The sequence below is a fragment of the Shinella granuli genome, from assembly GCF_004341885.1.
GTDB classification, from domain to species: Bacteria; Pseudomonadota; Alphaproteobacteria; order Rhizobiales; family Rhizobiaceae; genus Shinella; species Shinella granuli.
Genome location: NZ_SLVX01000024.1, coordinates 1 through 56543 on the forward strand (window position 1 = coordinate 1; position 56543 = coordinate 56543).

Annotated in this window: 54 protein-coding genes and 1 pseudogene (1 of these 55 running past the window's edge); 16 read left to right on the forward strand and 39 right to left on the reverse strand. The window is 65.5% G+C overall.

Annotated features, from left to right (window positions below):
• The 7 genes and pseudogenes from EV665_RS26010 to EV665_RS26040 form a co-directional block, all read right to left on the reverse strand.
• Positions 1–212 (reverse strand): annotated as a pseudogene (locus tag EV665_RS26010) (Re/Si-specific NAD(P)(+) transhydrogenase subunit alpha); the annotation flags it as partial.
• 299 nt (positions 213–511) lie between these two features.
• Entirely contained in the window at positions 512–1312 is an 801-nt protein-coding gene (locus EV665_RS26015) for an ABC transporter ATP-binding protein (protein ID WP_064333974.1), read from the reverse strand.
• A gap of 45 nt (positions 1313–1357) precedes the next feature.
• Positions 1358–2128: an ABC transporter permease gene (locus EV665_RS26020; protein WP_064333973.1), complete on the reverse strand. Its 771-nt coding sequence runs from the start codon at positions 2126–2128 to the stop codon at positions 1358–1360.
• A gap of 64 nt (positions 2129–2192) precedes the next feature.
• Positions 2193–3188 carry an ABC transporter substrate-binding protein gene (locus tag EV665_RS26025; protein WP_133036301.1) on the reverse strand — a complete coding sequence of 332 codons (996 nt, stop codon included), beginning with the start codon at positions 3186–3188 and terminating at the stop codon, positions 2193–2195.
• A gap of 333 nt (positions 3189–3521) precedes the next feature.
• Positions 3522–4520 (reverse strand): CobW family GTP-binding protein, encoded by a 999-nt coding sequence (locus EV665_RS26030; RefSeq protein ID WP_133036302.1) that lies wholly within the window; start codon positions 4518–4520, stop codon positions 3522–3524.
• 2 nt (positions 4521–4522) lie between these two features.
• Positions 4523–4990 (reverse strand): RidA family protein, encoded by a 468-nt coding sequence (locus tag EV665_RS26035; protein ID WP_133036303.1) that lies wholly within the window; start codon positions 4988–4990, stop codon positions 4523–4525.
• 23 nt (positions 4991–5013) lie between these two features.
• On the reverse strand, positions 5014–5775 hold the full coding sequence (locus EV665_RS26040; protein WP_245507834.1) for a GntR family transcriptional regulator: 762 nt from the start codon (positions 5773–5775) through the stop codon (positions 5014–5016).
• Between the two features lie 206 nt (positions 5776–5981).
• Here EV665_RS26040 and EV665_RS26045 point away from each other — a divergent pair, with 206 nt between their 5' ends.
• A complete protein-coding gene (locus EV665_RS26045; RefSeq protein WP_133036304.1) occupies positions 5982–7355 on the forward strand; it encodes a cytosine deaminase in 1374 nt (457 codons plus the stop codon).
• A 141-nt stretch (positions 7356–7496) separates the two neighbouring features.
• On the opposite strand, the gene EV665_RS26050 is transcribed toward EV665_RS26045, so the two are convergent.
• The 9 genes from EV665_RS26050 to EV665_RS26090 all read right to left on the reverse strand — a co-directional run bounded on the left by EV665_RS26050 (position 7497) and on the right by EV665_RS26090 (position 16919).
• Positions 7497–8486, reverse strand: coding sequence for an isochorismatase family protein (locus tag EV665_RS26050; RefSeq protein ID WP_133036305.1), 990 nt, complete (start codon positions 8484–8486; stop codon positions 7497–7499).
• Entirely contained in the window at positions 8486–8683 is a 198-nt protein-coding gene (locus EV665_RS26055) for a 2-hydroxymuconate tautomerase (protein ID WP_018431063.1), read from the reverse strand. The genes EV665_RS26050 and EV665_RS26055 overlap by 1 nt, the downstream gene beginning before the upstream one ends.
• Position 8684: 1 nt before the next feature.
• A complete protein-coding gene (locus EV665_RS26060) occupies positions 8685–9368 on the reverse strand; it encodes a resolvase (RefSeq protein WP_133036306.1) in 684 nt (227 codons plus the stop codon).
• The gene (locus EV665_RS26065) at positions 9365–10711 is read right to left on the reverse strand and encodes a dihydroorotase (protein WP_133036307.1); all 1347 of its coding nucleotides are present in this window, start codon (positions 10709–10711) and stop codon (positions 9365–9367) included. The genes EV665_RS26060 and EV665_RS26065 overlap by 4 nt, the downstream gene beginning before the upstream one ends.
• Positions 10708–11598 (reverse strand): dipicolinate synthase subunit DpsA, encoded by an 891-nt coding sequence (locus tag EV665_RS26070; RefSeq protein WP_064333965.1) that lies wholly within the window; start codon positions 11596–11598, stop codon positions 10708–10710. Before EV665_RS26070 ends, EV665_RS26065 begins: the two co-directional genes overlap by 4 nt.
• On the reverse strand, positions 11595–12683 hold the full coding sequence (locus tag EV665_RS26075; protein ID WP_064333964.1) for an NAD/NADP octopine/nopaline dehydrogenase family protein: 1089 nt from the start codon (positions 12681–12683) through the stop codon (positions 11595–11597). Before EV665_RS26075 ends, EV665_RS26070 begins: the two co-directional genes overlap by 4 nt.
• Positions 12684–12997: 314 nt before the next feature.
• A complete protein-coding gene (locus EV665_RS26080; RefSeq protein ID WP_133036308.1) occupies positions 12998–14437 on the reverse strand; it encodes an amidohydrolase family protein in 1440 nt (479 codons plus the stop codon).
• A 112-nt stretch (positions 14438–14549) separates the two neighbouring features.
• Positions 14550–15722 (reverse strand): M24 family metallopeptidase, encoded by a 1173-nt coding sequence (locus EV665_RS26085; protein ID WP_133036309.1) that lies wholly within the window; start codon positions 15720–15722, stop codon positions 14550–14552.
• 36 nt (positions 15723–15758) lie between these two features.
• Positions 15759–16919: a mandelate racemase/muconate lactonizing enzyme family protein gene (locus EV665_RS26090; protein WP_064333961.1), complete on the reverse strand. Its 1161-nt coding sequence runs from the start codon at positions 16917–16919 to the stop codon at positions 15759–15761.
• A 138-nt stretch (positions 16920–17057) separates the two neighbouring features.
• On the opposite strand from EV665_RS26090, the gene EV665_RS26095 reads away from it, so the two are divergent.
• A complete protein-coding gene (locus EV665_RS26095; RefSeq protein WP_133036310.1) occupies positions 17058–17381 on the forward strand; it encodes a hypothetical protein in 324 nt (107 codons plus the stop codon).
• 56 nt (positions 17382–17437) lie between these two features.
• Here EV665_RS26095 and EV665_RS26100 read toward each other — a convergent pair whose 3' ends face one another.
• From EV665_RS26100 to EV665_RS26150, 11 genes are all read right to left on the reverse strand, one after another.
• On the reverse strand, positions 17438–18211 hold the full coding sequence (locus EV665_RS26100) for a TSUP family transporter (protein WP_133036311.1): 774 nt from the start codon (positions 18209–18211) through the stop codon (positions 17438–17440).
• Positions 18208–19377 carry a mandelate racemase/muconate lactonizing enzyme family protein gene (locus EV665_RS26105; RefSeq protein WP_133036312.1) on the reverse strand — a complete coding sequence of 390 codons (1170 nt, stop codon included), beginning with the start codon at positions 19375–19377 and terminating at the stop codon, positions 18208–18210. The genes EV665_RS26100 and EV665_RS26105 overlap by 4 nt, the downstream gene beginning before the upstream one ends.
• Positions 19378–19384: 7 nt before the next feature.
• Positions 19385–20119, reverse strand: coding sequence for an SDR family NAD(P)-dependent oxidoreductase (locus EV665_RS26110; protein ID WP_133036368.1), 735 nt, complete (start codon positions 20117–20119; stop codon positions 19385–19387).
• Between the two features lie 8 nt (positions 20120–20127).
• Complete coding sequence (locus tag EV665_RS26115; protein WP_133036313.1) at positions 20128–21606, reverse strand: NAD-dependent succinate-semialdehyde dehydrogenase; 1479 nt, start codon at positions 21604–21606, stop codon at positions 20128–20130.
• A 27-nt stretch (positions 21607–21633) separates the two neighbouring features.
• Entirely contained in the window at positions 21634–22680 is a 1047-nt protein-coding gene (locus tag EV665_RS26120) for a tagatose 1,6-diphosphate aldolase (protein ID WP_133036314.1), read from the reverse strand.
• Between the two features lie 11 nt (positions 22681–22691).
• A complete protein-coding gene (locus EV665_RS26125) occupies positions 22692–23603 on the reverse strand; it encodes a sugar kinase (protein WP_133036315.1) in 912 nt (303 codons plus the stop codon).
• Entirely contained in the window at positions 23600–24676 is a 1077-nt protein-coding gene (locus tag EV665_RS26130; protein ID WP_133036316.1) for an ABC transporter ATP-binding protein, read from the reverse strand. Before EV665_RS26130 ends, EV665_RS26125 begins: the two co-directional genes overlap by 4 nt.
• 4 nt (positions 24677–24680) lie before the next feature.
• Complete coding sequence (locus tag EV665_RS26135) at positions 24681–25679, reverse strand: alcohol dehydrogenase catalytic domain-containing protein (RefSeq protein ID WP_245507835.1); 999 nt, start codon at positions 25677–25679, stop codon at positions 24681–24683.
• A 5-nt stretch (positions 25680–25684) separates the two neighbouring features.
• Positions 25685–26509: a carbohydrate ABC transporter permease gene (locus EV665_RS26140; RefSeq protein WP_064333952.1), complete on the reverse strand. Its 825-nt coding sequence runs from the start codon at positions 26507–26509 to the stop codon at positions 25685–25687.
• 10 nt (positions 26510–26519) lie between these two features.
• Complete coding sequence (locus EV665_RS26145; protein ID WP_064333951.1) at positions 26520–27395, reverse strand: carbohydrate ABC transporter permease; 876 nt, start codon at positions 27393–27395, stop codon at positions 26520–26522.
• Between the two features lie 69 nt (positions 27396–27464).
• Positions 27465–28757 (reverse strand): ABC transporter substrate-binding protein, encoded by a 1293-nt coding sequence (locus tag EV665_RS26150; protein WP_064333950.1) that lies wholly within the window; start codon positions 28755–28757, stop codon positions 27465–27467.
• 209 nt (positions 28758–28966) lie between these two features.
• Between EV665_RS26150 and EV665_RS26155 the strand changes: the two genes are divergently transcribed.
• Positions 28967–29995, forward strand: a complete 1029-nt coding sequence (locus tag EV665_RS26155) for a LacI family DNA-binding transcriptional regulator (protein ID WP_064333949.1) — start codon at positions 28967–28969, stop codon at positions 29993–29995.
• A 40-nt stretch (positions 29996–30035) separates the two neighbouring features.
• Here the strand turns inward: EV665_RS26155 and EV665_RS33130 are convergent, their stop codons facing one another.
• From EV665_RS33130 to EV665_RS26175, 5 genes are all read right to left on the reverse strand, one after another.
• Positions 30036–30167, reverse strand: a complete 132-nt coding sequence (locus EV665_RS33130; RefSeq protein ID WP_281048282.1) for a hypothetical protein — start codon at positions 30165–30167, stop codon at positions 30036–30038.
• 18 nt (positions 30168–30185) lie between these two features.
• Positions 30186–30602 (reverse strand): organic hydroperoxide resistance protein, encoded by a 417-nt coding sequence (locus EV665_RS26160; protein WP_133036317.1) that lies wholly within the window; start codon positions 30600–30602, stop codon positions 30186–30188.
• 132 nt (positions 30603–30734) lie between these two features.
• Complete coding sequence (locus tag EV665_RS26165) at positions 30735–32048, reverse strand: ATP-binding protein (RefSeq protein WP_133036318.1); 1314 nt, start codon at positions 32046–32048, stop codon at positions 30735–30737.
• Entirely contained in the window at positions 32045–32785 is a 741-nt protein-coding gene (locus EV665_RS26170; protein ID WP_064333947.1) for a response regulator, read from the reverse strand. Before EV665_RS26170 ends, EV665_RS26165 begins: the two co-directional genes overlap by 4 nt.
• A gap of 83 nt (positions 32786–32868) precedes the next feature.
• Positions 32869–33912, reverse strand: a complete 1044-nt coding sequence (locus tag EV665_RS26175) for an alpha/beta fold hydrolase (protein ID WP_133036319.1) — start codon at positions 33910–33912, stop codon at positions 32869–32871.
• Between the two features lie 406 nt (positions 33913–34318).
• On the opposite strand from EV665_RS26175, the gene EV665_RS26180 reads away from it, so the two are divergent.
• The 4 genes from EV665_RS26180 to EV665_RS26195 all read left to right on the forward strand — a co-directional run bounded on the left by EV665_RS26180 (position 34319) and on the right by EV665_RS26195 (position 40719).
• Positions 34319–36070 carry a cytochrome c biogenesis protein DipZ gene (locus tag EV665_RS26180; protein ID WP_133036320.1) on the forward strand — a complete coding sequence of 584 codons (1752 nt, stop codon included), beginning with the start codon at positions 34319–34321 and terminating at the stop codon, positions 36068–36070.
• A gap of 36 nt (positions 36071–36106) precedes the next feature.
• Positions 36107–36862: an alpha/beta hydrolase gene (locus tag EV665_RS26185; RefSeq protein WP_133036321.1), complete on the forward strand. Its 756-nt coding sequence runs from the start codon at positions 36107–36109 to the stop codon at positions 36860–36862.
• A 269-nt stretch (positions 36863–37131) separates the two neighbouring features.
• Positions 37132–39102, forward strand: a complete 1971-nt coding sequence (locus EV665_RS26190; RefSeq protein ID WP_133036322.1) for a hybrid sensor histidine kinase/response regulator — start codon at positions 37132–37134, stop codon at positions 39100–39102.
• Positions 39103–39231: 129 nt separating this feature from the next.
• Complete coding sequence (locus EV665_RS26195; RefSeq protein WP_133036323.1) at positions 39232–40719, forward strand: sensor histidine kinase; 1488 nt, start codon at positions 39232–39234, stop codon at positions 40717–40719.
• Between the two features lie 160 nt (positions 40720–40879).
• On the opposite strand, the gene EV665_RS26200 is transcribed toward EV665_RS26195, so the two are convergent.
• Genes EV665_RS26200 through EV665_RS26230 form a run of 7 tightly spaced genes read right to left on the reverse strand, consistent with a single transcriptional unit; the run spans position 40880 to position 48201 of the window.
• Complete coding sequence (locus tag EV665_RS26200; RefSeq protein ID WP_133036324.1) at positions 40880–42247, reverse strand: LLM class flavin-dependent oxidoreductase; 1368 nt, start codon at positions 42245–42247, stop codon at positions 40880–40882.
• A 9-nt stretch (positions 42248–42256) separates the two neighbouring features.
• Positions 42257–43477 carry an SfnB family sulfur acquisition oxidoreductase gene (locus tag EV665_RS26205; RefSeq protein ID WP_133036325.1) on the reverse strand — a complete coding sequence of 407 codons (1221 nt, stop codon included), beginning with the start codon at positions 43475–43477 and terminating at the stop codon, positions 42257–42259.
• Between the two features lie 12 nt (positions 43478–43489).
• Complete coding sequence (locus EV665_RS26210) at positions 43490–44737, reverse strand: SfnB family sulfur acquisition oxidoreductase (protein ID WP_133036326.1); 1248 nt, start codon at positions 44735–44737, stop codon at positions 43490–43492.
• Between the two features lie 20 nt (positions 44738–44757).
• Positions 44758–45411 (reverse strand): methionine ABC transporter permease, encoded by a 654-nt coding sequence (locus tag EV665_RS26215; protein WP_064333939.1) that lies wholly within the window; start codon positions 45409–45411, stop codon positions 44758–44760.
• Positions 45392–46525, reverse strand: a complete 1134-nt coding sequence (locus EV665_RS26220) for a methionine ABC transporter ATP-binding protein (protein WP_133036327.1) — start codon at positions 46523–46525, stop codon at positions 45392–45394. Before EV665_RS26220 ends, EV665_RS26215 begins: the two co-directional genes overlap by 20 nt.
• Positions 46513–47316, reverse strand: a complete 804-nt coding sequence (locus tag EV665_RS26225) for a MetQ/NlpA family ABC transporter substrate-binding protein (protein WP_133036328.1) — start codon at positions 47314–47316, stop codon at positions 46513–46515. Before EV665_RS26225 ends, EV665_RS26220 begins: the two co-directional genes overlap by 13 nt.
• 45 nt (positions 47317–47361) lie before the next feature.
• Complete coding sequence (locus EV665_RS26230) at positions 47362–48201, reverse strand: MetQ/NlpA family ABC transporter substrate-binding protein (protein WP_133036329.1); 840 nt, start codon at positions 48199–48201, stop codon at positions 47362–47364.
• A gap of 408 nt (positions 48202–48609) precedes the next feature.
• On the opposite strand from EV665_RS26230, the gene EV665_RS26235 reads away from it, so the two are divergent.
• The 9 genes from EV665_RS26235 to EV665_RS26275 all read left to right on the forward strand — a co-directional run.
• The gene (locus tag EV665_RS26235) at positions 48610–49086 is read left to right on the forward strand and encodes an Hsp20 family protein (protein ID WP_064333935.1); all 477 of its coding nucleotides are present in this window, start codon (positions 48610–48612) and stop codon (positions 49084–49086) included.
• A 72-nt stretch (positions 49087–49158) separates the two neighbouring features.
• Positions 49159–49458, forward strand: a complete 300-nt coding sequence (locus tag EV665_RS26240) for a DUF982 domain-containing protein (RefSeq protein ID WP_133036370.1) — start codon at positions 49159–49161, stop codon at positions 49456–49458.
• Between the two features lie 9 nt (positions 49459–49467).
• Complete coding sequence (locus EV665_RS26245; RefSeq protein ID WP_064333934.1) at positions 49468–49749, forward strand: hypothetical protein; 282 nt, start codon at positions 49468–49470, stop codon at positions 49747–49749.
• Between the two features lie 156 nt (positions 49750–49905).
• Positions 49906–51096 (forward strand): MHYT domain-containing protein, encoded by a 1191-nt coding sequence (locus tag EV665_RS26250; protein WP_133036330.1) that lies wholly within the window; start codon positions 49906–49908, stop codon positions 51094–51096.
• Positions 51097–51224: 128 nt separating this feature from the next.
• Positions 51225–52088, forward strand: a complete 864-nt coding sequence (locus EV665_RS26255) for an FAD binding domain-containing protein (RefSeq protein ID WP_133036331.1) — start codon at positions 51225–51227, stop codon at positions 52086–52088.
• Between the two features lie 9 nt (positions 52089–52097).
• Positions 52098–52598: a (2Fe-2S)-binding protein gene (locus tag EV665_RS26260; protein ID WP_133036332.1), complete on the forward strand. Its 501-nt coding sequence runs from the start codon at positions 52098–52100 to the stop codon at positions 52596–52598.
• A complete protein-coding gene (locus EV665_RS26265) occupies positions 52595–55012 on the forward strand; it encodes an aerobic carbon-monoxide dehydrogenase large subunit (protein ID WP_133036333.1) in 2418 nt (805 codons plus the stop codon). Before EV665_RS26260 ends, EV665_RS26265 begins: the two co-directional genes overlap by 4 nt.
• Positions 55013–55219: 207 nt before the next feature.
• Entirely contained in the window at positions 55220–56098 is an 879-nt protein-coding gene (locus EV665_RS26270) for an AAA family ATPase (protein ID WP_133036334.1), read from the forward strand.
• Positions 56095–56543 carry the 5' portion of a vWA domain-containing protein gene (locus tag EV665_RS26275; RefSeq protein ID WP_133036335.1) on the forward strand. The gene runs 736 nt beyond the window's last position, so 449 of the gene's 1185 nt are visible here — the first part of the coding sequence; it begins with the start codon at positions 56095–56097; its stop codon lies beyond the right edge, outside the window. Before EV665_RS26270 ends, EV665_RS26275 begins: the two co-directional genes overlap by 4 nt.

The following is a 56543-nucleotide window of genomic DNA, read 5'->3' on the forward strand; positions in this document are numbered from 1 at the left end:
TCCGACGCCGCCACCAGCGCAGCCGCATCCTCCACCACCGTCACCCCGGCCGTACGGTAGGCATCGTCCGATATGCCCGAACCCTCCCCGGCGCCTGCCTCAACAAGGCATGCGTAACCGAGTTTCTGGAGTTGTGCCGCACTCTCAGGCGTCAGCGCAACGCGCAACTCTCCAATGGCCAGCTCCTTGAGAGCCCCAACCTTCTGTCCCATTTCCTTCCCGGCAAAGCCGGCCCTCTTATGTGGCATATGTTGCGAAAACCGCCGAGAGGTGAGCGGCGCAGCTGGGATGGACCCCGAAATGCGGCGCTCGGACCGGCGAATTCAATCCAGATGTTCAGCGGCCGCGCGTGCTGGACCCTTCCGGTGGAACGGTGGTCGCCCGCATTGCTTCGGCCCTGTGTTCTCCGACAAGTCCGGACGCAAGGTCACGCAAGCTGCTCTTGCGTCCGAAATTGCGTTAAAACAAAGAGTTAGAGTGTTTTCGCGCTTCGAAGAAAGGCGGAAATGCTCTAGTGCGCGACCAGAATGCCCTTGGCCTCAAAGATGTCGCGAATCTTGCGGACATAGCCGTGATAATCCTTGTTCTCATGTATCCTGCTCCACTGGCGGGGGCGGGGCATGTCGATATTGAGGTCGAGGTCGACGCGGCCCGGACGGGGCGACATCACCAGCACGCGGTCCGCGAGAAACACCGCCTCGTCAATGCCGTGGGTGATGAACAGCACGGTGTTGCCAAGCCGCATCCACATGGACTGGAGATCCATGATCATCTGTTCGCGCGTCAGCGCATCGAGCGCGCCGAACGGCTCGTCCATCAGCAGGAGGCCGGGCTCCTGGATCAGCGCACGGCAGATCGCCACGCGCTGGCGCATGCCGCCGGAAAGCTCGGAGGGATATTTGTTGCCGAACCCTTCGAGCCCGACCTGGGCCAGCAGTTCCTCCGCACGGCCCCGGTATCTGGCAACATCCAGCCTTTTGATCTCGATGGGCAGCAGGATGTTTTCGAGCACGGTGCGCCAGTAAAGCAGGAGATCGGACTGGAAGACGACGCCGATCTTGGGATGCGGCTTGCTGATGGCCTCCCCATCGATGGCGATCGTGCCGGTCGAGGCTCCGATCAGGCCGGCAAGCAGCGACAGAAGCGTGCTCTTGCCGCAACCGCTCGGCCCGACCACGGCGACAAATGTGCCGGGCTCGAACTTGAGGTCGATCTTGTCGAGCGCCACGACATCTTCGTCTTCGCGCGTCTTGTAGATCTTCGAGAGCCGGGAGATGTCGACCGCCGCACCCGTCTGGACAATGGCATTCATGGAATTACCTCACCTGAATCTTTCGATGTTTGAGCGGCCGCCGGCCTATTTGGTGTCGCGCTTGTAGGTGACGCGGCTCTCGACGAAGTCGATGACGAAATAGAGCATGACACCAAGCCCGGAGATGGCGACGACGGTCGCGAAATTCAGCGTGGTGTCGAACAGGGAGTTGGCCTGGAGCTGCAGGTAGCCAAGCCCGCGTTCGGCAGCGACGTATTCGCCGATGACCGCACCGATGACGGCGAGCGACACCGCCACTTTGAACCCCCCGAATATGTTGGGAAGCGCCGCCGGCAGGCGCACCTTGAAGAAGGTCTGCCATTCGCTGGCCCCCATGGAGCGAACGAGGTTGACGAGGTTCTTGTCCAGCGCCTGGAGACCGACGACGGTCGAGATGACGATGGGAAAGAACGAAATCAAAAAGGCGAGCGTGATCTTCGGCGCCCAGCCATAGCCCAGATAGAGCACCAGCAGCGGCGCCAGCGCCACCTTCGGCACGGTCTGCAGCGCGACGAGGATCGGATAGATGGCACGCTCGAACGCACGCGAGTAGAATATCGCGAGCGCCAGGGGTATGCCGACCAGCACGCCCATCGCAAATCCGGAAACGACCTCGAACAGGGTGACGTAGGCATGGGTGGCGAGCAGGGGAAGCTCGTTGACGATCCGCGTGGCGATCGCCACCGGTGTCGGCAGGACGAATTCCGAAAGCCCGGAAAGCGGAACCAGGACCTGCCAGGCCGCAAGCAACACGGTCGCGAGAATGACCGCCGAATAGCGTTCGAGCCATGGTCCTCGCGATTTCTTCCTGCGCATGGCCTTGTCCTGCTTTGACTGCGCGCGATCGGCGCCTAATACATTCGTGCTCGCCACCGTAACCTCACTGAGTCAGAAAGTCGTTCGTATAGAAGGTCGAAGCCGGCTTGGGATCGCCGATGTCCTCGGCGCTGCCGACCAGTTTGAGCGCATCGACGATCGCCTTCTCCTCGATCCAGCCGAGGGGCTTGCCGTCAGCGGGCGCGTGGAGCGATGCCGACGTCGCCTCGATCTGCTGCTGGACGACCTTGTCCGAGGGACCGGCCTGCCAGACCGCCTTGAGCGCTGCGGTCGCGGCCGCCGGATCGGACCGCGTCATCTCGATCGCCTTGGCATTGGCGGCAAGGAAGCTCTTCAGCGCCGCCCCCCTCTTGGCAATGCCATCGTCGCTCGCCACCACCGCCATGCCGGGAATGGCGAGGCCATATTCGGTCATGTCGAGCGTCGGGAACGTCTGGCCGGTCCTGTCTTCGAGAACGGGCAGGTCATTGGTCCTGTAGACGCTGACCACGTCGACCTGGCCCTGCAGGAACTGCGGAACCCGCGACTGGGAGTCCATCTGGATCTTCGAGACCTTGCTGCAATCCACCTGGTTGATTTCGCAGAAGGCATCGAGATAGGACGTGCCGGTCTCGCCGACCGCATGGGCAATGGTCTTGCCTTCCAGGTCCTTCGGCGTCGTCACCGCCTTGTCGGCATGCGAGATCAGGGCAATCGGCGTTTCCGGCTGGTAGAGCGCTATGATCTTGACCGGCATTCCCTTCTGAATGGCGGAAATGGCGAAGATCCCGGGCAGGATGACGGCGTCTTCCTGGCCCTGGATGAGCGAGCCGAGCGCCGCCTGCGAGCCGGCGCCCTCGCCGAGCTTGAGGGCGACGCCGGCATCCTTGTAGACGCCCTTCTGTTCACCGAGATAAAAGAAACCGTATTCGCCCTTCAACTTCCAGCTGAAACGGACCTTGACCTCCTCGGCCATGGCGCCCTGGCTCGCCACAAGCGTGGCGACGGCGGTTGTCGCGACGAGTGCGGCACCGCGAATGACACGTGTAATGTGCAACATTTCACTCCTCCCTAGCGGACGCCCGCTGGCGTCCAATTGGCTTCATGCCTCATGTCTTCCCCAAGGATCGAACCGGGGCCTCCTACCCCATCAGCTCAATTCTTGATCTCATAGTGTGATCACATTTAAGGATTGTCAAGGGGAGAATCTGCGAGAAATTGCGCGGCATTCCTGCCGATCGACATGCCCGGGCCGGTGGCCCCGTGCATCATCCAATGTTCGGGAATCTCTTGTAAATTTCACGCGCGCCACGCCGCACAATCGCCCGTTGCCGGGCAGGATTGCGCGGGTGTCGGCCCTTTCCGGCAGGGCACGATGAGGCCACTTATCGCCTCACCTTGTCGAGGCAAAAATACTCGGCAACGCGTTTTCAATGGCCGCGCGGCTCAGGTCCCTGGCGATGAACACCAGCCAGCCGCCCGAGGTGCCTTCCGGCCAGCGCGGCAGGTATTCCGGCGGGTAGACGACATGCTGGACCCCGTGGATGACGACGGGGCGGGGATCACCCGCCACGGACAGCAGACCCTTGACCCGCAGGATGGACTGGCCCCGGCTGGCGAGCAGCAATTCCAGCCAGTCGACGAAGGCCGGCCAGTCCACGGGGTCGTCGATATCGACGACGAAGGTCTCGACGCCGGCGCTGTGCCGGCCGCGGAGCGGGACATCGGAAATGTCGAGATGGCGCGGCCGCCGATCTCCGGCCTTTTCGAAGATCTCGCCGGCGCCCGGCATCTCCGCCTTGCTGGAGACGAGCTGGCCGACCGTCGGATTGATCGTGGCGATGTCGTTGCGAAGCGCGTCCAGCCGCCAGGGCTCGGCAAGATCGGACTTGGTCACGACCACGCAGTCGGCCAGCGCCACCTGCTGGACGGCTTCGGCGAACCGGGCGAGCGTTCCCGCGCCCCCTATGCCATCGACCGTGGAGACGATCGTGCCGGCGCGATAGCCGCGTCTCAGCCGCAGGTCGCTCATCACCGCCTGCATGATCGGGGCAGGGTCGGCAAGCCCCGTCGTCTCGACGACAACGCGGCGAAACGGCGCCACCGCCCCGCGCCGCACCATTTCCAGCATATCCGCAAGCGTCGAAACCAGATCGTCCCGCACCGCGCAGCACAAACAGCCCGAGGACAGCAGCACGGCGTCTTCGGACACTTCGCGGACCAGCAGATGGTCGAGGCCGACCTCGCCGAACTCGTTGATGACGACAGCGGTGTCGGCGAAGTCCGGTTCGCCGAGCAGGTGGCGCAGGAAGGTTGTCTTGCCGCTGCCGAGAAAGCCGGTCAGGACATGGACGGGAATGCGATCATCCGAAACGGAAGCGCCGGGCTGCACGGTCAGCGGACCTCGAAGATCGCGTCGATCTCGACCGGCACGTTTCGTGGCAGCGAATAGCAGCCGACAGCCGCACGGGCATGGCGCCCCGCTTCGCCGAAAATCTCGACCATCAGATCGGACGCGCCATTGATGACCTTCGGGTGGTCCTTGAAATCCGGCTCGGCATTGACGAAACCGCCCAGCCGGATCACGCCGACGACGCGGTCGAGATCACCGTCCAGCGCCTCCTTGAGCTGGGCGAGGATGTTGACGGCGCACAGGCGCGCCGCCGCCTGCCCCTCCTCGACCGAGAAGTCGGAGCCGAGCTTGCCGGTGAACTTGTCCTTGCCGCCCTCGGCGGGCACCTGGCCGGAAACATAGACCTGGCTGCCATGGCGGCGCGCCGGCACATAATTGGCCAGTGGAGCCGTCGTCGTCGGCAGCACGATGCCCAGGCTCGCCAGTTTGTCGTCGATATTCCCCGCCACGATGGTTCCTCCCCTGGGAAATGTCAGTAGTCGAATTGCAGTTCCGGCCCGTGGGCGAAAGGCAGTTCCAGCCCCTGCGGGCCGGCCACGCTGAGCAGAGCCTTGCAGGTGGTGCGGATGTCGTGGACGATGCCCTTCTTGGCCGCCGAGGCGTTCTTCTCCTTGAGAGCCGCAAGGATATCCTTGTGGTCCGAAGCGTTCCACGGCATCGAGGGTATCAAAAGCGACATGTACATGGTCGGGCCGAACTGCAGCCATAGCGATTCGATCAGCGGCATCAGCACTTCGCTGTCCGCCGCATCGTACAGCGTGAAATGGAACTTCTGGTTGGACGACAGGCAGTTCAGGATGTCGCGCTTTTCGATGGCGGTCAGAAGCTGCTTGTTTATCGCCGCCAGTTCCTCCACCAATTCGGGACCTGCCTTCTTGACGGCAAGTTCGGTCGCCATGCCTTCCAGCATCTCGCGAATCGTGAACAGCTCGCTCAATTTATCCGGCCGCAGCCTCGGCACGCGGACCGAGCCGCCCTTGGTTTCCTCCAGCGCGTTGGCGGCGACGAGGCGGCTGAGCACCTCGCGCACCGGCATCGGGCTGGTGCCGAGCCCGACGGCCAGCTTGCGCAGGCTCATCACCTGCCCCGGCAGAAAGGCGCCGACCATAAGCCCGCGCCGCATGTAGCGAAGGACATGTTCATGGACATGGCCGCGCGCCGGCTTTTCCGCAGCGCCGCCGTTGACCTCGTTTTCCGGCTTCTTGATCGGCATCCTGTCTTCAGACTCCGTCATCTTGTCTCAAATCCGCGATCCGCCAAAAGGCCTATCCCACCATGCCCCGCCCGTCGGCCTCAGGGGTTGACAGGTCGGGATTTGTGATCTCACATTGTGATCAATAAACGACTTTTCACAAAACGGCAACCTTTAACTGTGCTGCCGGTCCGCGCCCGAGATCCGAAAGGGAAAGTCGTCCCGCGATCCCCTGGGGAGAATGAGATATGGCTGCAATCGTTTCCGACCAGTCTGCCCTGCGTGCGCAACTCGACAGCGCCGCCCGTCTCGGCCGATACGTGCTGCGGAATGTGCGCCTCTGCGCGGCGACCACGAGAACGGACGCCGCAAACGCCGCAGGCACCGAGTTCTTCCTGGCGGATGCAAGTGTAGAGAAGGGCAGAATATTGGCAATAACGCCTGCCTCTCCTTGCCACGCCGCGGCAAGCGACCCGGACCTGCCTGCCATCGATGCCGGCGGCCGCGTCGTGATCCCGTCCTTCGTCGACTGCCACACGCATCTCGACAAGGGCCACATCCTGCCGCGCACACCCGCGGCGGACGGCACGTTCGACGGGGCGTTGGCAGCAACGCGGTGCGACCGCACGGCCAGGTGGTCCGCCGGCGACCTCGGCAGACGCATCGATTTCGCCCTTCGCTCGGCCTTTCACTACGGCACATCCGCCATCCGCACGCATCTCGATTCGCAGCCGCCGCAGGACGGGATCTCCTGGCCCCTGTTCCTCGAACTCCGGCAGCATTGGCGCGGGCGGATCGCCCTGCAGGCCTCGTGCCTGTTTCCCATCGACATGGCGCGGGACGACGCATTCCTGCGCGCCATTGCAAGGCGGGTCGCCGATGCCGGAGGCGTGCTCGGCGCGGTCGCCTATCCGCTGCCCGATATCGACCACCTGCTCGACAGGATGTTCCGGGCAGCCGCTGATCACGGGCTGGATCTCGACTTCCATGCCGACGAGAGCGCCGACCCGGCCGCCGATGTGCTGCGCCGCATCGCCGACACGGCATTGCGCGTGTCTTTCGCAGGCAAGATACTGGTCGGGCACTGCTGCTCCCTGGCGATGCAGGCACCCCCGGTTGTCGACGCGACGCTCGACAAGGTCGCGGCGGCCGGCATCACCGTCGTCTCCTTGCCGGCCTGCAATCTCTACCTGCAGGATCGCAGCAGGCAGGGCATGACGCCGCGCTGGCGTGGCGTCACCCTGCTGCACGAAATGAAGCGGCGCGGGATACCCGTCGCGCTCGCCTCGGACAACACACGCGACCCGTTCAATTCCTACGGGGACCTCGACATGCTCGACACGTTCCGCCTCGGCACGCGCGCCCTTCATCTCGACCATCCCCACGGCGACTGGATCAAGGCGGTTTCCACGACACCGGCGCAGATCATGCGCCTGGACGGCCATGGCGTCATCGCAACGGGGCAACCGGCCGACCTGATCATTTTCGAGGGGCGTTCCTGGTCGGAGATCCTCTCGCGGGCGGAGAGCGACCGCATCGTCATGCGAATGGGTTCGCCGATTTCCGCCCCCCTGCCCGTTTACGCGGAACTCGATGCGCTGGAAGGGCTGGCGCCGGCGTGACGGCATCAGGCGCGGCGATGGACCGTCCGTCCGTCGCCGTCATGCAAGTCGCCGCACCAACAGAAAACCCCGCCCTTGTCGGGCGGAGTTCTTTGGCGGTCCCGGCGCCGGGCGCTGCCCGGTCCGGCTGTCTCGGCACGATCAGGCCGTTGCGCCGACCTGATAGAGCTCCACCTTCGTGCCGTCGGGATCGGCGATGTAGATCGTCAGACCATAGGGACCGTCGTGAAGGTCGGTATAGTAGCGGACGCCGGCTTTCTTCAGCTTCGCATCCATGGCGCGCACATCGTTGACCTCGAAGGCGATATGGTCGAGCTGGCGGTGCCCGCTCGCCTTGCCGTGGATGAGGGCGATCCCCTGATGGAAGGCGGTGAACGGCCGGCCGTCGGCGAGCGGCTTGGCCGGACGGATCGTGAAACCCAGCAGGTTGGCGTAGAAATCGACCGAGGTGTCGATATCGTCGACCATGATCAACTGGTGGCCGTAGTTCGTCACGCGCGGCTCGACCTGCTCGCCGATCCAGTCGAGCACTTCGGAAGAAGGAGCGATCTCGCAGAAATACTGCTTCCACACCTGCTTGGCCGTCGCCTCCCAGTCGGCATTCACCCCCGAGATGCAGTCATCGACGGCGATGACGTCGAGGTCGCGCAGATAGGCTTCGCGGATGGAGGTTTCGACGCAGGCATTGGTGGTCGCTCCCGTGACGAAGAGATGCTGCGTGCCCAGCATCTTCAGCATCATCTCGAGGCGCGTCTCGTAGAACGCGCCGAAGCGATGCTTGCGGATGACGAAGGCCGGATCGAAATCCGCAAGGTCCTTCAACTCGTCGATGATCTGCTCGTCCCAGCTTCCGGCGAGCGCGGAAACCTGCTTGCGGCGCGCGGTATGGCCGAGCAGTTTCTTCCTGGCGCGGTTGTGGTCGACCGCGAAATGCTCCTGCATCGTCCAGATCACCGGAATGCCCGTGTCCTGGCAGCGCTTGATGAGCTTGGCCAGCGGCGGCACGATGGATGACAGCCGCCTGGTGTCGACGCCCGAAATGCCGAGCGTTCCCTTCTCGTGGATGAAGGCGTTCTGCAGGTCGATGACCAGAAGCGCCGACTTGCGATAGTCGAGAGTTTCAAGACCCATCACTTGTGCTCCACCATGTCGATGCCGAGCACGCCGCCGCGGCCCCAGCTGTCCTTGGGGGTCTCGTGGATCACCACGTGCAGGTGATCGGGCTTGCAGGCGGCCTCCTCGACCATGGCCTTGGTTATGGCCTTCACGAGGTTGCGCTTCTGCTCGACGGTGCGCCCCTCCCACATTTCGACGACGACGAATGGCATTCTATGTCTCCTCTCCTTCAGCAGGCGTTGCGCCAGAGGCCCAGACGGGCACGGCGGACGCAAAGCCCGAAACCAGATCGTTGTTTGCCCGGTCGGCGCCGGAGAGCAGCCATAGCGGGCGGTTCGAATAGTTCACCAGGACCTGCTCTTCCATGCAGGCCCGGTTGGCCGGATGCGCGGGATCGCGCACGAAGCGGCTCGTCGCCGGCATCAGCCGGATCACGTAAAGCGGTTCGGCGTCTTCAAGGCCGCAAAGCATCTCGGGCCCCATCGCCTCCAGCGGGACGGCCCGGGGCACCGGATCGTCGCCGGCGACGGGCACGAGCACCACGGCGCCGGCAAGCGGCGCGACCGGCCAGTACCGGCCTTCCCGGCGCGCATCCAGAAACGCACGGTATAGACCGGCCTCGGCGAACAGCTCGCTGTCCCAGAGGATGATGTCGGTCCCGAGGACGCGCCGCGCCGCATCGAGGACAGGGGCGCTTTCGCACAGTTCGAGGAATGCCCACGGATCGGTCAAGGCGATGCCGTGGCCCCAAGGGTTGTGGATCCCCGACAGCCTCTCCTGGCGGATCGACGCCTTGCGGCCGACGATCCGGGCGACGGCCTCGCGCACCGACAGTCGCGCCGGTGTCAACGGGATCCGGCCGGCCAGGTCGAGGTGATCGGGGATCGCCATGGTCATGCCGGCACGGTCACGCAACGGCCGCGGCCGTAGTGCCGCGCGTCGACGGCGCCGTTCTCATAGACGACCTCCCCGCGCGCGACCGTCATCACCGGCCAGCCCTTCAGTGTCCAGCCCTCGTAGATGCAGGTGCCCTTGCCCGTGTGCTCGACCGTGCGCTCCTCATCAAGGTCGACCAGAACGAGGTCCGCGTCGAAGCCGACGTCGATATGGCCCTTGCGCGGCCAGAGACCGAAGCGGCGCGCCGGATTGAACGAATTGAGCTCGACCAGACGGCTGAGCGGCAGCCCGCGCTGGTGCACGCCGAAGTGCAGCATCAGCGACAGCTCCCAGGGGAAGCTGACGACGCCGGGGAACTCCGTCCAGAGGTCCTCGAGCTTCTTGGGCAGGAACGGCACGTGATCGGTGCCCAGGCCGTAGACCGAGCCGTTGAGCATACCGGCCCACAGGCCTTCCAGCTCGTTGCGGTCGCGCAGCGGCGGCGAGATCTTGGCGCGCATGTCGAGATCGTCGTCATAGCAGGTGCGCGTCAGGTAGTGCGGGCAGGTTTCCACCGTGACATGAATGCCGCGGGCCTGCGCCTCGGCGGCGAGGACCGGCCCCATGCCGACCGATGTGTGCACGAGATGCAGCGAACAACCGGTCTTCTCGGCCAGGAAGATCATGCGCCGGATCGTTTCGACCTCGCAGAAGGCCGGGCGCGATTCCGTATAGGCACCGAGGTCCTGGCGCCCGGTCGCGGCGATCTCCTTCTTGATCCACGAGGCGATCTGGGTGTTCTCGCAATGGACGTTGATCACCGCGCCGGGGATCTTCGACAGGATGCGCATGGCGGCGTAGACCCAGCCGTCGGTCGCCGGAACGATGCCGATCGGGTTGTCGGGCTCGTAGCCGAAATAGCACTTGAAGGACTTCACGCCGGTCTTGGCGACGATTTCGGGGATTTCGGCGATATGCTCCTCGCGCTGGATGCCGAAGTGGAAACCGAAATCGATGACCGCATTCTCCTCCCCGAGCGCCTTGCGCTCCTCGTAGAACGGCAGGTAGGATTCCTTCAGATTGCGGATATAGAGCAGTGCCGTGGTCACGCCTCCGGACGCGGCGGCGGCCGTCTCGGTCCGCATGTCCTCCGGGAACGGAAACTTCACGCCGAGATGGCAATGCGGATCGATCAGGCCCGGCATCAGGACGCGGCCCTCGGCGTCGATGATGCGGGTGGCGTCCGGCAGGACCTCGTCCGCGCCGGTCAGCACGATCTTGCCGTCCTTGACGGCGACCCCGCCGAAATACTCGCCGTCGTGGCGAACCACGCGCGCGTTCTTGATGACCAGATCCACCTTCATTGCCCTTGCTCCAATATGCCTTCAATACGCCTGCTGATGCCGGTCCACTGGCTGCGTCCCACGGTGATCGGCGCCCGCGCGCCCATGCCCCGGGCCCAGACCGCCTTCAGCCCGAGTTCACCGGCCGCTTCGCGGTCGATCGTGCCCGGCGGGGCCGCCACATCCACCAGAAGCGCATGCTTGGGCAGCATTTCGAGCTGCTCGCGCTCCATCAGGCGCTTCGGCACGCTTCCGATCACGATGTCCATCCTGGGCAGGAATTCGGGCAACTCCTCCAATGTCAGCGACTGCGCGCCGGCCGCATAGGCAGCGGCACGCTGCACCGGGTTTCGCGCCGCGACATGGACATGGGCGCCGAGCGCCACCAGCGTGCTGGTCAGCAACGAGCCGATGGTGCCCTGTCCCACGAGCATGACGTTCGACTTGTGGATCGTGATCTGCGTGTTCTCGATGATCACCTTCAGCACGCCCTCGACAATTGCCGGGCCGCGCAGCAGCATCAGATCGACGTCCCACTCATATTCATGCAGCGTGATGCCGAGCGCCTCGCAATGCCCTTTCAGATTGGCGTCGGCCCAGCCGAGGATGATGTGGCCCGGCGTGTTCATGCCCGCGAGCATGTCGCGTGTCGGAATGATCTTCTCGGGGCACTTCGGCGCAAACAGCGCGCCCTCCGCCGTGATGCCGGGGATCGGGAAGAGGGCGATATCCGCCCCCTTGAGCGCATCGGCCGCATCCCTGGCATGGTAGACGCCTTCGATGCCCTCGTCCGGCCAGGGGAAACCATAGGCGCGCACGGTCGCGCCGGCGCGCAGGGCGCAGCGGGCGATTTCCTGCTCGCGGGCATCCCCCGCAACGACCGCGATCACTGTGTTCTTCCAGCTCATTTCGCCCTCACCTTCTCGATCACCTGATCCTTGCTCATCCCCGCAATGCCCATCGCCTCGGCGGTGCGGCCGCCCTCGCGATAATTGGCGCCGACCGCGATCTGCGCCAGGCTGTAGAGGGAATGGGCCACCGGCGTCTCGACGCCGGCGATCCGCGCGAATTCGAGGAACGGCAGGAGGCCGTGGCCGAAATCCTCCTTGTAATAGCGGTATTCCAGGGAATCGGGGCCCTTGATGCGCTTGTTGGCTTCGCCCCCGGCGATCGCCGCCCGGTAGTCGCTGGTGTCGACCACATCGGCCTCGACCGTGCCGAGAAGCTTCATCTCCTCGATCAGGTTCGGCAGGTCGTGCCCGAAGGCCTTGGCGACCGCCAGCCGTTCTTCGTCGAGCTGCTTCATGACGCGGGCGACGCCGGGCGTCATCGCATCGACATAGAAGGTGAAGTTGCCGCCCGTCGCCTCGACCCATGCGGCCGCCAGCACCGCGCCCGGCGGATGCAGGACCATGTTGACGTTGGAAAGATCCGAAGCGATGACATCGGCGACGGGATCGAGGCCCGGGAAGAGCTTTCCGGCGATCTCCAGAACCTCCGCCCCGCCCTTCAGGGCCGCCGCCTTGAGCCGCTTGGCACGGCCGGAAACGGTCACGCCGTCCGGCCGATACTTGCGCGCCACATAGGTCAGCGTCGAGAACTCGACCACGGCCGGCGCCGGACGCCCGCTGCGCGAGAAGGTTTGCGCAAACTCCAAAGCGCCGCCGGTATGGCCCGGATTGAGGACGACGGGGCTGGACGAAGGCCAGCCTGCGGCGGCGAGCGCGGCGGCGATCGGCGAATGCGAGAAGGTCGGCAGGGCCACCACCGCGACATCGACGCCCGCGATTGCCGCCTTGAGGTCGGTGGTGATCAGCGCCGGCCTGGCAATGCCCTCGCCGAGCTTGCCTTCATGGGCGACGCCGCCTAGTTTGATATGCGGCTCGAGCGTTTCCGCCGATCTCGCCCAGAAATGCACGTCGTGCCCGGCCTGGACCAACTCCGCGACCGAGGCTGCCCCGCCCGCACCCGCGCCTAGTACTGCTACTTTCATTGTCTCCTCCGGGGGACGGTGCGGCTGGAAGACCGCCCGACCCTATTGCTGAAACAGGTCTCATGTTCCGGTTCCAGCGGGTTGCTCCTCAACAACTTTGATCACACTTTATGATCACAAATAGAATTGTCAAGCGGGAGAACCGCCGCAGCAAGGCCGACGCGGCTTTCCCCTTCGGCCGGCGCTCGCCGTGCCTTTCTCCAGATCGTCCGACTGCCCGGGAAGGGCTGCTCCGCCGGCACCGGCCGGTCTCTCAAGCAGCCCTTCGAACGCAGTTCGTCCGACCGTCGAACGCCGGTCAGGGATGACCCGCCTCAGTTTCCTTCGTCGTACAGCGTCGTGGTCGTCTCGACATTCCCTTGGTGAAGCCCGGCCCGCACCACAGCGGCGGCCGCAAGTTCCCGGGCCTTGCTGCGGATCGCCGCCTCGTCGACGCCCTGCACCTTGCCATCGGCATAGAGTGCCTTGCCGTCCACCCAGGTCTGCGCGATCGATGCGGTCGATGCGGAGAAGACCAGCGCCTGCAGCGGATCGTAGAACGGCGTCCACTCGATATGGTCGAGGTCGAAGAGAATGAAATCCGCCTTCTTGCCCACTTCGAGCGAGCCGATTTCGTCATCCCACATCAGCGCGCGCGCGCCCTCGATGGTGGCGGCGCGCAGCGCTTCGCGCGCGGTAAAGACATCGGGTTTCAACCGCGCATCCTTGAACATGCCCGCCACGACCAGCATCTGCCGCATGAGGTTCATGTTGCCCGCCGCCGACACGCCATCGGTTCCGAGCCCGACCTTGACGCCGGCCTTGACCATTTCGGGATACTTGCCGATGGACGTCGCGCCCTTGCCGAGCTTGAAGGACGAGCACGGGCAGAAGGCGACGCTCGCACCCCGCTCCGCCAGCAGCCTGACCTCGTCGTCCGAAACCGCCGCGCCATGGGCGATGACGAGATTCTTGCGGATGCCGCCGGCCTGGTCGACCCGGGTGATCGGCCAGCAGCCATACTTGCTCTCGCAGACCTTGGCCTCCTCGATCGAGGTCGCCAGATGGTAGGTCGTGCCGACGCCCAGCTTCTCGGCCAGCGCGACGGCGCCGACATGCAGTTCGAGGCTGCAAGGCTCCTTGCCCTCGATGTTCACCCAGCAGCGGGCGCGGCCGTCGAGCGTGTTGTTGTAGCGCGTGACGCACTCCTCCAGCACCTTCAGCGCCGTCTGCGCGTCCGGGAAGAAATGATGCTCGGCCATTTCCTCGGTCCAGCCGCGCGGCAACTCGGCCGGCCGGTTGTCGGCGGCGTGGCGGCCGGTGATGCCGCGGATGCCGGTCTTTTCCATCGCCCGGATGACGATGCCGGGATCGTATTGCGAGCCCATGTCGAGGAAGCAGGTCGTGCCGCACCGGAGCATCTCGGTGATGCCGAGCAGCGCGCCCCAATATTCGTCCTCCTCCGTGATGAAGGCGTAGAAGGGTTTGGCCCAGTGGAAGACCCAGGCGCGCGTGTTGAGGTTGTCGGGGAAGACCGCACGCGACAGGGTTTCCGACAGATGGACGTGGCTGTCGACGAAGCCCGGGCACATGCCCAGCATCCTGCCATCGATCACCTTGTCGAAAGCCCTGCCCTGGTGGCGCGCCTTCACCTCGTCCGCCGCGCCGATGTCTGCGATGCGGTCGTTCTCGATCACCACGCTGGCGTTGCGCAGCACCGTGTCGTTCTTGTCGACCGTGAAAGCGAAGTTCAGATTTTCAATCAGCGTGCGCATGCGGCTCCACCCAATGCTCTACCAAGATTCCGTCCCGATCGCCCGCCGTGCGAGACGGCGGGCGGAATGCGCGGCTGCCAGACAGGAGACCGGCCAGCCGCCGTTCGTGCCTTCAGGCGACCGCCTGCGCCTTCATGCCCCGTTTGGCCGTGCCGCAGACGATGAGCTTGTCGGTGTCGGTGTAATCGGACAGGAGTTCCGATCCGTTCGACGTCACGAGCAACATGTCCTTGTTCTGCATGCCAAAGCCGTAGCCGGTGTTGTAGCAGAGCGGCTCGAAGCCGAGGACCATGTTTTCCTCCAGCGGCGCATCGCTGCCCGGCTTGCCGAGCACCGGCGTGAGGCCGAGATAGGGATCCTCATGGAGATGAAGGCCGATGCCGTGGCCGACGAAGGAGATCGGCGGCAGGTCGAGCTTGGCGAGCTTGGCGATGAACGCGTCGTAGATCGCGCGGCAGCTCGCGCCCGGCTTCACCTTCTCCATGATCTCGTACTTGCACTCAACCAGATGGGCCCAGATCTTGTCGGCCATGGGCGGCGCCTCACCGACGATGGCCGTCCGGCACACGCCGGCCTGGTAGCCGTCGATGACGGAGAAGATCTCGACGCGGCAGACATCCCCGCGCTTGAGGATCCGGTCGGACGGGCCGACATTCGGCAGCACGCTGCGCTCGCCGGTGGCGACGATGAGGAGCTTGAAATGCTCCGCGCCAAGCGAATAGACGTTGCGGGTCAGGTGGCCGGCAATGTCCATTTCGCTGTCGCCCGCATCCACTTCCGCCAGCGCATCGGCAATGGCCTGGTCGGCGATGCGCGAGAGCCTGCTTAGCAGCGCGATCTCCTCGACCGTCTTGATCTGGCGCAGCCGCGCGAGGATCGGTTCGGCGTGCTCGAACCGGGCGCCGGGCATCGCTGCGATCAGCCGGGCGAAATCGCCCGCGGGCAGATAGTCCATCTCGATGCCGATGCGCGCCTTCGCAAGGCCGAGACCGGAGAGCTGGTCCGCCAGGACCAGCATCGGATCGTCGGAAAACTCCGCCCAGATGCGCGACGGCACGTCGGGCAGGCGCCGCTTGATCGTCGACGCTTCCATGTCGACGCCGAAGATGGCGCTGCGTCCATCCGCCGTGACGATCGTCATCGCGTGGCGATGGCGGATCAGCGGCTGCGACGGTACCACGAAGCCCGTCGTATAGGCGAAGTTCTCAGGCGACGAGCAAATGATGGCATCGAGCCCATGCTCCGCCATGGCCCTGACCTGTTTTGCAACGATTTCTGCCCGCATGTTCTTTCCTCTCTCCATGAATTTCCTGGCGGACGCTCAGTCGCGAACGCGGTATTTTTCCACCTTGGCAAGGTCGACATCGATGCCCATGCCAGGCCCCGCCGGCACGACGATCGCGCCGTCGACGAACTGCATCGGCTCGACCAGGAGGTCGTCCTTGTAATAGATGCCGCCGACCTGGCCGTGCTGCGCTTCGGCCGGAGTCGATACGGGAATGACACAGGACAGGGTCACCGCCGGCGACGCCGCGGCGAGCTGGACATTGGCGAGGTTGCCGATGCCGGTCTCGATCGATCCGTTGACGTTGCAGATGATGCCTGCGGCCCGGCAGACCGCGCCCACCTCCATCGCCTTGTAGAGGCCGCCCGCCTTTGTCGTGTAGATCGAGACGATCTGGATGCCGCCATTCTGGACGATCTGGATCGAATCATGGGCATTCCAGGCCGATTCGTCGGCCATGACCGGCGCGTCGATCCGACGTCCGACCTCGGCGATCCGCTCGATGCCCATCACCGGCTGCTCGACATATTTGAGCCCGTTCTTCTCCATCTTGCGCACGGTCTGCACGGCTTCGCCCGGCGTCTTGTAGCCCTCGTTGGCGTCGACGCAGATCTCGACGGCATCGCCGGCGACTTCCCGCACGGCATCGACCATGGCGACATCGCGCAGCGGATCGACGCCGATCTTAACCTTGATCGTCCTGACGCCTTCCTCGACCAGCTTGGCGACCTCGGCGCGCGCCTCCTCGATGGAGATCAGGCCGATGGAATGGGTGACCGGCACCCGGCCGCGCGCCTTGCCGCCGAGCAGGGTGTGCACGGGAACGTTCAGCCAGCGACCGGCAAGATCATAGGCGGCGAACTCGACCGCAGCCTTCGAATAGGGATAGCCGCGGATGATCGCATCCATCCGGGCATGCAGTTCTGCGAAATTGCCGAGTTCGAGCCCGATGACGGAAGGCGCGAGATAGGTGTCGATGACCGCGCGGGTGATCATGGCGGATTCGCCGAAATAGCGGCCGAATTCCCCGCCCCAATCCTTGAGCGCCGGCGCCTCGCCCCAGCCGACCCGGCCGTCGCTGTCGGTCATCTTGACCAGGACATAACGGCCGATGACCTCGGTCAGGCCCGCCCATTTGTGCTCGCGCCGCGTGGGCAATTGGACAATCAATGTTTCGATGGACTTGATCGTTGGCACTGGCTCCACCTCTCCTTGCCGTCGCAGGCGTCTCGTTGTAAAATGCGATCATCTATTGTGATCACACTTTATGATCATGATTTTGAATGTCAAGGATCGCCGGCGCGATTTTTTTACGGCCGATGATGGGAGGGAAACATGATTGTCGAAGCGACCAACTACTTCGCAAAGGAGGGCTTGGCCGACGCGGTGCTCAAGCAGCGCCGCCAGGCAAGCGACATCAGGCACAGGCTCGGGCTTGCGCCAGGACTGATCCTCCTGAAACTGGAAGGAGACGGCCCGGATGTGCGCTGGGAGTGCAGGTTCGCTTCAAGAGAGGCTTACGAGGCCGACCGGGCGGCCAGGGCGGCCTCCCCGGACTTCGAGGAGGCCCGCAGGGCCATGCATCGCCTGCTGGTGAAATTCGAACGACATGTCAGCATGGAAGCCGACGCGGGCGGCCACACGTTCCAGAGTGGTTGATATCCCGGCCTTTGCGCCGGAGGGACGGCGGTCAATCGGCGAGGCGGAATGCCGCGTCATGCATGAGCGGGAACGGCCCCGAGGATCACGGGCGCGATCAGGGAAACGCCGGACAGCAAGAGCAGCACGAAGGCTGCGAAGCGGAGCGTGCGTGCCGAAAGCGCCGGGGGCCAGCGGCGCGCCAGATAGGTCGAAACCAGGACGGCCGGCAGACCGGCAAGCGCCCAGACAAGCGCGTGATGCTGCCAGTCGCCATTTGCCCCGACGAGGCCGAGACGGAAGACCGAGTTGAGCGCGAAGATCGCCACGAGCGTCTCGCGGACGACCCGATGCGGCAGGGGCTGGCGGTAGAACTGGAAGACCAGCGGCGGCCCCGCGGTGGAGAAGAGCCCGCCCATCAGGCCGCCAAGCGCACCGAAGAACAGGAAGGCAGGCCCGCCCGACTGCTGCGCCAGCGGCGACGGCCGCCGGATCAGCTGGAGGCTCGACACGATGATGGCGAACCCGAGAATGAGGCGCAGCGCCGACAGCGACGAGGCCGCCAGAAGCGTCAGCACCCCGTAGCCGGCGGCGACCATGGGCAGGGCGCCGGCAAGCGACAGAAGGAACGGTTTCACGGCGATATCCCGCCAGCCGCGCGCCAGCACCATCATGGCATTGGCAAGTGTCAACAAGCTGACGACGATGGCGGCTTCCGGCAGCGGGACAAGGTCCGTCAGCGCCAGGGCGCCCATCAGCAACAGGCCGAAGGCGAAACCCGTCAGGGTCTGCACATAGGCCGCCACGAAGGCGAGCGCGGCGAAGACGGCAAGTTCGCTCGTGCCGATCATGCCGCGGGGCCGGACGCCAGGAAGAGGGTACGGAAGGGTTCGAGCCGATCGAGATCCGGCACCGTTCCGAGGCCCGGCTCTTGCGGCAGCACGACGACGCCCTCCTCCACCACGGGCCATGCGGGCGCGACCGCGTCGCGCAGCGGATTCGGATTGACGTCGATTTCGAGCAGCCCGTCCCCGCCGGCTGCCGCCAGGATATGGGCCGAGGCGGCAAGGCCGATGCCGGCGCCGAGGAAATGTGGGCAGTAGCGCCGGCCTGCGGCGATTGCGGCCCGGGCCACCGCGCGGCATCCTGTCGGTCCACCCCATTTTGCCGCATCAGGCTGGATGACGGAGAGGTGGCCGGCGCCGATCGCCGACCGGAAGGCCCGCAAACCGGCAAGGTTCTCCCCTCCGGCCAGCGGCGTTGCGGTCAGCCGCGCAAGCTCGCCCCAAACGGCCGGCCCGGCATCCACACGCACCGGCTCCTCCACCCAGCCGAGCCCGAGATCGGCGGTCGCCAACAGGAAGTCCCGCGCCGCTTCCGGGGAAAACGCCTGGTTGGCGTCCGCATGCAGCGTTTCCCCGGGCTGCAGGCTCCCGGCGAGCGCACGGATCAGCGCCAGGTCGCGATCGAAGTCGAAACCGACCTTGACCTTGAAGTCGCGGTAGCCGGCCGCACGGGATTTCGCCACGACCGTTTCGGCGTCGCGGATATGGATACCGCTGGCATAGGCGCGCACCGCGCCCGCCGCATCGGGCGACAACGCCGCGGCAAGCGGCACGCCGCGGTGGCGGGCAGCGAGGTCCCAATAGGCCATGTCGAAGCCGGCGATCACCTGCGCATAGGCGCCTACCTCCCCGGTCTGCAGCACGAGTATGTGCGTTGCCGCTGTCAATTCCTTCCAAAGATCCGCCGGATCGGGCAACGGCCTGTCGAGGATGCGCGGCGCGATATCCGAGACGAGCAGGCGTGCGCGATGCTCCGCGCCACACGCCGGCCAGTTGCACCAGATCTCCCCCCAGCCGACCAGGCCCGCATCATCCTCCAGCCGCACCAGCACGGCCGGCCGGTCCCTCATCGTGCCGAAGGACGTCGAGACAGGTTTTTCGAGCGGCACGCGGAAGACATGCGCCTCGACGGACCTGATCACAGGGGAACGGGTGGACCCTGCCTTGCTCATGGCATCCTCATCCCGCAAGGAAGCCGCCGTCGACGGCATAGACCGTTCCGGTGGCATAGCGTGCAGCCGGCATGGTGAGAAAGACGACCGCGCCCGCCACCTCCTCCGGCTGGCCCCAGCGCTTCAGCGCCGTGCGCGCGGCGATCCGGTCGCGATGCGCGATATCCTTGCGCCCTTCGCTGTTGATCGCCGTCTCGATATAGCCGGGCGCGACGGCGTTGACCCGGATCCCCTCCTCCGCCCAGGCAAGCGCGAGGGCCTTGGTCAGCATCACGACGCCGCCCTTGCTGGCGCAATAGGCCGGAAGGCGGGGCAAGGCGGCGAAGGCGTTCATGGAGGCGATGTTGACGATCGAGCCGCGGCTTGCGGCAAGATGCGGGCGAAAGGCCGTGGAGGTTCGGAAGGTGCCAGTCAGGTTGACGTCGAGCACGCGCTGGAAGGTCTCTATCCGGAACTCCTCGTCGCGGGCGAGGATGCCCGCGCAATTGACGAGCGCATCGACCCGCTCGAAGCGGGCGGCGAACGCCGCCACGGCCTCGTCGGAGGTAACGTCCAGGACGTCGAGATCGACGGCCGGAAGGCGCGCCAGAGCGGAGCGGTCGAGCGCGGCGCGGTCGTGGCCGGTCGCCACGACCTTCGCACCACGGGCGTGGAACAGTGCGGCAATCGCCGAGCCGATATCGCCCGCACCGCCGACAACGACGACCTGGAAACCGGGCGGAAAGGCGAAAGGATCCGTCATCTCGCCCATCAGATGCCTGCCACGGCGACATATTTCAGTTCGAGGAAACCCTCGATGCCGTAGGAGGAGCCTTCCCGCCCCATGCCCGACTGCTTGACGCCGCCGAACGGTGCCATCTCGTTGGCCAGCATGCCGGTGTTGACGCCGACCATGCCCGCCTCCAGCGCTTCGGCGACCCGCCAGACGCGACCGAGGTCACGCGCGTAGAAATAGGAGGCGAGACCGAACTCGCTGTCGTTCGCCATGGCGATGACCTCGTCCTCGTCGCGGAAGGTGATGATGGGAGCGAGCGGCGCGAAGGTCTCCTCCTTCGCCACTTTCATGTCCTGCGTGATGCCGCTCATGACGGTCGGCTCGAAGAAGGTGCCGCCAAGCGCGCTGCGCTTGCCGCCGACGAGAATCCTGCCGCCCTTGGCGAGCGCGTCGCCGACATGCTCCTCCATCTTGGCGACGGCCCTGTCGTCGATCAGCGGCCCCTGGCCGACGCCCGCCTCCGTGCCGCGGCCGAGCGTGATCGCCGAGACCTTTTCCAGGAGCCTGGCTGTGAACGCCTCCGCGACGGTCTCCTGAACATAGATGCGGTTCGCGCACACGCAGGTCTGGCCGGCATTGCGGAACTTGGAGATCATCGCGCCCTCGACCGCCGCGTCGATGTCGGCGTCGTCGAACACGATGAAGGGCGCATTGCCGCCAAGCTCGAGCGACAGGCGCTTGATGCCGTCCGCCGCCTCCTTCATCAGCCAGCGCCCGACGCCGGTCGAACCCGTGAAGGTGATCTTCGCGACCTTCGGATTGTGGCAGAACTCCATGCCGATCGGCCGTGCCTCGCCGGTGACGACCGAGAACACGCCCGCCGGCACGCCCGCACGCTCCGCCAGAACGGCTAGCGCGAAGGCCGAGAGCGGCGTCTGGGCCGCTGGCTTCAAGATCATGGAGCATCCGGCGGCAAGGGCAGGCCCTGCCTTCCGCGTGATCATCCCGTTCGGGAAGTTCCAGGGCGTGATGGCCGCGCAGACGCCCACGGGCTGCTTGAGCACCATGATGCGCTGGTTGCGGTTCGGGCCGGGAATGATGTCGCCGTCGATGCGCTTGGCCTCTTCCCCGAACCATTCGAGATAGGCGGCATTGGAGATGATCTCGCCCCTCGCCTCGCCGAGGGGCTTGCCCTGCTCGGCGGTGAGGATCTGGGCGAGGTCGTCCGCATTCTCGACGATGAGCTCGTACCAGCGCCGCAGGACGGCGGCCCGCTCCTTGGCGGACCGCCGTGCCCATTCGACCTGCGCGAGGGCCGCCGCGTCGATCGCCTGGCGAACCACCTCCACGCCGAGATCCGGAACACGGGCGATGACCGATCCGTCGAATGGATCCGTGACCGTGATGGTCCTGCCGTCCACCGCGCCCAGCCAGCGGCCGGCCACATAGGCCTTATCGGTCAAGAGGGACCGGTCCTTCAGGGCCGGCACCGGCTGCGTCGATCGATCGTCCATGGTCGTTCCTTCCGTCAATGGCCCGTGTCAGGCAGCGGCATAGCTCTTGGCGAAGTCGCCTTCATTGTGGATCTCCTGGAAGGCGGGCGCCTGCGGGGTCCAGCGCGGGGCCTTGGCTGCGGTGAGCGCGCTCAGGCGCTCCACCACGGCCACGCCTTCCTCCGCAAGAGCCCTGGCGACGGCAGCGGTATCCGGGAAATGCGAGCGGATCGCATTGAGCCAGATGGTGCGGCCCGCCAGGAAACCGCCGGCGCCGGCGGCATAGGCATAGTCGAGCACGCATTCGAACTTTTCCGTCGCCGCGCCACCCGACAGCAGCACCCACGGAATGCCCGCATCGGCGCAGATCTTGCCGATCGCATCGAATTCCCGCTGGGCGGCAAGGGCAGCCGCGCTGCCGTCGCGCGGCGGCAGGCTGTTCGCGGCAAGCGGGCTTTCGAGTTTCAGGAGATCGACGCCGTATTCGGGCTTTGCGAATTCACGCACGCTCTCGATCACGAGTTCCGGCAGCTTGGTCGGCGATTCGACATAATCCGCCGTATGGCCCGCGGTGCCGAGGAACGGGAACACGAGCAGTTCGAGCACATAGGCAATGTCGTGGCGACGGCAATCCTCGCCGATCTTGCGCACGAACGCCTTCTGGTGCTCCAGAACCTCGGCCGAGGCGTCCGGCCGATACCAGGCAAGCACCTTGACCGCATCGCCGCCGAGACGGCGGATCTTCTCGACGCTCCAATCGGCGATGACCTTGGACTTACGGCCGCCCTCGGTCTCCTCCGTGCGGTGATCCTCCAGGGTGACGATCAGGCCGCAGTCCGGCGGCAGCACGTCGATAGCGGCGGGAATGGCATAGTTCGGATCGAACAGCATGGAGCTGCAATGCGGGGCGAGATTCTCGACGAGAAGGCGCTTTGCGGTGATCATGTCGGAGAAGGCGACGTCCGACTTGTCGATGCCGCGCGCCGCCGCGAGCGCTTCGAAGAGCGGCGGACGCTGGTCGAGCGCCACCATGCAGAAGTGGCCGTCCTTGTTGGCGAGACGGGCAAGGCCGCGGGTTTTTCCAAGTGTAAGCATGACGTTTCCTTTCAGGATGATTTCAGATCGTCGAGGGAGGGAATGGCGGCACGGCCGCCGGGCCGTGTGCATTTCAGGGCGGCGACCGCGCTGGCAAAGCCAAGTGCATCGGCAATGCCGAGGTTCGCCCCGATCGCGAAGGCATAGGCGCCGTGGAAGACATCGCCGGCGGCCGTGGTGTCGACGGCATGGACGGCCGGGGCCGGCATGTCGTGCCTGCCGGAACCGTCCTGCCAGACGAGGCCGTCGCCACCTCGGGTGACCGCGACCATCCGGCAGCCGAAGCCCGCCGCCAGCGTCAGCGCCGCATCCAGGTCCTCTCCGCCGAAGCCGCGCAGGCCGGGCTCGGAGAAGACGGCGTGGTCGGTCAACGGAAGCAGGCGTTCGAAGATATCGGCGTCGGCGACGTCACCGTCGAGAACCGTCGGGATGCCGCGGCGCCGCGCCGCGGTGAAAAGCGCCTCCGCGCCCTCCGGCCAGCGCGGATCCGCCAGCACGCAATCGGCAGAAAAGCTAGCAAGCGGAAGCCAGGCGGGATCGGCCGGATAGCGGCCGCGGAAATTGACGATCTGCCGCTCGCCGCGCGCATCGACGATGACGCCCGAGACGGACGATGCCCCGCCCTCGAAGAGCCGGAACTGGCCGATGTCGACACCTTCGGCCGCAAAGGCCTCCGCCATGAGGCGGCCTGCATCGTCGTCGCCCGCCCTGCCCCAGAACGAAGCCCGGCCACCAAGCCTTGCGACGGTCACCGCGGCATTCGCCGCCATGCCGCCCGGTTCGGTCAGGTGCTCGCCCGCGCGGATCTTCTCGCTGCCGCCGGAAAACGGTGTTTCGACCCGCCAGATGCGATCGAGCGCGGAGAGCCCGAGGCAGATGATCGATGGTGCAGCCCCCTCGGGTATGATCGGCGGGCGGATCATCGGATGGCCTTTCCATCCGCGCTGTCGAAGAGATGCGCCTTGCCGACCTGCGCGGCGAAGGCCAGCCCGTCGCCGACCTTCGGCCTCAGTTCGGGGTTGACGCGGGCAACGGTCCGTACGCCCGCAAGATCGAAATGCGTGAGCGTGTCGGAGCCAAGCGGCTCGACGAGGTCGATCGTAACGAGCAGCGCGCCGGCGACGTCGTCGGCAGGAACGAGATGTTCCGGCCGGATGCCGAGCACCGCCTTGCTCCTGCCGCCGAGCGCGGCCTTCAACCCGTCCGGCACAGGCGCGGCAAGATGCGGCGCGCCTTCGAACACGAAGCCGTCGCCCGAGCGCCGGATGTCGAAGAAGTTCATCGCCGGGGAGCCGATGAAGCCGGCGACGAACTGGTTCGCGGGCGTCTCGTAGACGTCTTCCGGCCGGCCGAACTGCTGGATCTCGCCGCCTTTCAGGACCACGATGCGATCCGCCATCGTCATCGCCTCCACCTGGTCGTGGGTGACGAAGATCATGGTGGTCTTCAGCTCCTGCGACAGCGCCTTGATCTCGGTGCGCACCTGGCCGCGCAGCTTGGCGTCGAGGTTGGAGAGCGGCTCGTCGAACAGGAAGACCTTCGGGTCGCGGACGATCGCCCGCCCCATGGCGACACGCTGGCGCTGGCCCCCGGACAGCGCCTTCGGCTTGCGCTCCAGGAAGGGCTCGATATGCAGCAGGCCGGCGGCACGGCGCACGCGCTGGTCGATCTCCGCCTTGCTCATGCCGCGCAGCTCGAGCGCGAAGGCCATGTTGTCGTAGACGGTCATGTGCGGATAGAGCGCATAGTCCTGGAAGACCATGGCGATGTCGCGCTTGGAGGCCGGCACGTCGTTGACCTTCGTCTCGCCGATGAAAAGCTCGCCCGAGGTGGACGGTTCGAGACCGGCGATGATGCGCAGGAGCGTGGACTTGCCGCAGCCGGACGGACCGACGAAGACGACGAACTCCTCGTCGGCGATCTCCAGGTCGAGGCCGGGGATGATGGTGAGCTCGCCGAACTTCTTGGCGATGTTCCTGATCGTGATCGAGGCCATGGTGTCACCCAAACGAAAGGACGGGCTTGATGAGCTTGCCTTCGGCGAAGCGGGCGAAATTCTCCGGCAGGTCGTCGAGACCGAAGGCGGCGTCGACGAGCCGGCGATAGCGCTCCTTGTTGGCGCGCAGCAGTTCGACATTCGGCGCGAAGTCGCCGACCGGGAAATAGAAGGTGCGGATCATGTAGAAGTCCTTGCGGCGGAAGATCTTGCCTTCCTCGATGGTCCAGGGCGCGGCGTTCTCCCCGACCAGCATCAGGGCCCCGCGCGGCAGGACCAGCTCTATGCCGAGATTGCGCGCCACATGCGCGCCGGAGCATTCGAAGATCAGCTTGAAACGCTTGTCGCGCGCGCCGACGGGATGGGCCTTCGCCCCGAAGGAAACGGCGATCGCCAGCCGCTCCTCGTTCGGATCGCTGACATGGATGTCCTCATAGCCAAGGCTCGATAGCGCCAGCACCACGCCGAGCCCGACCGGGCCTGCACCGGTCACGAGGACCGGCACAGACCCTTCGGGAGGAACGAGTGGCATGGCGAAGCGAACGGCGTGTGCGGACGTCCCGATCGTGTCGAGCAGCAGCGGGGCGAGGTCGTCCTCGATATCATCGGGGACGGGCAACAGGCAGTTTTCCGGAACTGGCACATATTCGGCATAGCCGCCCGGCCGGTTCCAGCCGATCAGGCTCGATACTTCCAGGCACATCTGCGTATCGCCCGCACGGCAGGCATCGCAATGGCCGCAATGCACCGGGATGTAGACCGCGCAGCGCTGTCCGTGGCGCGGATGGCCCGGCTGTTCGACCACGCCGAAAATCTCGTGGCCGGCGGTGAACTCAGCCCCCTTGTACCAGAGCTTGAAGTCCGAGCCGCAGAGCGCGGTGCGCAGCACCTTGACCAGCACCTCGCCCTGCCCGACGGGCGGCAGGTCCCGGGTTTCGATGGTGATCCTGCGGTCGCCGTGGAAGACGGAGGCGCGCATGCGGGCATTCTTTCTGTCTGTCATCCTGATCATCCCTTGACGGCACCGAGGGTTAGCCCTGCGACGAGCCAACGCTGGACGAGGATCGCGAGCGCGAGCGGCGGCAGCGCGATGAGCGTGGCGGCTGCCATCAGCGAGCCCCACTGGGTGGAACCTTCGCCGACGAAGTTGAAGGCGGCGGCAATCAGCGTCTTCGTGTCGGAGTTCGACAGGATCAGCGAGAAGAGGAAGAAGTTCCACGAGAAGACGAAGGCGAGGATCGACGCGACCGCGACGCCCGAGCCGACGAGCGGCAGGGCGATCCGCCAGAGAATGCGGGTCACCGAGCAGCCGTCCATCTGCGCCGCCTCGAAGACGCTGCGCGGAATGTTGTCGAAGAAGGGAAGCAGCACCCAGATGACGATCGGCATGGTGATCACCGCATGGCTGAGGATCAGCGCCGTGTAAGAGCCGATCAGCCCGACCTCGCGGAACATGATGTACCAGGGCAGCAGGAACAGCGTGCCCGGCGCCATCCGCGCGGCAAGCGTCAGGACGGCCGGCCAGGTGATGCGCGACCAGGAGACGGCGAAGGCGGCCGGGATGCCGAAGGCGAGGCCAAGCAGCGTCGATCCGATGGTCACCACGAAGCTGTTGACCGCATAGGACAGGAACGGCGTCGTCTGCCACAGCGTGACGTAGTTCTCGAAGGTCGGCTGGAAGAACAGCGTCGGCGGATAGGCCGTCACCTCGAAGGACGGCTTGAAGGAGGAAAGCACCATCCAGACGGTCGGCGCCAGGATAAGGATGCCCGCGACGGTCAGTTGCAGCGTGTTCAGCCAGTGGACCCAGCGGGGGCTCGAATGGTCGTTCATCGTCGTCTCCTTACCAGGCGACCGCGTTGCGCAGGCGGTTGAGCACGAGCACGGCGGCCAGCACGATGGCCGAGAGCGTGATCATGAGCGCGCTGGCATAGCCGATGTTGAAGAACTCGAAACCGACCCGGAACCCGTAGATGTTGAGCGTGTTCGAGGCATTGCCCGGCCCGCCCTGGGTGGTGATGTAGATAATGTCGAAGAAGCGCAGCAGATCGACGCTCCGCAGCACGGCGGCCGTGACGATGGTCGGCAGCAGCAGCGGCAGGGTGATGCGCCGGAAGATGCGGAACGGAGAAGCGCCGTCGATCTGGGCGGCCTCGTAGACGCTGGGCGGCAGGGACTGCAGCCCGCCGAGAACGATCAGCGCGACATAGGGCGCCCATTGCCAGGTATCGATCAGGGCGATGGTCGGGATCACCCAGGTCGGAGAGGCCAGCCATTCGGAGGCCGGAAGGCCGAGCGACACCAGGATGTAGTTGGCCGCGCCCAAGGAGGGGTCGAGAATGACGAGCCACATCATGCCGGCCACCACGGGCGGCATCATGAAGGGCGAGATCAGAAGCGAACGCAAGAGGCCGGACAACCGCTTGGAATGAAACAGCAGCATGGCGAGATAGATGCCGGCGACGAGCTGCAGGACCATGGACAGGGCGTAGAGCGCGAAGGTGACGTAGAGGCCGTTCCAGAACTCGCCGTCGGCAACGAGCGCCGCATAGTTGGCGCCGCCTGCAAAGCTCGCCTCCCCCGTCGACGAGAACGCGTGGAAGCCGAGCCAGATCGTGTAGACCACCGGAAAGGCGATCATGGCGACGGTGAAGAGGACCGCCGGTGCGGAGAGCGCGGCAAGCTGCCGTCCCTGGCTGTTGGTCGAGCCTGGAGTCATTGTCCGGTCCTTCCAGTGGGCGATTGCGTCGGATACCGGGTCCCGCCGAAGCAGGACCCGGCAGATGCGCTACTTGCGGGCGATCAGGCCGTCGAGCGCGCTGTCGGCGGCGGCGCATGCCTCCTCGACCGACCGCTGCCCGAGAAGCACGTCCTGCACGGCCTGGCCGATATAGTCCCGCGATTCCGGATTGGCGATGATGGGGTAGCCGACTTCGGAAGACCCGTCGGACGCCAGCACGCCGAGCGCCGCCTGCCAGCTCGCCCGCACGGGCGCCTCGGCGATCCAGGCCTTGTACTCCTCCTCGGCGGCGACGGAGGCGCGCGGCGAGGCGACACCCTGAAGCGCCAGGCGCTTCTGCATTTCCGGGCTGGAGGCCCACTGCACGAAGTACCAGGCCGCATCCTTCCTGGCGCTGCGGCTGGAAATCGCAAGGCCCCAGCCGATCGCCGTCGGGACAGTTCCCGCCTCGCCGGCCGGCAGCGGAATCACATCCGTGTCGTTCAGACGCTCGCCGCCCTCCATGATGGTGCGCAGTTCGTTGGAGGATTCGAAGGCCATCGCCGCCCGGCCGCTGCGATAGAGCGCGGAGATCTGGTAGAAGCTGTAGTTCGCCGCGCCGGGCGGCCCGTATTCGCGCATCAGGTCGCCGTACCAGGCGATGGCCTTCTGGCCCGCCGGCGCGCAGAGGGCCGACTTGCCGTCGACGATGTAGGTGCCGCCCATATTGTGCAGGACGTTGCTGAACGTATAGGCGATCGCCGGCTTCAGGCCGCGCGAGGCGAAGGGCGTGACGCCGGCGTCGCACTCCTTGATCTTTTCGGCCGCGGCCCGCACGTCGTCGAGCGAAGCCGGCTTGGCAAGGCCGCATTTCTCGAAGATATCCGTCCGGTAGTAGAGCAGCGGGCCTTCGAGGTTGAGCGGGATGCTGGTCAGCTTGCCATCGAATGTCGCAGCCTTTACGAGAGCGGGGCTCACACCTGCGAAATCGTATTCCGGAGCCACGGAGCCCTGCGTATAGGCCGAAAGGTCGGCATACCAGCCGGAGGCCGCGAACTGCTGCCCTTCGCGGGAGGCGAGGGTCATGAACACATCGATCTCGTCGCTGCCGGAATTGAGCACGGTGACGAGGCGCTGGCGCATCTGCTGCTCCTGGTAGGAGTCGACCCGCAGGTTGATCCCGGTCAGCGCGGTGAATTCATCCTTGTAGGACAAGACCGCCTGGGACCAGGGATTGTTGTTGGCCAGGAATGAAACCGTTTCACCTTCATGCGCCTTCCAGTCGAAGGCGAAGGCGGAGGTCGCCGTCCCGGCCAGGAGCACGGACAGGACAACAGCAGGGATAGAACGATTTTTCAGCATATCTTCCTCCACAAGGCCGCTTTCAGCGGCAGATCGAGCGCTTCTCCCGAGCGCAATCTCTATGTAACCGGTTACATATTATGTTGCAGGCGTCGCTGTCAACACTCAGTCTTCATGAAATTAATGCTGCATTGCAAGGCTATTTCCGTTTGACATTCACGAGCTGATCGTCACACAACAATGTAACGTTACATGATCCAGGCGGTTGCATGACCAGTGAGAAGGAAAAGACAGGCATCCGGGCGGTCGCGAAGCTTTCGGGCGTCTCGACGGCAACGGTCTCGCGCGCCCTCAACAATCCTCAGAGCGTGAGCGAAGACCTGCGCGCCCGCATTCAGCGGGTGATAGACGAGACCGGCTACGTGCCGCACGGCATGGCACGGGCTTTGTCCAGCAACAGGACGCGCACGATCGGCGCCATCATCCCCACCATCGACAATGCCATGTTCGCCCGCGGGATCGAGTCGCTGCAGAAATTCCTCTCCTCGCGCGGCTACATGCTCATTCTCTCGACGAACGGCTACGATATCGATGTGGAGCTGGAGCAGGCACGCAACCTGATCAGCCGTGGCGTCGACGGGCTCATCCTGCGCGGCGACTGTCACCACCAGGCGCTGCGTGACCTGCTGGCGGCCCGCGACGTGCCCTTCATCAATGTCGGCATCTACAATCCGAGCCAGCCGCATCCGAGCATCGGCGTCGACAACGAGGCGGCCGCGCACCGCGCCATGATGCATCTCATCGAGATCGGCCACCGCCGCATCGGCGTAGTCAGCGCGCTCCAGCGCAACAACGACCGCGCCAGCGCGCGAATAAGGGGGTTCCGCCGTGCCCTTGCCGAACACGGGCTGGACCTGCCGGAAGCGTGGCATGTCGAGGTGCGCTACACGCTGGACGATGCGCGGGAAGCCGCGCGGCAGATCCTCATGGCTCCGAGTGTCCCGACGGCCATCGCCTGCGGCAATGACGTGCTCGCCTATGGCGTCATGCTGGAAGCGGAGCGCAGGGGCCTGAAGATTCCCGCCGACCTTTCGGTCGTCGGCTTCGACGACCTCGAATGGAGCCGCCACCTGCGCCCCGCCTTGACGACGCTCCACGTTCCGACGGACCTGACCTGGAAGGGCGCCGGCGAGTATATCCTCGCCCGCCTCGACGGCCACAAGGTTCCCACGCACTACGAGGTGGATTACGCGCTCGTCGTGCGCGAATCGACCGCCCCGCCGGCGAGCACCCCGTAGCGATACGCCAAAGGGTGATCGAGCCCGGCCCGCGCGCCGGTCATGGTTGCAGATGGATGACCGACAGCGCGACAAGGCCGGCCAGCGGCGACGGTTCCGGCGAAAAGGCGTCGTAGGCGCAGGGCGCCGCAAGCACGGCGCCCATCAGCAGGCAAGCGAGGATATGTTTCATCGCGCCCTCCCGTGCCCGTCAGGCCAGCGCCAGGACGACATCGATATTGCCGCGCGTCGCCTTGGAATAGGGGCAGATCTGGTGTGCCTCGTCCACAAGCGCGCGTGCAAGCGCAGGCTCGAGGCCGGGCAGGCCGATGTTCAGGCGGGCCTGAAGAAAGTAGGCGTCGCCCGCCGTGCCGAGGTCCACTTCCGCAACGACGACGGTTTCCGCCGGCAGCCGGATCTTGCGCCCGGCGGCGGCGCGGCCGAGCGCTCCGATGAAGCAGGCGGACCAGCCGGCGGCGAAGAGCTGTTCGGGATTGGTGCCGGCCCTGCCGCTGCCCGGCGGCGAAAGGCGGACGTCGAGCTGCGCGTCGTCGCTGCGGGCGGCGCCTTCGCGGCCGCCGGTGGTACGGGTCCTGCCGGTATAGAGAACCTTCTCGATCCTGCTCATGGGATGCTCCTTGGTTTGGTCGCCTTCTGCGACGCTGTTGACCGGAGCGTTCTGACGGGCCCACGTATCCGGCATGTTTCCGGAACGCGCGAAAATGTATCGAAACGTAGCCGCCCCGACGTCGCTGTGCTTTCAGGGCAGCACGATCTCGGCGGCAAACCCGCCGCCTGGGCGGTTGGAGAGCCGGACCGTCCCGCCGAGCGCGGCGGCGAGCTGCTGGGCGATGGCAAGGCCGAGACCCGTGCCGCCGGTTTCCCGGTTGCGCGACTGCTCCAGCCGGAAGAAGGGCTGCATGGCGGCCTCAAGCTTCTCCGCCGGTATGCCCGGCCCGCGATCGAGCACGGCGATGATGGTCTCGCCCCCGCCTCCCCGCCGAACGCCGATTTCGGCGCTGCCGGCATATTTCAAGGCATTGTCGACGAGATTGGCCAGGATGCGGCGGAGCGCATGGGGCTTCGTCGCGACCGTGCCGGACACCATGCCGACAACCTGAACGGCCTTGCCGGTATCCTGGTAGTCGTAGGCGATGCTGTCGATGAAGGAGGACAGGTCAATGCGCGAGGCCTTCTCGCCATTGCCATGGGCGCTGCGGGCATAGGCGATGCCGTCCTGCACCAGCCGTTCGATTTCCGAAAGGTCGTGCACCAGCTTGTCTCGCTCGGGCGTATCGTCCGCCATGTCGGCGCGCAGGCGCATGCGCGTGATCGGCGTCTGCAGATCGTGGGAGATGGCGGCAAGAATCTGTACCCGCTCTTCCAGATAGTGCACGATGCGCTCGCGCATGGCGTTGAAGGCCGTCGCCGCATGGGTGACCTCGCTCGGCCCGCCCTCGTCGAGCGGTAGGCCCGGCCGGTTGGGATCGAGCGCGTTGGCGGCGGCGGCGAGCGTTTCCAGCGGCCGCACCGCCAGCCGGACCGCATACCAGGCGCAGAGCAGAAGCAACGCCATCTGCACGACGAAGACATAGGGCAGCCAGTCCGCCACCGGCATGACGCCGCGCGGCGTGATGTCGATCGTCAACGGGCTTCCGTCGCTGAGCGCCAGATGCGCCTGCAAGCGCGGCACGTCGCCGGGAACGGATTCGACGCGCAGGGGGAACCGGTGGCCGACCGCCTCCTCGATCCGCGCCACGATCTCGGCACTGAGCCGCGAGGTTTCCGGCACGCCGGGCAGGCCCTCCCCCAGCACGAACCGGTAGTTGCCGCGGCCGAGGCGATCGACGAGGCCGGCCCGCTCGCCCGCCGGCAGCCGGTCCAGGACCGCGATCGATGTCGCCACGTCGTTTTCCAGCGTGCCCAGCATCACCGCCTTCGCGGACATGTAGCGCTCCAGATAGAGCACGCTGAAGGACAGGCCGTAGGCAACGGCCAGACCGACGAAGAGGATGAGGAATATCCGGGCGCGCAGGGTGCCCGGCAGCAGGCGGGAGAGACCCGCCGAACTCATGGCCGTGGCTCCGAGATTGCGATGGGAACCGAGAAGACGTATCCTTCGCTGCGCACCGTCTTGATATAGGTGGGCTCGCGCGCGTCGTCGCCCAGCCGCTGGCGCAGCCGGCTGACGAGAAGATCGATGGAGCGGTCGAAGAATTCCGCGTCGCGCCCCTGCGTGAGATTCAGCAACTGGTCGCGATTGAGCACGCGCTGGGGATGATCGATGAAGACGCGCAGGAGGCGGTATTCCGCGCCGCTGAGCGCGATCTCCGTACCGTCCCGGTCGAGGAGATGGCGGCCGACGGTATCGAGCCGCCAATCGCCGAAGCTCAGGACCTGGCCGGCCTCGCTGATCTGCAGGTTCGGAGGCAGCATGCGCGTGCGCCGAAGCACGGCCTTGATGCGGGCGAGCAATTCGCGCGCCGCGAAGGGTTTCGCGAGATAATCGTCGGCCCCCATTTCGAGCCCGATGATGCGGTCCATCTCGTCGCTGCGGGCCGTCAGCATCAGGATCGGCGTCGCCTTGTGCTTTCCCGCCCGCAGCTCCCGGCAGAGCACGAGCCCGTCGTCGCCCGGCATCATCACATCGAGCACGATGAGATCGACGGCATTGGCTTCGAGAAAGGCGCGCATCTGGCGGCCATCGGCGGCGATGGTCGTCCTGAGCCCGTTCTTCTTCAGGTAGGACGACAGCAATTCGCGGATCTCACGGTCGTCGTCGACGATCAGGATATGGTCGATATGCTCCATGGGAACTTCCGAAATCTGTGCGCCAGCCTCACATGTAGACCGTGCGCCGCTGGCCGCGAAGGGGAGAAATGCGGCAACGCGCCTTAAATCCGCGCAACGTCGAGCACGGCCCTGGCGAAATCCTCCGGCGCCTCCTGCGGCAGGTTGTGGCCGATGCCGCCGCCAATCGTACGATGCTCGTATGGCCCGACGAACTTCTTCGCGTAGACGGCAGGATCGGGATGCGGCGCGCCGTTGGCATCGCCCTCCAGCGTGATCGTCGGGAGGGCGATGGAAGGCGCCTCCGCGAGACGGCGCTCGTAGGCGTCGTATTGCGCCTCCCCCTTCGCAAGGTCCAGGCGCCATCGATAATTGTGGATGGTGATCGCGACATGATCGGGATTGTCGAAGGCCGCCGCCGAACGCTGGAAGGTCGCGTCGTCGAACATCCAGGTCGGCGACGCCGTGCGCCAGATCAGCCTTGCGAAATCGGCCGTGTGCGCTTCATAGCCGGCGCGGCCCCGCTCGGTCGCAAAATAGAACTGATACCACCAGGCGAGCTCCGCCGCGGGCATGAGCGGTTCGCGGTTGACCGCCTGGCTGCCGATCAGATAGCCGCTCACCGAAACCATGGCCTCGCAGCGCTCCGGCCAGAGCGCGGCCATGATGTTGACGGTGCGCGCGCCCCAGTCACAGCCGGCGACGATCGCCTTTTCGATGCCGAGGGCATCCATCAGCGCGATCATGTCGGCGGCGAACGCGGATTGCTGGCCGTTGCGCGGCGTCTCCTGCGACAGGAAGCGCGTGGTGCCATAGCCGCGCAGATAGGGCACGATGACCCGGTAGCCGGCCGCCGCAAGTATGGGCGCGACATCGACATAGGTGTGGATGTCATAGGGCCAGCCGTGCACCAGGAGCACCGCCCGGCCGCCGGACGGGCCGAGCTCGGCATAACCGATATCGAGCACGCCGGCCCTTGTCTGTCTCAGCGCCGGGAAAGATGCGATCGCCCCGCCCCTGGCGACAGAGGATGACGCGGCGGACGACTGTGCGTTCGCAACGGCCGCCAGGCCGAACTCGGCGGCGGCGAGGGTCATGGCGGCAAGGCCGAAGAAACGGCGGCGCTCGGGATTGATCGTGTCGGGCATGGGCTTTCTCCTGCTGGAATGAACATGGCGGGAAAAAAGCCGGCGGCATGTATCCCGACTGTGTCTCCTGCGGCATCTTTCTGCATGCGGATGTAACATCCGGCCGTCCGGATACGTTCTGATACAATTCCGTCCCGGAGCATTTTCGGTGAGGTCCACTCGCCGAACGGTTCATCTCTTTGTTCCTTCAATAAAATATCTGCGCCCGTTTGCCGGAATTGCTCCAGCCGCCTGCCGGGCACGGCGGCACTCGTCGCACATCCCCGGCAACCGGCGCCGCCCTACACTTCGGTACAAATCCCCCCGGTCCCGGACACATGCGGGATACGTCCTGCTGGCGATATCGCCCTGCCGGCCGTGCTGCGTCGCCGCCCGGTAACCGGACACCCGTTCAAAGGAAACGACGATGACGCTTCTGATCATTGCCTATCTGGCGGGCGCACTGACCATCCTCAGCCCGTGCATCCTGCCCATCCTTCCCTTCGTCTTCGCTCGCGCGGGGCAGCCGTTCGTGTCGAGCACGCTGCCGATGCTAGCCGGCATGGCGGCAACCTTCACGCTGGTCGCGACGCTGGCCGCGGTCGGCGGCAACTGGGCGATCCATGCCAACGAATATGGCCGCATCGCCGCGATCGGGCTCCTCGCCATCTTCGGCGCCAGCCTGCTCTCCCCCCGCATCGCGAGCATTGCCGCCCGCCCGATCGTCGACATCGGCAACAGGCTGATGAACGCCTCGGGACGCACCGGCTCGGCCCCGGCAGCCGCCCGCTCGCTGCTGCTCGGCATCGCGACCGGGCTTCTGTGGGCGCCCTGCGCCGGCCCCGTCCTCGGCATCGTACTGACCGGCGCGGCGCTCAAGGGGGCCAATCTCGAAACGACGGCGCTCCTGCTCGCCTACGCCGCCGGCGCCGCGACCTCGCTTGGCCTGGCCCTTGCGGCCGGCGGCAAGGTCTTCGCCGGCATGAAGAAGTCCCTCGGCATCGGCGAGCGGGTTCGCCAGGGGCTCGGCGTTGCGGTCCTGGCGGGCGTCGCGGCCATCGCACTCGGCCTCGATACGGGCCTGCTGGCGCGGCTTTCCTATGCCGGCACCGCATCCTTCGAGCAGGCCGTGCTCGACCGGCTGCGCCCAACACCCCGAAGCGGGGCCGTCACCGTCGCATCCGCGGACAAGACCCAGGCCTTCCAAAGCGGCTTGCCGATCGAAGGGGCGGCCCCCTCGCTCGATGGCGCCGTCACATGGCTGAACTCGCCGCCGCTTACCACAGGGCAACTGCGCGGCAAGGTCGTCCTCGTCGATTTCTGGACCTATTCCTGCATCAACTGCATCCGCACCGTACCCTATGTCCGCGCCTGGGCGGAGAAGTACCGGGATCAGGGCCTTGTCGTCGTCGGCGTGCACGCACCGGAATTCGCCTTCGAGAAGAAGATCGGCAACGTCAGGAAGGCGGCCAGCGACCTGCGCATCACCTACCCGGTCGCGATCGACAACGACTATGCCATCTGGCGCGCCTTCCAGAACAGCTACTGGCCGGCCCATTACCTGATCGATGCCGACGGACAGGTCCGCTACCACCATTTCGGCGAAGGCAACACCGCCGAGACCGAGCAGGCGATCCGCGATCTCCTGCGCGAGGCCGGCGGCAGGATGGCCGAAACCACGCTGGTGAACCCGGACGCGAAGGGCGCCGAGGCGGGTCCCGACCTCCGGAACATCCGCTCCGGCGAAACCTATCTCGGCTATCAGCGCGCAACGAACTTCGCCTCGCCGGAGGGCGTCGCTGCCGACACCACGCAGACCTACACCATCGCCAGCCCCACCCTCAACCGCTGGGGCCTCTCCGGACGCTGGACCATCCACGCCGAGCAGGCGACGCTCGATCAGCCGGACGGCCGCATCGCCTACCGCTTCAGCGCACGCGACTTGCATCTCGTCCTCGGGCCTGCCGTCGACGGCAAGCCTGTCCGCTTCGAAGTGACGATCGACGGCAAGGCGCCGGGCGCCGATCACGGCGCCGATATCGACGCGGCCGGCCGCGGCACGGTCTCCGGAACCAAGCTCTACCAGCTCGTCCGCCAGGCGGGCGCAGTGAAGGAGCGCACGTTCGAGATCCGGTTCCTCGACCCCGGCGTCGAAGCCTACGCCTTCACCTTCGGCTGAACCTTCCCTCCCAAACCTGAACCACAGGAGAAAAGCATGAAACAGACCCTTTCCACCCTCGCCCTCGCCCTTGCCGCCAGCGTCATCGCCTTTGCCGCGCAGGCCGCCGACGTGAAGAACATCGTCATTGTCCACGGCGCGCTTGCCGATGGCTCCGGCTGGCGCCGGGTCACCGACATTCTCGTGGGCCGCGGCTTCAACGTCACGATCGTGCAGCAGCCGATCACCTCGCTTGCCGACGACATCGCGGCCACCGGGCGGGTGCTGGCGCTCCAGGACGGGCCGACCCTGCTCGTCGGCCACAGCTATGGCGGCATCGTCATCACGGAGGCGGGCCACGATGAGAAGGTCGCCGGCCTCGTCTATGTCGCCGCCTTCCAGCCGGACAGGGGCGAAAGCCTTCTCGGCCTCGCAAGCTCGAAACCGGCGAGCGCCATGAACATTCGCGAGACCAGGGACGGCAGGTTCCTCTATATCGACCCCGCGACCTTCCCGAACGATTTCGCGGCCGACCTGCCGAAGGACGAGGCAGCCTTCCTCGCCAGGTCCCAGGTCTTTGCCGCCAAGGAGGCCTTTGCCGCGAAGGTCGGCGATCCGGCATGGAGAACCAGGAAGAGCTGGGCGATCGTCGCCACGGCGGATCGCTCGATCCATCCGGACCTCGAACGCGACATGGCCAGACGCGCCGGCAGCGATATTACCGAGATCGACGCCAGCCACGCGGTGTTCGCCTCACAGCCCGAAAAGGTCGCCGAGGTGCTCGAACGCGCGGCAAAGGCCCTCTCCCGTTAAACACGCAGCAGCCGCCGTTTAAGGCTATCACGGCAAAGGCCGCCACCAATCTGGAGGGAGCGGCGGCGGCCTGTCTTGCCGGACGAAAGCCGCCGGATTGAGCTTGCCGCAGACCGGCCTGATTGGCGGGATCGTCATTCTCTGCGATAGGTTCGATCCTGAAGCCGGCCTTGCGGGCCGCCAACTCGCGGGAAAGCGAATCCAGGCCACGCCATGGAACCTTTCCACGTCTTCAACGTTCGGTGCAGTTGGCTCTTGAGGGGAAAAACATGCATGGGGAAGAGGCATCGGCGCTTATCGGCGAGGACCGGTACAGGCTGCTGGTGGACGCGATTACCGATTATGCCATCTACATGCTGGACCGGCAGGGCAATATCGTCAGCTGGAATGCCGGGGCGAGCCGCTTCAAGGGATATGAGGCGAAGGAGGTAATCGGGACGCATTTCTCCCGCTTCTATCGTTCCGTCGATCGCGACAAAGGCCTTCCCTCGCTCGCCTTGAAACATGCGGCAGAGGAAGGCCGGTTTGAAGGCGAAGGCTGGCGGGTGCGCAAGGACGGGTCCGAATTTTGGGCCCATGTCATCGTTGATCCCATCCGCGACAACGATGGCAACCTCATCGCCTTTGCCAAGATCACCCGCGATCTGACCGAAAGGAAGCAGGCGGAGGAGCAGCTTCGCAAATCGGAGCAGCAGTTCCGTCTTCTCGTGCAGGGCGTCACCGACTATGCGATCTACATGATGGACGCGGAGGGCCGCGTTTCGAGCTGGAATTCCGGCGCGGAGCGCATCAAGGGCTACCGGCCTTGCGAGATCATCGGCATGCACTTCTCCCACTTCTTTCCCGAGCAGGACAGGCTTGCCGGCATTCCGGAACAGGCGCTGGAAACCGCCCGCCGGGACGGCCGCTACGAGTCGGAAGGCTGGCGGCTGCGAAAAGACGGTACACGCTTCTGGGCCAATGCCATCATCGACGCCATCCGCGGCGGCGACGGCTCGCTGATCGGCTTTGCGAAGGTCACGCGCGACATAACGGAAAAACGCGATGCGCAGCAGGCGCTCGAACGGGCAAGGGAAGAGCTTTTCCAGGCGCAGAAGATGGAGGCGCTCGGCCAGTTGACCGGCGGCGTCGCCCATGACTTCAACAACCTCCTGATGGCCGTCCAGGCGAGTCTCGACCTACTGCAGCGGCGCATCTCGCCCAGCCCGGAGGCACAATCCCTGATCGACAACGCCCTGCAGGCGACGCGTCGCGGGGCATCGCTCACCCAGCGGCTGCTGGCATTTTCCCGGCGTCAGGATCTGGATTTCGCGTCCGTCGATCTCTGGATGCTCATCCGTGGCATGACAGACATGCTGCAGCGTTCCATCGGCCCGGCCGTCGTCGTCGAAACGCATTTCCCCCTGAACCTGCCTTCGGTACGGACTGACCCCAACCAGATGGTGAGCGCTCTCCTCAATCTGGCGATCAACGCGCGGGACGCGATGCCGGAAGGCGGCCGTCTTGTCATTGGCGCGCGGCTTGAAGCCGATGCCGCCGCAATGCATCCCGACCTGCAGGAAGGAGCCTATCTCTGCCTCTATATCCAGGATGAGGGACACGGCATGGATCCCGACACGCTGAGAAACGCAGCATCGCCTTTCTTCACGACAAAGGGCATCGGCAAAGGGACGGGCCTTGGCCTTTCCATGGTGCAGGGATTGATGGCGCAGTCCGGCGGAAAGCTCGTGCTCCACTCCACACCCGGCGCGGGGACGACCGCGGAGCTGTGGCTCCCGGTCCTCGAAGACGGTGCAAAGGCCGTCGGATCGGCAAGGCAGGAGGGGCCATCCGAGCCGCCGCTTCCGGAAAAGGTCCACTCGCTGTCCGTCCTTGCCGTGGACGACGATCCGCTCGTGCTGATGAACACCGTCATGATGCTGGAAGACATGGGCCACACCGTCTGCGAGGCGGGCTCCGGCACCAAGGCCCTGGCATTTCTGGCCGAGCGCAGCATCGATCTCATCGTCACCGATCAGGCCATGCCGCACATGACCGGCTCCCAGCTTGCCGATATCGTCCGCGAGCGCTGGCCGGGCATCCCGATCATTCTCGCCACAGGCTATTCGCAACTGCCGCCGGAAGCGCGCGCGGATCTGCTTCGTCTGTCCAAGCCATTCAGCGAACGCCAGCTCGAGGATGTCATACGTCGAGCCATGTCCGGCGACGGCCCGCAACCGCGCCCTTCGTACGATAGATGACCGATCTCGTCCGGCTTGACGAAAAACCGGGACATGCCCCATCCTTCCGGCTAAGGTCGACCGACGCATTGGGGGGAAGTGGGGTTGCGCGGGCTGAACATCCATTTCACCTTGGCAAGGGCGGCCGCGATGATCATCATCGCAATGTTCGTCTCGCTGCTCCTCATGCTCGCCCTGTGGCTTACCACAAGCTACCGGGATGCCGTCCGCCGCACCGAGGAGCGAGCCATCGCGGCCTCCAAGATCGTTGCAAGCAACGTGTCCCTGCTCGATTCCCTGGCACGCCAGGCCTTGCAGCGTATCGATGAGACGCTTGGCGAAAACCTCGTGCCGGCCTCCGTCGAGGTGCGCAACATCGACGAGGCGGTGGCAGATCTGCCTGGTCAGGTGAAGGCCTATGTGGTCGACGATACGGGTCTGACCCTCTATTCGACCGACCCCATGGTGAAGCCGATCAGCATCGTCGACCGGCCCTATTTCTCGGAGCTGGCGAAGGGAGCGAAACAGCACATTTCCAGCCTCCTGATCAGCCGCCTCAACGGTGAGCAGATTTTTGCCTTCAGCCGCAGGCTGGAGCGAAACGGGCGCTTCGCTGGCGCCGCCGTCGTTTCCTTCGAGGTCAAGGTCCTCGCCGATGTCTGGGAAGCCGTCGATCTCGGCCCGAACTCCACCGTCAGCTTCGCCCGGTCCGATGGCCAGCTCGTCGCGCGCTATCCGCTCGCGGACGGACCGCTCGACATGAGCAAATACGTGCTGTTCACGGATTACCTGCCCAAGGCCCCGGACGGCACCTACGACGCCATCTCGCCCGTCGATGGCGCCCACCGGATCGTCGCCTATCGAACCGTCGACGGCACCGGGCTCATCGCACTAGCTTCCGCCGACCACGATTTCGGCATCCAGCGTTTCTGGCGGGATGTGACGGTGGCGATCTCGGTGCTGATCCTGGCAAGCGTCAGCCTTCTTGCCGCGGGCCAGTGGATCCGCCACCTGCGGCAACGCGACGCCGCGCAGTCCCAGTTGCTGAAAAATGCGCTTGCGGACAATCAGCTGCTTCTTCGCGAGATCCACCACCGCGTCAAGAACAACCTGCAGGCCGTTCAGAGCATCATCCAGCTCCAGCGCCTGCCGGCGGACGTCCAGCAATCGCTGGCCGATCGCATCTCCTCCATGGTTGCCGTACACGAGCAGATCTACCGGCATGACGAATTCTCCCGCCTCTGCGCACGCGACCTTGTGGCCTCCGTCGTGGAGAAGCTGGTAAACGCCTATGGCGCGTCCGTCGCCGTGGACTACGACATCGACGAGCTTGCCATTTCGACCGACAATGCGACCCCGCTCGCCCTGCTGACGAGCGAACTTCTGACCAACATCCTGAAATATGCCTTTGCGGACGGCCGCGAGGGCAGGATTTCCATCGCGCTCAAGGCGATCGGGGAACGCCGGGCCCGGCTCACCGTGCGCGACAACGGTGTCGGCTTTGATCCGCAAACGATGCGGCAGGGCATGGGGAGCCGCCTGATCCGGGGTGTCGTCAACCAGTTGAACGGCACGCACACCTTCGACGGAAGCAATGGAACCACATTTACCGCCGAACTCGATATCGTGGAGCCGTAAGTACGCCGCAGGCCAGAGCGGGGGCTCAGGCAGGCGATCCCTTGACGGCAAAGCGCCACGGCGTTCGGCGGAAGACCCTTCGAGGCCTCGCACCATGCGAATTCATCTGCAAATCTGGACGGTTGCCCAAAATTCTGAACCGTCGAGGATCCGGGCAGCTTTACGGCCGGTACGGGCTTTGGCTCCGGAAGGTTGAAGCCGGATGGCTCGCGGGAAGGCGGTCGCCTGCGCCGAAGAGGCGGTCGCGCAGGCTGGATCCGCCGTAGGATGTCTTGTAGCGGCCGCGCTCCTGCAGGACCGGCACGACGAGATCGACGAAGTCCTCATAGCATTCGGGCGTCACGGTGCGGGCCAGGTTGAAGCCGTCGATCTCGCCGTCGTCGATCCAGCTTTCCAGCTCGTCGGCGATCGCCTCCGGCGTGCCGACGAGGAGCGGATAGCGCCCGCCGAGGGCCAGTTCGCCGAGGAGCTGCCTTTTGGTCCACTGCTTCTTCTTCGCAAGTTCGGTCGCCGACTGGATGGCATTCGACGTGCCGTATTCGATCGGATCGTCGAGGCCGTAGCGGGAGAAGTCGATGCCCGTGCTCGCCGAGAAATGCGCCAGCCCCGCTTCCGGGCTCGCATAGCCGAGATAGTCGCGATGTTTTTCGCGCGCCTCCTCGTCGGTCCGGCCGGGAATGATGGAAATGCCGATGAAGATCTTGATGTCCTCCGGCGCGCGGCCGGCGGCAACGGCTTCCGCCCGCAGCGTGCGCGCGGTCGAAAGGGCGGCCTGCCTGTCCACCGCGGTCACGAAGACGCATTCGGCATGGCGCGCGGCGAAGCGGCGGCCGCGGCCCGACGTGCCCGCCTGGTAGAGGACCGGGGTGCGTTGCCGGGAGGGTTCTGCAAGGTGGTAGCCCTCGACGCGGTAGAACGGGCCGTCATGCCGGATCGCCCTGACCCTGGCGGGGTCGGCATAGACACGCGCCGCCTTGTCCCCGCGCACGGCATCGTCGTCCCAGCTTCCCTCCCAGAGCTTGTAGAGGACGTCGAGATAGTCTTCCGCACGGTCATAGCGCGTATCGTGCGCCGTCAGCGCATCCTGCCCGATGGCGCGCGCCGCGCTGTCGAGATAGCCGGTCACGATGTTCCAGCCGATGCGGCCGTCCGTCAGGTGGTCGAGCGTCGAGATGCGGCGCGCGAACGTATAGGGCGGCTCGGCATTGGCGTTGACGGTGAGGCCGAAACCGAGATTTTCCGTGACCGCCGCCATGGCCGAAACGAGCATGAGCGGATCGTTGACCGGAAGCTGGATGGATTCCGTCAGCGTCAGGTCGACCGAGCGCTGGTAGACATCATACACGCCGATGATGTCGGCGATGAAGATGCCGTCGAAGAGACCGCGCTCCAGCGTCTTCGCCAGCGACGTCCAGTAGGCGAGCGTCTTGTAGTCGACCGACCTGTCGCGCGGATGCGCCCAGAGGCCGTGATTGATGTGGCCGACGCTGTTCATGTTGAATGCGTTCAGGAGGATCTGCTTTTTCATGTCGGTCCGTCAGATGGCGCCGTGCCGCGGCGGGCGCTTGCCGTTGAGATGGAAATTGCCGACCGCCTGGTATTTCCAGCGGACGGGATCGTGGAGCGTATGCGTGCGAACGTTGCGCCAATAGCGGTCCAGGTTGTCCTCGCTTTGCGTCGAGGACGTGCCGGAAAGCTCGAACAGCTTGTCGGCCGCAAGCAGGCCTGCCTTGGTCGTCAGGATTCGCGCCTGCGCAACGGCGATCGACGCGCGCGCCACGCTGTCCTCGTCCGGCACACGCTGCGCCGCGTCGACGAGGGCGCCCGCGCGGTCGACCAGCGCTTCCGCCGCGCGCAGCCGCACCCGGACATGGCCGACCTGGTGCAGCGTCAACGGGTCCTCGGAGGCCTTCTCCACGCCGGAATCGAGCCAGGGCCGCGCCCTCGCCCGCACGTAGCGCAAGGTTTCCTCGAAGGCGCCGAGACCGATGCCGAGGTCGATCGCCGCATGCATGATCTGCGCGTGCGGCCCGATCGTCGTCGGCCGGTCGAACGAGGCCTTGAAGGGCACCACCCATTCCGGCTCGACGCGCACGCGGCTGAACGTGACGGAGCCGCTTCCGGTCACGCGCTGGCCGAAGCCGTCCCAGTCGTCGATGACCGTCACGCCCGGGGCATTGCGCGGGACGAAAGCAAGATAGGTGACGTCCGAGCCTGCGTCGTCCGCCACCACGAGGGTCGGGATCCAGTGCGCATAGATGGCGCCGGTGCAGTAGAATTTCTCGCCCTCGACATACCAGCCCGCGGGATCGCGCACGAGCCTCGTGCGCCGCTTGAAATCCCGCGTGCCGATTTCCGCCAGCGCATTGCCGAGGCGGTCGCCGGCAAGCACCCGGTCGAAGAAGAAGCGCTTCTGCGTCTCCGAACCGCCGACCCGCAGCACTTCCAACGCATAGAAATGGTTCTGCGGAATCTGGGCGAGCGAGCCGTCCGCGGCGGCGATGGTGGCGATGACGCGGGCGAGCGTGACCGTCGAGATTTCCGCGCCGCCATAGGCCCGCGGTATGGTCGCGCCCCACAGGCCGCTTGCGGTGTAGCGTTCGAGTTCGTCCCAGGGCAGGCGCCGCTCGGCATCGCGCAAGACGGCATCGCGCGCGAAATCGGCAGCGAGTTGCCGTGCCGTTTCGAGCGCATGCGCATCATCCCGGATGAGCACGGGGCGTGGCTTGGCGGATGCCTGGAAGGCCGTCGAGATCATGGCGTCCCCCTCTCAGTTCCATTGATGGCGGGCCGGATAGGCGCCGTTGAGGTAGTAGTTGCCGAGCAGGTGATATTTCCATCGCACCGGATCGTGCAGCGTGTGGACCCGCGCATTGCGCCAGTGCCTGTCGAGGGCATGAGCGGCGCGCGTGGCGCTCGATCCGGCGAGATCGAAGAGTTTTTCGCTCGCTTCGAGCGCGATCTCGGTGGTCAGGATCTTCGCCTCCGCGACGGCGACGGACGCCCTGGCGCTCGTCTGCGCCGTCACCGGCACGGCGTTCAGCTCATCGAGCACGGCGGCGGCGTGATGGAGAAGCGCCTGCGCCGCCTGGTACTCGGTTTCGAGATGGCCGATCTCGTGGATGATCGTCGGATCGTCGGATGCCCGTTCGAGGCCGGAATCCATCCACGGCCGCGCGCGGTCGCGCACGAAGGCCGTCGCGTCGTCGATCGCCGCGCGCGCAATGCCGGAATCGATCGCGGCCTGGATGATCTGCGAGATCGGCCCCCACAGGCCCGGCTTGTCCGCGGCCTGCCAGACCGGCAGCACCTGGATCGGCTCGACCGGCACGGCGTCGAACTCGACCGTGCCGCTCGCCGTCGTGCGCTGCCCGAAGGAGGACCAGTCGTCGATCACCGTGACGCCCGGCGCATCGTAGCGCGCCCAGACCTGCACCGCGCGCCCCTCGTCGTCGAGGGCGCGCGTCGGGATCCAGTGCGCGAACAGCGCGCCCGTCGAATAAAAACGCCGGCCTGTGAGGCGCAGGCCGTCGGCGGTCGCGGTGATGCGCGTCGTCACGTGGTTGATCATGTTGCGTCCGCGCTCGGGGCCGGCATTGCCGATGCGCTCGCCCCGCAGGATATCGGCGTAGAAGCGCGTCTTCTGCTCTTGCGAGCCGAGATCGCGCAGCAGGGCAAGGACGCCGAAATGGTTCTGCGGGATCTGCCCGGCCGAGGGGTCGGCGGCACAGAGGATTTCGAACACCTTCACCAGCGTGACGAAGGAAAGCTCGGGCCCACCATACGCCTTCGGCACGGTGATGGCGCCGAGGCCGCTTGCGCTGTAGGCCTCGATCTCGTCCCAGGGCAGCAGCCTTTCCCGGTCCCGCTGTGCGGCCTGCGGGCGCAGGACGTCGGCAAGCGCCGTCGCAGCCGCGATCGCTTCCGCATCGGTGGCGATGCGCCGGGCGGATACGGTCGCAGCCGGCCGCCGCGCTGCATCGGATCCTCTTCCGGTCGCCTTTTCGGTCTTGCTCATTTTCGTCTCGTTTCTGCCTGTCAACGGTTGCGCAGCCGGCGCACGGTATAGTCGCCGGCAAACTGCACCAGCGTGACCATGGCGATGAGCACGATGATGACCGCGATCATGACGGTCGTGTCGAAACGCTGGTAGCCGTAGCGGATCGCCATGTCGCCGAGGCCGCCCGCCCCGACGGCGCCGGCCATGGCGGAAGCGCCGATCATCGTGACGACGGTGATCGTGAAGCCGCCGACGATGCCGGGAAACGCCTCGGGCAGCAGCACGTGGCGCACGATATGCCATTTGCGGCAGCCCATCGCCTGCGCCGCCTCGATGAGGCCCTTGTCCACCTCGCGAAGGCTGACTTCCGCGATGCGGGCGAAGAAGGGCGTCGCGCTGATCGACAGCGGAACGATCGCCGCCCACACGCCGATCGTCGTTCCGGTCAGGAACCGCGTGAACGGCAGGAGCGCCACCAGCAGCACGATGAAGGGCGTCGCGCGAAAGCCGTTGACGACGGCAGCGACCGCGCGGTTCAATCGCGGCGCCTCGAAGAAGCCGCCGGGCGCCGAGACGACGAGGAAGACGGCGATGGGAATGCCGATGACGAGCGCGATCAGCGCCGAAATGCCGACCATCTGCACCGTGTCGAGAAAGGCCAGCCAGAGGCGGTTATACATCGCTGGCGACATGACCGAGAATCCTTGCGCTACCGACATGGCCCTTGAGGGCTTCAAGATTGCTTTCCGAAACGCCGCGCGCCGCGACGAGCAGGGTGCCCTGGGCGTGCCCCTGGATGCGGTCGATCGTGCCGTGAAGCAGCCGGACCGATGTTCCGAGAGCCGAAGCGAGGCACGAGAGATCCGGCCCGGCACTTTCGCCGCCGGTATAATGCAGTTCGAGAACGGCCTCGCCGCCGGCAACGGGCTGCGGCTGCAGGCGCGCCGCGATGTCCTCCGGCAGGTCGCGGCTCAACGGTCGCAGGAGCGCGCGCGTCGCATCGTGCTTCGGCGCGCCGAAGACCTGCCAGACGGGACCTTCCTCGGCGATGCGCCCCTGTTCGAGAACCAGCACGTTCTCGCAGATTTCCCGGATCACGCTCATCTCGTGCGTGATGAGGATGATCGTGAGGCCGAGGCTGCGGTTGATATCCTTCAGGAGCTTCAGGATCGAGAGCGTCGTCTCGGGATCGAGCGCGGAGGTCGCCTCGTCGCACAGCAGGATTTCCGGCTTGTGCACGAGGGCGCGCGCGATGCCGACCCTCTGCTTCTGCCCGCCCGACAGGCGCGAGGGATAGACGTTGTGTTTGCCTTCGAGGCCGACCAGCGCCAGGACTTCGTCGACCCGTTCGGCGATCTGCTTCTTCGGTACGCCGGCGACGACGAGCGGCAGCGCCACGTTCTCCCGCACCGTCTTGGCCGAGAGCAGGTTGAAGTGCTGGAAGATCATGCCGAGGCGGCGACGCAGTTCCACGAGCGCATCCTCATCGAACCGGCCGATGTCCTGCCCGTCCACGAGAACGCGGCCGGAGGTCGGGGTTTCCAGCCGGTTGATCGTGCGCAGCAGGCTCGACTTGCCGGCGCCGCTGCGGCCGATGATGCCGTAGACGCGACCCGCCGGGATTTCGAGATCGATATCCTCCAGCGCATTCACCGCGCCGGCCGCGGATCGATAGATCTTGCCGAGCTTTTCGAACCGGACGGAACCAGCCCCGGCGGCAGAAGCCACCCGGGTTGCCGTCGCCACCTTTTCCGTGGCCGCGCCGTGCACCGGTACGGCCGTCGTCTCCACGGTCAATGCAGCCATGACAGTGTGTAGAGCTTGTCGTTGCCGTTATAGGCGTCGTGGATGACCTTCCGGACGGTCTCCGAATTCTGGTAGAGTTCGACCAGCTTCTTCAGCGCCGGGTCATCCTTGCGGTCCTCCTTGACGGTGAAGATGATCGAGAACCGGCGGTCGTCGATACCCGAATAGATGAGGCCCGAGCCAGGATCGAAGAGGCCGGATGCGGCGATGAAGTGGGGGTAGCCGAGCGCCAGGTCCACGTCCGCCGTGATGCGTGCGAGCTGCGGCCCCTCGACCTCGGTGAATTCGAGGTTACGGGGGTTTTCGACGATGTCGTCCAGCGTGCCGGTGAAGCCGACGCCGTCGCGCAGCTTGATCAGGCCGGCCTTTTCGAGAAGCAGCAAACCGCGTCCCTGGTTGACCGGATCGTTGGCGATCGCCACCTTGCCGCCTTCCGGAATCGCGTCGAAGCTCTTGTGCTTCAACGAGTAGAGGCCGATGTTCGCCAGAATGCCCGGACCGATGTCGGTCAGCTTGTAGCCGCGGTCGGCGATGGCATTGTCGAGGAATGGCCGGTGCTGGAAATAGTTGGCGTCGATATCGCCGGCATCGAGCGCCACGTTCGGCGTCGTCCAGTCGGTGAACTCCACGGCCTCTACCTCGATGCCCGCTTCCTTGGCCTCCGGTATGAGCGCGGTGATGGAATCCGCATAGGCGCCCGGCACCACGCCGATCCTGATCGTGTCGGCCTCTGCCGCCGTTGCGGAAGACAGCGCCAGCGCCGTCACGAATCCGAGAGTATGCAGTCTCATGTAGTCGCTTCCCCGTATCGGTTGTTCTGATTGCCTTGCCGCCGGTCAGTTGACCTGCGCACCTTCCGTCCAGGGAAGGCTGTAGAGCTTGTCGTTGTCGGCGAAGGACTTGTGGATCTGGGCCTTCACCGCGTCGGAGGCCTGGTAGATCTCGACGAAACGCTTGACGAGCGGCGCATCCGCATTGTCCTCGCGCGCCACGAAGCGGATCGCGAAATAGATGTCGTCGATTCCGGTATAGAGCAGCGCCTGGCCGGCGATGTCCGGAAGTCCGGCATTCACGTAGTGCGCCGGATACCCCTGGGCGAGATCGACGTCTTCGAGCGCGCGGACGAGCTGCGGCCCTTCGATCTCCACGAATTCCAGCTTGCGGGGGTTTTCGGCGACATCGTCCAGCGTGCCGCGGGCGCCGACACCCTCGCGCAGCTTGATCAGGCCGGCCCGCTCGATGAGCTGGAGGCCGCGCCCCTGATTGACCGGGTCGTTCGCCACACCGACGCGCGCGCCTTCCGGCAGGGCATCGAAGCTCTTGTACTTCGAGGAATAGAGGCCGAGGTTCGGCAGGAGGCCGACGGCGACGCTCTTCAGCTTGAAGCCGGTCTCGGCAACCGCATTGTCGAGAAAAGCCTGATGCTGGAAGTAGTTGACGTCGAGATCGCCGGCATTCAGCGCCACATTCGGCGTCGCCCAGTCGGTGAATTCGATGACCTTCACGTCAAGCCCCTGCTCGCGTGCCTCGGCCGCCGCCACTTCGACGGAATCGGCAAGAGAACCGGGCGTCACACCAATGGTCAGCGTCTGCGCAAGTGCGAACGTGGTGGTCAGCGAGAGCGCGACCGCCGCCTTGCCCAGAAGATCGATCTTTCTCGTCAGCCAGTTTGCCATTGTCTTTACCTCGTGGATCATGTCTGCGGCCGGCAAGGCACCCGACCCGCGGCTCATTCAACGGAATGAACGATAGTTGATAAAATCAATCGAAAAAGTATTCTTTTTTCAATCTTGCGCACGCGCGCGAAAATTCGTTCCGCCGCGGCAGCGTCTTCCTGAGCCCGTTGGACATGAATGAGCATGCCGGAGTGCGATGGGTGCGAACTGGCGGAACCGCGTTGCCTGAACAGTCATCCCGACGGGGCAGGCGATGTCTTGAAGGGCAATTTTTTACTTGCGGATCTTGAACCCGAAAACCGCAAAAACCAAATCGAATTCCGTCAGCCGCTGACGTCAGGGCTGACCGTGCTGGAAGCGCCGTCTTTCGGCGCTCCGTATCCATGTTGCTTCAAGGAGGATATGGCTATGGCAACATCTTACGACTACGCACCACTGTTCCGCTCGAGCATCGGGTTTGACCGGATCTTCAATCTCCTGGAAAACGCACAACGCGCACGCTCGATCAGCGACTGGCCGCCCTATGACATCGTCAAGACCGGCGATGACAGCTACCGCATCTCGATCGCTGTCGCGGGCTTCGCGCGGGACGACCTCGACATCACGTTCCAGTCCAATCTCCTGACGGTGACCGGCAAGAAGCAGGAGGCGCCTGCCGATGGCTATCTCCATCGCGGCATCGGCGCCAGGCCCTTCGAACATCGCTTCGAACTTGCCGACCACGTCAGGGTGAATGGAGCAGACCTGAACAACGGCCTCCTGTCGATCGATCTCGTTCGCGAAATCCCCGAGGAGATGAAGCCGCGGAAAATCTCCATCGAGAGCGCACCGGCTCTCGAACAATCGGCGACCTCCGCGCAGATCGAAGCGCAGAAGGCCGCGTAAGACAAACGCCATCGAGAAGGGGCGCCGTCGCAACGGCGCCCGTCGACATTCCGGGTTGGGAAGGAGAGCATGATGAAACCCGATATGTTCAAAGAACCCGTATCCATTCTTGTCGGCCTTGGCTTTCCGACGGAGGTCCGTTCCGTCATGGACGCCTATCGCCACCTCGTCGAATGGCCCGCAGCATGGAGAGATGCCGCGTATTCGATTGCCCTCAACGCCTGCAACGCCGCGCTGCGCGGTGAGATCGACGCGGAAACCGCACGCGGACTGTTCGCGGCCTACGCCGAAAAGCATGATCTGCTTGCGCCGGACACCCACCTGATCACAGCATCAGGATCGCGGCGCGACCGGGATCCGCACGTTTGCTGAGGTGCGCCGATGATGGACAACATGGCGAAGCAGGCCGTCCAAGACGTGATGACCATGGGACCCGCCGTTCTGATGCCGCAGAACATCCGGTTTCGGCGCCCCATCGACGTCGTGGATTCGCCCGCCCTCTCCGCTCCCGACAAGCGAACGATCCTCGCGGCCTGGGCGTCCGACTATTACGCCGTCGATTCGAAACCGGCACTGCGTCAGATACCGGGAACTCCCGAGGCCGTTTCGATCGATGACGTGCAGTCTGCACTGCAAGAGCTCGATCGCCGCTACGATCTCTGACCGTCGGCCAATCAGGCGGCCTGCTTTGTTACCTTGGCAAGCCGCGTGATGGCGACCGGGTCGACAATCGCTTGCCAAGCTCTCGAGGAGGGATGTACCCTCGCTTGCACAAGGAGAAAGCCGGCCCGGGGAGGAACGGGTACGGTTGGCACGGCGATGTTCGAGGAACACGATCCGTATCTCGTCGCACTTTCGGTGCTGGTGGCGATACTGGGAGGTTATACTGGCTTCGGCCTTGCGGCGCGGATCCGCAGCTCGGTTCATACCGGCCGGCGGCTGCTTCTTTCCGGAGCGGCCGGTTTTCTGGCGGTCGGCATCTGGACGATGCATTTCGTCGGCATGATGGCGGCGCCCCTGCCGCAGGATGCGGCCTATCTCGTGCTGCCGACGCTCGTCTCCTTCCTCATCTGCGCCCTTGTCGTCGGCATCTCGCTCTATTTCGTCAGCATCGGCGGTCCCTCGCGCATGCGCGTGCTCTGGGCGGCGCTGCTGCTCGGCTTCGGCATCGCCTCCATGCACTATGTCGGCATCCATGGGCTGGCGGGGCCTTTCACCATCCGCCATGATTATCCGATGGTGGCGCTGTCGCTGCTGATCGCCATCGGGGCGGCCTATGGGGGCCTGCGCATCTATATCGCGCGCCATGGCGGCCTGCGGCTGGCGCTCAGCGCCGTCGCCTTCGGCATCGCGGTGTCCGGCATGCATTATACCGCCATGTACGGCATGCATTTCGAACCCGGCCCCACCGGCGGGCATGCCATGGCCATGGATGGGCTCGCCGCCTCGCAGCAGGTCCTGTCGCTGGTCGTGGCGCTGCTCTGTTTCCTGGTCGCCGGCGGTTTCCTGCTTCTCCTCGTGCCGGAAGCGCATCTCAAGGCGGAGGCCGAGCGGCCCGATCCGTCCTTTTCCGCCGCCCGGGCGAACAGGGCGGCCCCACTGGCCGGCCTCGGCCAGTCGGCCCGGCCATTGGTCACCAAGGTGCCCGTCGACGGGGCGGACGGCATCCGGTTCATCGATGCGGCCGATATCCGCAGCGTCCGCGCCGATGCGCATTATACGCTCGTCCATGACGGGCAGCGCGAGCGCATGTGCGCCTGGTCGATCTCGGAGATGGAAACGCAGCTCTGTCCCGAGACGTTCCTGCGCGTCCATCGCAGCCATATCGTCGCGGTTCCGCATATCGTGCTGATGCGCAAGGAAGGGGATGGCGCGGTCGTCGAGCTTGGCGGGCCCGTCCCGCACCTCGTTCCGGTGAGCCGGACGAAGATCTCCGAACTGAAGGCGCGGCTGGGCCTCAGCCGGCGCGACGGGCCGCACCGGGACGACGCCATAGGTCAAAGTGCCTGACGCAATTCGTGCGGGCGAAACCGCCTTTCGTGCAGAAATCCGGCGCTGGTGCCGGAAAGCCGGCCGTCTCCTTGCCTGTCCGCTTCCCAGGGAAAATGCTGATCCCCGGTATATACCGGAGGAGACCCATGATACCCGGCCCATTCCAGTTCCATCGGCCGCAATCGGTTGCCGATGCGGTGAAACTGCTCTCCACCCTCGGGGATGAGGCGCGGCCGCTTGCCGGCGGCCACAGCCTCGTTCCCATGATGAAGCTGCGCCTCGCCACGCCCGAGCATCTCATCGACCTGCACGGCATCGGATCGCTGAAGGGCATCCGCCGCGAGGGCGACACGCTCGTCATCGGCGCCATGACCACCCAGCATGAGCTGGTGGCCTCGCCGGAGATCGCGGCGCTCGTGCCGATCGTCAAGGAAACCTCGCTGCAGATCGCCGATCCGCAGGTGCGCTATCGCGGCACGCTCGGCGGCAACGTCGCCAATGGCGATCCGGGCAACGACATGCCGGGGCTGATGATGGCGCTCGGCGCACGCTACCGGCTGGAAGGGCCGGACGGCGCACGCGACGTCGATGCCGTCGATTTCTACCAGGGCGCCTATTTCACCGCGCTCGAACCCGGCGAACTCCTGACCGAGATCGCCATCCCGGTCCCGCCCTCCGGCCACGGCTACGCCTATGAAAAGCTGAAGCGCAAGATCGGCGACTATGCGACGGCCGCCGCCGCGGTGGTGCTGACGCTCTCCGCCGGCAAGGTGGCGACCTGTCGCATCGGCCTCACCAACCTGTCCGAGACGCCGCTTCTCGCCGAGGACGCCGCCGCCTGCGTGATCGGCACGACGCTCGACGAGGCAACGCTGGCCAAGGCCGCCGATCTTGCCCGCGCCGTCATGCAGCCGGCCGCCGACGGGCGCGGCCCGGCCGAATACCGCACGCATGTCGGCGGCATCATGGTCATGCGGGCGCTGAAGCGCGCTGCTGCAAAAGCAGTATAGGAGGAAACGATGGCAAAGACCCATGTGACGATGCGGGTGAACGGCAGCGAGGTCGAGGGCCTTGTCGAGCCGCGCACGCTGCTCGTGCATTTCATCCGCGAAAATCTCGCCCTGACCGGCACCCATATCGGCTGCGAGACCACCCATTGCGGCGCCTGCACCGTCGATCTCGACGGCATGTCGGTGAAAAGCTGCACCGTCTTCGCCGTGCAGGCCGAAGGTTCCGAGATCACCACCATCGAAGGCATCGCCAATGCGGATGGCACGCTCTCGGCCCTCCAGGAGGGTTTCCGCCAGATGCACGGGCTGCAATGCGGCTTCTGTACGCCCGGCATGATCGTGCGCGCCCACCGCCTGCTGAAGGAAAATCCGACCCCGAGCGAAGAGGAGATCCGCTTCGGCATCGCCGGCAATCTCTGTCGCTGCACCGGCTACCAGAACATCGTCAAGGCGATCCAGTACGCTGCCGCCAAGATCAACGGCACGGAGTTCAGGGAGGCTGCGGAATGAACGACATGACCATCACGCGCGCCGAGCGCGAGGCCAAACTCGAAGGCATGGGCTGCAAGCGCAAGCGCGTCGAGGATATCCGGTTTACCCAGGGCAAGGGCAACTATGTCGACGACGTGAAGCTGCCCGGCATGCTGCACGGCGATTTCGTGCGCTCGCCGCATCCCCACGCCCGCATCAAGTCCATCGACAAGGAGAAGGCGCTGAAGGTGCCGGGCGTGCTCGCCGTGCTGACGGCGGAGGACCTGAAGGGCGTCAACCTCGCCTGGATGCCGACGCTGGCCGGCGACGTGCAGATGGTGCTGGCGGACGGCAAGGTGCTGTTCCAGAACCAGGAAGTGGCCTTCGTCGTCGCCACCGACCGTTATGCGGCCGATGACGGCATCAATGCCGTCGAGGTGGAGTACGAGGCCCTGCCTGTCCTCGTCGATCCGTTCCACGCCATGGACGCGGATGCGCCGGTGCTGCGCGAGGACCTGGAAGGCAAGACGGAAGGCGCCCACGGCCCGCGAAAACACCACAACCACATCTTCGAATGGACCGTCGGCGACCGGGACCTGACGGATGCCGCCTTCCGCAAGGCGGAGGTGACGATCAAGGAGATGATCTCCTATCACCGCACCCATCCCTCGCCGCTGGAGACCTGCCAGTGCCTGTGCTCCTTCGACAAGGTGAAGGGCGAACTGACGATCTACGGCACCTTCCAGGCGCCGCATGTCATCCGCACGGTGGTCGCGCTGATCGCCAAGATTCCCGAGCACAAGATCCATGTGATCGCACCGGATATCGGCGGCGGCTTCGGCAACAAGGTCGGTGCCTATCCGGGTTATATCTGCGCCGCCGTCGCCTCGATCGTCACCGGGCGGCCGGTGAAATGGGTCGAGGACCGCATCGAGAATCTATGCGCCACCTCGTTTGCCCGCGACTACCACATGACGACCGAGATCGCCGCGACGAAGGAGGGCAAGGTCACGGGCCTCCGCGTCCATGTGCTCGCCGACCACGGCGCCTTCGATGCCTGCGCCGACCCGTCGAAATGGCCGGCCGGCTTCTTCAACATCGTCACCGGATCCTATGATTTCCCCACCGCCCATCTCGCGGTCGACGGCGTCTATACCAACAAGGCGCCGGGCGGCGTCGCCTATCGCTGCTCCTTCCGGGTGACGGAGGCGGCCTATTGCATCGAGCGGGCGATGGATATCCTTGCGCAGAAGCTCGGCATGGACCCGGCCGAATTGCGGCTGAAGAATTTCATCCGCCAGGAGCAGTTCCCCTATCACTCGGCGCTCGGCTGGGAATACGATTCCGGCGACTACCACACCGCCATGAAGAAGATGATGGACACTGTGGATTATGCCGGCCTGCGCCGCGAGCAGGCGGAAAAGCGCGCGGCCTTCCGGCGCGGCGAGACCCGTGAGATCATGGGCCTCGGCATTTCCTTCTTCACCGAGATCGTCGGCGCCGGCCCCTCGAAGAACTGCGACATCCTCGGCATCGCCATGTTCGACAGCTGCGAGATTCGCCTCCACCCGACCGGCGCCGGCATCGCCCGCATGGGCACGAAAAGCCAGGGCCAGGGCCACGAGACGACCTGGGCGCAGATCATCGCCACGGAGATCGGCATTCCCGCCGACGACATCATGGTCGAGGAAGGCAACACCGATACCGCGCCCTACGGGCTCGGCACCTACGGCTCACGCTCCACGCCCGTCGCGGGTGCGGCGATCGCCATGGCGGCGCGCAAGGTGAAGGCCAAGGCGCAGATGATCGCCGCCTACCGGCTGGAGGTGCACGAGGACGACCTCGAATGGGATATCGACGGTTTTCGCGTGAAGGGCCTGCCGGAAAAATTCCTCGGCATGAAGGATATCTGCTGGATCGCCTACAATGCGCCGCCGCCCGGCATGGAACCGGGCCTTGAGGCGGTGAGCTATTACGACCCGCCGAACATGACCTATCCCTTCGGCGCCTATCTCTGCGTCATGGATATCGACGTCGATACCGGCGTCTACAAGGTGCGCCGCTTCTATGCGCTCGACGATTGCGGCACGCGCATCAACCCGATGATCATCGAGGGGCAGGTGCATGGCGGGCTGACGGAAGCCTTTGCCATCGCCATGGGCCAGGAGATTCGCTACGACGAGAACGGCAATGTGGTGACAGGCTCCTTCATGGATTTCTTCCTGCCGACGGCGGTGGAAACGCCCCATTGGGAGACGGATTTCACCGTCACGCCCTCGCCGCATCACCCGATCGGCGCCAAGGGTGTCGGCGAAAGCCCGAATGTCGGCGGCGTGCCGGCCTTCTCCAATGCCGTCAACGACGCCTTCTCGTTCCTGGGATCGACGCATATCCAGATGCCGCACGATTTCTGGCGCAACTGGCAGGCGGCGAAGGCCCTTGGCGCGGTGTAGGATTGGTTCGATGCGCAGGTTTCGCCCCTCATCCCGCTGCCGCGACCTTCTCCCCGCAAGCGGGGAGAAGGGGCAGGAGGCTTGGCCTTCCTTCATCTTGTTTAGGGAAAACGGTGCATCGTTCTCCTTCTCCCCGCTTGCGGGGAGAAGGTGCCGGCAGGCGGATGAGGGGCGGCCCTCCCGCCATGCGACGGATGGGGCCACGACATGAACACGCTCTCCCGCCCCGAAATCGGCGAGCGTTTGGCGAGCGCCGGCTACATCGCCGACCGCGACCTGTCGGTCGCCCTCTCGCTGATGCAGATGCTCTCCCGCCCCCTGCTGCTGGAAGGTGAGGCCGGCGTCGGCAAGACGGCGGTCGCCTATGCCATCGCAGCGGTCCACGAGACGGAACTGATCCGGCTGCAATGCTACGAGGGGCTGGACCAGTCGGCCGCACTCTACGAGTGGAACTACCAGCGCCAGCTGCTGGCCATACAGGCCCGGCAGGGGCAGGATGCCGGCGGGGTCGAGGACGAGGTCTTCTCCGAAAAATACCTGATGGAGCGCCCGCTGCTCGCCGCCATCCGCCAGCAGAAGGCGCCGGTGCTGCTGATCGACGAGATCGACCGGGCCGACGAGGAGTTCGAAGCCTTCCTCTTGGAACTGCTCTCCGATTTCCAGGTCTCCATTCCCGAACTCGGCACGATCACCGCGGTGACGATCCCGCATGTCGTGCTGACCTCGAACGGCACGCGCGAGCTTTCCGACGCGCTCCGGCGACGCTGCCTCTATCACCATATCGACTATCCGGATGTCGAGCGCGAGGCGCGCATCATCCTCGCCCGCATCGAAGGGGCCGGCGCGGTGCTCGCCCTGCAGATCGCCCGCATGGTCGAGGGCATTCGCAAGGAGGAGCTGCGCAAGGTCCCGGGCGTCGCCGAAACGCTGGACTGGGCGGCGGTGCTCGTCGGCCTCGATATCGCCGACCTGAAGGACGATCCCGAAGCCGTGCACGAGACGCTCGCCTGCCTGTTGAAGACCCGCGAGGACAAGGCGCGCTTCCGCCGCGAGGTCACCGAGCGCCTTTTGGGGAGGGTGGCATGAGCTGTTGCGGCGCCCCCCTGACCCCGGAGGAATCGAGCGCGGTCGCCCGCCTCGTCGCGGAAAAACTGTCGGCCTTCCTGAAGACGCTGCGCGACAATGGCTTTTCCGTCGGGCTCGGCGAGGGCCGGGATGCCGCGGCGCTGATGGCCGCCGGCTATGCGGAAAAGCCCGGCCTGCTGCGCTCCGCCTTAAAGCATCTGTTTTCCGCCCGCCGCAGCGAATGGGAGCGGTTCGACGGCATTTTCGATGCCTTCTGGCTGGGAAAGCGCGTGCGCAGCCGGAGCGCGGTTTCGGGAAATGCCGGCCCCGGGCTGAAAGCGCTGGAGGGCGGCGGGGCGAAGGGCGGCGCGGTGTCGGATCAGGTCCCCGCCGACGGCGGAGAGGGCGCGGGCGGCGGCGAAGGACGGATGGAGGGCGCCTCCGCGGTCGAGGCACTTTCCGGCAT

Coding starts and splice junctions, on each gene's coding strand:
- EV665_RS26015 (WP_064333974.1), bottom strand. CDS start 1,312: ATGAATGCCATTGTCCAGACGGGTGCGGCGGTCGACATCTCCCGGCTC.
- EV665_RS26020 (WP_064333973.1), bottom strand. CDS start 2,128: ATGCGCAGGAAGAAATCGCGAGGACCATGGCTCGAACGCTATTCGGCG.
- EV665_RS26025 (WP_133036301.1), bottom strand. CDS start 3,188: ATGTTGCACATTACACGTGTCATTCGCGGTGCCGCACTCGTCGCGACA.
- EV665_RS26040 (WP_245507834.1), bottom strand. CDS start 5,775: ATGACGGAGTCTGAAGACAGGATGCCGATCAAGAAGCCGGAAAACGAG.
- EV665_RS26045 (WP_133036304.1), top strand. CDS start 5,982: ATGGCTGCAATCGTTTCCGACCAGTCTGCCCTGCGTGCGCAACTCGAC.
- EV665_RS26050 (WP_133036305.1), bottom strand. CDS start 8,486: ATGGGTCTTGAAACTCTCGACTATCGCAAGTCGGCGCTTCTGGTCATC.
- EV665_RS26055 (WP_018431063.1), bottom strand. CDS start 8,683: ATGCCATTCGTCGTCGTCGAAATGTGGGAGGGGCGCACCGTCGAGCAG.
- EV665_RS26060 (WP_133036306.1), bottom strand. CDS start 9,368: ATGACCATGGCGATCCCCGATCACCTCGACCTGGCCGGCCGGATCCCG.
- EV665_RS26065 (WP_133036307.1), bottom strand. CDS start 10,711: ATGAAGGTGGATCTGGTCATCAAGAACGCGCGCGTGGTTCGCCACGAC.
- EV665_RS26070 (WP_064333965.1), bottom strand. CDS start 11,598: ATGAGCTGGAAGAACACAGTGATCGCGGTCGTTGCGGGGGATGCCCGC.
- EV665_RS26075 (WP_064333964.1), bottom strand. CDS start 12,683: ATGAAAGTAGCAGTACTAGGCGCGGGTGCGGGCGGGGCAGCCTCGGTC.
- EV665_RS26080 (WP_133036308.1), bottom strand. CDS start 14,437: ATGCGCACGCTGATTGAAAATCTGAACTTCGCTTTCACGGTCGACAAG.
- EV665_RS26085 (WP_133036309.1), bottom strand. CDS start 15,722: ATGCGGGCAGAAATCGTTGCAAAACAGGTCAGGGCCATGGCGGAGCAT.
- EV665_RS26095 (WP_133036310.1), top strand. CDS start 17,058: ATGATTGTCGAAGCGACCAACTACTTCGCAAAGGAGGGCTTGGCCGAC.
- EV665_RS26100 (WP_133036311.1), bottom strand. CDS start 18,211: ATGATCGGCACGAGCGAACTTGCCGTCTTCGCCGCGCTCGCCTTCGTG.
- EV665_RS26105 (WP_133036312.1), bottom strand. CDS start 19,377: ATGAGCAAGGCAGGGTCCACCCGTTCCCCTGTGATCAGGTCCGTCGAG.
- EV665_RS26110 (WP_133036368.1), bottom strand. CDS start 20,119: ATGACGGATCCTTTCGCCTTTCCGCCCGGTTTCCAGGTCGTCGTTGTC.
- EV665_RS26115 (WP_133036313.1), bottom strand. CDS start 21,606: ATGGACGATCGATCGACGCAGCCGGTGCCGGCCCTGAAGGACCGGTCC.
- EV665_RS26120 (WP_133036314.1), bottom strand. CDS start 22,680: ATGCTTACACTTGGAAAAACCCGCGGCCTTGCCCGTCTCGCCAACAAG.
- EV665_RS26125 (WP_133036315.1), bottom strand. CDS start 23,603: ATGATCCGCCCGCCGATCATACCCGAGGGGGCTGCACCATCGATCATC.
- EV665_RS26130 (WP_133036316.1), bottom strand. CDS start 24,676: ATGGCCTCGATCACGATCAGGAACATCGCCAAGAAGTTCGGCGAGCTC.
- EV665_RS26135 (WP_245507835.1), bottom strand. CDS start 25,679: ATGACAGACAGAAAGAATGCCCGCATGCGCGCCTCCGTCTTCCACGGC.
- EV665_RS26140 (WP_064333952.1), bottom strand. CDS start 26,509: ATGAACGACCATTCGAGCCCCCGCTGGGTCCACTGGCTGAACACGCTG.
- EV665_RS26145 (WP_064333951.1), bottom strand. CDS start 27,395: ATGACTCCAGGCTCGACCAACAGCCAGGGACGGCAGCTTGCCGCGCTC.
- EV665_RS26150 (WP_064333950.1), bottom strand. CDS start 28,757: ATGCTGAAAAATCGTTCTATCCCTGCTGTTGTCCTGTCCGTGCTCCTG.
- EV665_RS26155 (WP_064333949.1), top strand. CDS start 28,967: ATGACCAGTGAGAAGGAAAAGACAGGCATCCGGGCGGTCGCGAAGCTT.
- EV665_RS33130 (WP_281048282.1), bottom strand. CDS start 30,167: ATGAAACATATCCTCGCTTGCCTGCTGATGGGCGCCGTGCTTGCGGCG.
- EV665_RS26160 (WP_133036317.1), bottom strand. CDS start 30,602: ATGAGCAGGATCGAGAAGGTTCTCTATACCGGCAGGACCCGTACCACC.
- EV665_RS26165 (WP_133036318.1), bottom strand. CDS start 32,048: ATGAGTTCGGCGGGTCTCTCCCGCCTGCTGCCGGGCACCCTGCGCGCC.
- EV665_RS26170 (WP_064333947.1), bottom strand. CDS start 32,785: ATGGAGCATATCGACCATATCCTGATCGTCGACGACGACCGTGAGATC.
- EV665_RS26175 (WP_133036319.1), bottom strand. CDS start 33,912: ATGCCCGACACGATCAATCCCGAGCGCCGCCGTTTCTTCGGCCTTGCC.
- EV665_RS26180 (WP_133036320.1), top strand. CDS start 34,319: ATGACGCTTCTGATCATTGCCTATCTGGCGGGCGCACTGACCATCCTC.
- EV665_RS26185 (WP_133036321.1), top strand. CDS start 36,107: ATGAAACAGACCCTTTCCACCCTCGCCCTCGCCCTTGCCGCCAGCGTC.
- EV665_RS26190 (WP_133036322.1), top strand. CDS start 37,132: ATGCATGGGGAAGAGGCATCGGCGCTTATCGGCGAGGACCGGTACAGG.
- EV665_RS26195 (WP_133036323.1), top strand. CDS start 39,232: ATGATCATCATCGCAATGTTCGTCTCGCTGCTCCTCATGCTCGCCCTG.
- EV665_RS26200 (WP_133036324.1), bottom strand. CDS start 42,247: ATGAAAAAGCAGATCCTCCTGAACGCATTCAACATGAACAGCGTCGGC.
- EV665_RS26205 (WP_133036325.1), bottom strand. CDS start 43,477: ATGATCTCGACGGCCTTCCAGGCATCCGCCAAGCCACGCCCCGTGCTC.
- EV665_RS26210 (WP_133036326.1), bottom strand. CDS start 44,737: ATGAGCAAGACCGAAAAGGCGACCGGAAGAGGATCCGATGCAGCGCGG.
- EV665_RS26215 (WP_064333939.1), bottom strand. CDS start 45,411: ATGTCGCCAGCGATGTATAACCGCCTCTGGCTGGCCTTTCTCGACACG.
- EV665_RS26220 (WP_133036327.1), bottom strand. CDS start 46,525: ATGGCTGCATTGACCGTGGAGACGACGGCCGTACCGGTGCACGGCGCG.
- EV665_RS26225 (WP_133036328.1), bottom strand. CDS start 47,316: ATGAGACTGCATACTCTCGGATTCGTGACGGCGCTGGCGCTGTCTTCC.
- EV665_RS26230 (WP_133036329.1), bottom strand. CDS start 48,201: ATGGCAAACTGGCTGACGAGAAAGATCGATCTTCTGGGCAAGGCGGCG.
- EV665_RS26235 (WP_064333935.1), top strand. CDS start 48,610: ATGGCAACATCTTACGACTACGCACCACTGTTCCGCTCGAGCATCGGG.
- EV665_RS26240 (WP_133036370.1), top strand. CDS start 49,159: ATGAAACCCGATATGTTCAAAGAACCCGTATCCATTCTTGTCGGCCTT.
- EV665_RS26245 (WP_064333934.1), top strand. CDS start 49,468: ATGATGGACAACATGGCGAAGCAGGCCGTCCAAGACGTGATGACCATG.
- EV665_RS26250 (WP_133036330.1), top strand. CDS start 49,906: ATGTTCGAGGAACACGATCCGTATCTCGTCGCACTTTCGGTGCTGGTG.
- EV665_RS26255 (WP_133036331.1), top strand. CDS start 51,225: ATGATACCCGGCCCATTCCAGTTCCATCGGCCGCAATCGGTTGCCGAT.
- EV665_RS26260 (WP_133036332.1), top strand. CDS start 52,098: ATGGCAAAGACCCATGTGACGATGCGGGTGAACGGCAGCGAGGTCGAG.
- EV665_RS26265 (WP_133036333.1), top strand. CDS start 52,595: ATGAACGACATGACCATCACGCGCGCCGAGCGCGAGGCCAAACTCGAA.
- EV665_RS26270 (WP_133036334.1), top strand. CDS start 55,220: ATGAACACGCTCTCCCGCCCCGAAATCGGCGAGCGTTTGGCGAGCGCC.